The following is a 57,671-nucleotide window of genomic DNA, read 5'->3' as shown; positions in this document are numbered from 1 at the left end:
TTCGCTCCCCTTGAGCCGTAAATCGCCGTAGACGAAGCATCCTTAAGCACTTCTACGGAGGCTATATCGGTCGCATTCAAATCTAGCGAAGATCCATAACTGATTCCGTCCACCAGGATCAGCGGGTCGTTAGAAGCGGTCAAAGAGCGTGTCCCTCTTAAATTCACGCTTAAACCAGCACCGGCCTGCCCCGTACTTTTCCGGATATCCATTCCCGGTATTTTTCCCTGCAGTGTTTCAATCACATTACTGGTAGGAATAGCCGTGATATCTTTCGGCTTCAATGAACTTACCGAGCCTGTTAAATCTTTACGTTGTACAGTGCCGTAACCGATCACAACCACTTCATTCATGCTGTTAATGGTTTCAAGCAGGGTGATGTTGATGGAACCTGAGTTTTCTACTGTCCGTTCCTGTACTGCAAAGCCGATATAGCTGTAGATCAGCACAGCACCTTTATCTACATTATTTAATGCATATCGACCCTCGTTGTCACTGGTTGTTCCAATGCCTGTACCTTTAACCTGGATACTTACACCTGGCAGTGCAATCCCTTTATTGTCTGTGATCTTACCTTGTACCTTAATCGGCTCAACAATCGCTGAATTGGGTTTAATCAATTCCGGACTACGTTTTAAGACAATGGTTTGGTCAATAATGGTATAAATCAACGATTTTCCGCGTAAACACTCATCCAGCACCTGTGCGATACTGGCGCGCTTAAATACAAGATTAACTTTCTCATTTGGAGAGAGATCATCTTGTTTAAAGAGGAAATGGTAGCTACTTTGCTTTTCGATCAATCTCAACACATCCTCAATGGAGGCATTTTGAACATTGACGGAAATTTGCTGGCCATAGCTTTTGGCACTCACATAAGTGAGGTTAACCAAAATAAAAAAAGCAATTAATCGCATAATTAGAAATATTTTAGACGCGTAAGGCCATACGACATCCATGGTCTTAAAATATATTTTCATATTTTTGTTATAGTTAGGGTTAGAAATATTGTCAGTTTCCACAATTGAGTGTGTTATAGCCCTGCATTTACCGGAATGTGTTGCAAGCACATTCCGGTTTTTCTGTTCTATAGCACATAAAAAAGCACGTCACCTGGTACATGCTTTTAGCTGGCCTAAGGCACTAAAAAGAGTTGAGTATTGTTCGTTTCATACATTTAGTTTATTATTTGGTTTTCATATGCATGACAACTATTTGAATAAAATGGGGGGTCATCAATTAGGAAAAAAATAAAAAAAAATATATCCTTGATTATTATTTATTAAATGAGTTAAGCCAACACGCAGTTTTTAATTAACTTAACCATCATTATAACTGTGCTATTGAATGATATGCTGAACGAAAAAAAAATGTTGTTAAGAGTAGCTGAGGGCGATATTCAGGCATTTAACCAGTTATTTGATCAATACCACCAATTGCTGGCTTTACACATTTTACGCATTACCAATTCTACAGAACTTGCTGAAGAAGTTGTGCTGGATGTTTTTATGAAAATATGGAACAACCGGGATGCGCTTGCTACCGTAAACAACGTTAAAGCCTACCTGTATGTACTTTCAAAAAATCATGCTTTGAATTGTTTAAAGCAGGTTGCTAAAGCACGAAAATTACAAAGCGAGCTGGAAGCAATGGCCGATATGGAAATGTACCAGGCAGAAAATACGGACAGAACAGAATTTTACCGGGTATTGGACGAGGCCATTGATCATTTACCACAGCAACAGAAAACCGCCTATTTATTAAGCAGGCACGAACGTTTAACCTATGTACAAATTTCTACAGCGATGGGCATTTCGCATGAAACCGTTAAAACCTATTTAAAAAGGGCAACGATTTTCATCACAACTTACATTCAGCAAAAATCAAATACCATTTTAATGATTGCCTTGACGCTGTTTTTTATTTTTTTCAACCCCTTGTCCCCCTTTTTTAGTTTTTATTTGTCTTAAGCTTATAGTCCGTTATGAGTTGCCATAATAAAGTATCCTATGCTCCAACAGCCTGAAGAAAGATTTACCTATCTGTTTAACCGATATTATAATCGGACAGCCACTCCCTTAGAAACAGATGAATTCCTGGCCCTTGTAGAACAAACGCAGGATCAGGTTCTGGACGAACATTTGTCTAAAGCATGGTTTAGTCTTAGTCCGGAATTACAGGTTATTAAGCCCCTCAAAAGTGAATCTATACGTGAGCAAATTTTAACTACAGAAGTAGAGGAGCCTGGCAAAGGAGACAGTTCGGATAAAAAAACAGTCAACTTAAAATGGATCGTAGGAATTGCGGCTTCCCTGGCCCTGGTACTTTGCTGCTGGTTTTATTTGCGAAATGTAAATACAGTACCCAAAGCTACAGCATTTACACAAAGCAAAATTAAGCACGACATTCCGCCGGGTGGATACAGGGCTTTCCTTACACTGGCTGATGGGTCAAAAGTAAGCCTGGATACTTTAAAACCGGGAACGGTAGCCCGGCAAGGAAATATACGGATCAGTCAGGATGCAAATGGTAAGTTAACTTATGTAGCCACTCCGCAAGGCAGGAGTCCTGTGCTTTCAAATGAGGTCAATACCCTAACCACACCCAATGGTGGCCAATATAAACTGGTACTTGCAGACGGAACAAAGGTATGGCTCAATGCCGCCTCGAGTTTACAATTTCCGGTTGCCTTTAATGGCCCTACCCGTAACGTAACCCTGACGGGAGAAGCATATTTTGAGGTAAGCAAAAACAAGAAACAACCCTTTCTGGTCAAATCTGGGGATACGTATGTAAAAGTGCTGGGGACACATTTCAACATCATGAGTTACGAAAACGAAGCCATAAAAAAAACAACATTATTAGAAGGGTCGATAGAAATCTCCAATCGGACCAACAGCTACCGTGTTAAGCCAGGAGAACAAGTTCAAATTCTCAGACAACAATTATCTATGCCTCAAAAAGTGGATACCGCCCAAGAAATGGGTTGGAAAAACGGCTTCTTCGACTTTCGCAATGCGGACATCGATTATATCATGCGACAGGTATCCAGATGGTATGGCGTTGACATTAAATATGAAGGGAAAATTCCAAAAGGATTGTACACTGGAAGAATTTCCAGAGCAGTGAAAATCTCAAAACTTTTAGAAATGCTTCAATATACCGGAGTACAGTATAACCTGGTAAACAACACCATCATCGTTCGTGAATAAAGTTAAAGCTTGTCTTATTTCCAGGTTATTGATGCTAAACCAAAGCTACTATTTCCTGGACCGTAAGCTCAGTTATTTCAGCAATTTCTTCAACAGGCATGCCTTTTATTTTTAGTTTTACCGCCATTTCAACTGCCTTTTTGTGATGACCTTCAGCCAGACCTTTAGCCAAACCTTCAGCTAGACCTTCAGCCATCCCTTCAGCTAGACCTTCAGCCTTAGCATCCTCTTTAGCAGATTTTAGCGTACTATAATTATCTCGCTGGATTTTAAGACTTTGTTCGTACTCATTCATCTCTTCTGGGGTTAAATTTCCAATTGCAGCTACATCAAATACCTTTTCGTATCCGGCCTTGCCTAGTAAAGATACAGGAATTTCTTCATTTTTATTTAGATTATTCAGGATATACAACCACTCATCCAATTCCGTTTCCAGTTCACCTACAGATTTTTTAAACTTTGGCATCTCAATGAAAATGTAGGACAGTTTAGGATAAAAATAGTCATTTGTATCGATATCAATCAAGTGAACATTATGTATAAAATGATCTGGATGATTGTCATCGAAGGTAAAATTCATAATGGCAACGAAGTATATTTCAGGCAGCTTATAGTCCCAATTGGCAATTACCCCAAGGCCCTGCTCGTTGATCAGGTTACTTGTATAGAAAATACTGCGATCTTTAAAGTTTTTATCTTTAATATTTTGCATTTCGACGATGAACTTTTCACCCTTATTTCCGGTACAATACAAATCAAAGATGGTCTTCCTATAATCTTTACCAGGGCCTTTATTCGCCGACTTACTATATTGTATATCGGTAACTACTTTACGGCCTCCGAATACGCCATTTAGAAACTTAATCAAAAAATCGCGATTGGGTTCGCGACCGAAAATATGTTTAAAGCCAAAGTCACTGTATGGATCAATATAGCCCTGGATATTAATTTTATTCCTTCCGAAATCTGTTGCTGGTGATGTGATTTTTTCTGACATAATATATTGAGTTAAGTGTGAATATATCAACAAGAATCAACTAAAACCAACTTATAATAAATTTAAAATTTATTCAATATATAAATATTGATAATATTTTTAATATTAAATACAAAACATTGCATCACATCCCAAAAATTTGAGGGATTAAAGGCGATATTTCCAGGTAAAAAAACCAAGCAATTAATGAGAGCCGTCATGTAGAAAATCTGGAGAACAGGATGTACGATTTATTTATAAAACCTGAATCTTCGGCAAATCTCACTAGCCATCGTTCAGCTATATGGAGCATTTTTTAAGTATTAAAGCCTGATCAAAATCGACCAGAAACTGAGCCCAGGCCGCTTCTGCTTGCGTTAAAGATGAGCTCCAGTTTAAGGGCAATTGATGGGTAAGCAGCAAATGAGCACCTTCAGGTTTATCTTCAATATCAATACATATTTTAGAGACAGGCAATTCTACCAAATTAACCTGCCAGGTAAATACCAGCTTATTGGGATTACGAAGTTCAAGGTATTCACCAACATGAGTACGGTTGATGCCGTTTAATGTTGCAGCATAAGCAAAGCGTCCTCCTAAAACCGGATCTGATTGACAGCTGATCAGTTCCAGTTCGGAATTTTTGCCAAAAAAAGCAGCATACATAATTTCGACATCCAAAAAACCTGAGAAAACTTGTTCGCCACTCACAACAAACTGATGTGCTGCTGTGGCGCTTAAGGAGAGATCATAATCCATATCAATTGCTTATGATGTATAAATTTGAGGGCGGGCACTTAATACAACACTCGCCCCGCAAATCTATAACATATTTATTTAGGAGGCGTTACGAATGAGTTTCCATAAGGATTCAACTGGCACGGTGTTTTTAACAACCATCTGCACACTTGGATTCATTTCACTGTGTGTTAACATGTTTGTGTTAGATACGGTTCCTACCACATTACCACATATATCGACAACAGGTCCACCGCTGGAGCCCGTTGCATAATCGGCTGAAATGGTCATCATTTCACGGAAAAATTTTTCATTTGGTGGTCCCGCATTTTCATAATACTTGTTGGTAACATTCCCTTGGGAAAAGTAATAATGCATGCCTTTGGGATGACCCAGTACATAAACCTGATCACCAATCTGAGCCGCATCTGCCAGCGCAAGCGAAGGCAGATCCGCTTTGCCATCCGTTTCCAATTGAAGGATGGCCAGGTCATTTTTTTTCGACGCAGCCAACACCGTCTTTACGGCGTAAGTACGACCATCGGCCAGCCGCACAAAAAAACCTTCAGGCTTATTCCCATCCTTCATAAAGGCATACTGGGCTACCACATGGTAATTGGTAACCACAATACCTTTAGAATCAATAATATAACCTGAAGACTCGCTCAGATGTGGGTTGGAACACCTCGGACACAAATAGGCACAACCTATAATGACCGTGGCACGTTTGACCTGCTCATACAACATGTGTGCCTGCAGGGGCTTCTTAGCTGGCTTTGCAAGTTTAACCGTAGCCAGATTTTGTGTATTCAAAAGGGCTTTCTGAGCACCTTCAGCTGTGATACTCTTGGTTTTGGCCATCACCGAATCAATAGACTTTTGGTAACTTTCAAGTAGTCTGGCATCATCTGTGAAGGATTGCGCATTAGCAACACCCACCATAAACAACAAGTTTATGGATAATAAAAAGATTTTATTCATGTGAATTTATTTGATCGATTCTGCTATAGTTAGGTGTCTTTTGCCCTCCTTAGAAAAAAAGTTTCCTGATTTTTCGAAAAAGGCTTTGATGGCCTGCTTTTGAGCCGGACTTGCATTAGCCGTCTGCCTGGCCAGCACACCGTCCAGAATGCCCCGGAATACGTCATCGGATGGAATGTTCCAAATGTTGCGGTCGTAATAAGCGATCAATCCATTGATGTCTTTCCTACTTACGTACAAGGCCGCACTTATGATATGTCTTTCTGTAAGATCCGACTTTAACTTCAGTAAGCCGATCGTATATGCCACATCTTCCACCTCTTGGGGCGTGTAAAACACACTGTACTTAGCCCCATTTTCCATGGCAATGCAATACATATCTTTACGAACCTTGTCGAAAATGATCCGGTTGATGATCTCCGTGCCCATTGCCTGGTCTAAATTCGATTTGTACATCATCATTTTCCGAAAAAATGGGCTGCCAAATTTTGTAGTGCCGAGGGCAAGTTCCAGATAATTCGGACTGAAGCGATCGTAATCCATCGCATTGTCAAAAAGTTCCTCCAGCACCGGCGAAGGATCTTTGGCGTTTTGATAAAGTGCGAGTGCATAAGGCATTCCTGTAGCCATGCTCTTGTTAGCCTCGTAGGCGGCTTTGATGCCTTTCAGCGAATTTTTAGGGTCCAGAGCGGTCTTCACTTTCTCAATAAACTCCTCTGCAGTGGCCTTACCTACTACCCTGTTGATTTCGTTACCCTGGGCATCTAACAACAAAAAGGTAGGGTAAGCTTTTACGTCATATTTTTTGGCCAATTCCTTTCCTTCCCCTTTTTCCATATCGAACTTCACGGATACAAAATTTGGGTTGAAATAATCTCCGGCTTCCTTTTTAGGAAATTCTTGTTGTGCCATTTCAATACAAGGGATACACCAACTGGTGTAACAATCGACGAGTATGAGCCTTGGACTTGCAGGATTTGCTGCTTTTCCCATGGCTTCCTGGAGACTGATCGTCTCGAATTTAATGCCCTGTGCGGATAGTATCTGTGAATAGCAAAGCACGATAGTAAACAGCAGGGATGCGATAGTTCTTTTCATTTCAGACAAATATGGTTTGGCTTATAATTTTGAGGTAATTAGTGCAGCTAATTTTGGATCAGAAGGTCTTGGTGCGTCAAAACTTACCGTTTTACCATTTTTGTCAAACAGGATGAAACGAGGCACACTGGCCAGTTCGTAATCAGTTACGATGGTACCTTGGTTATTCGAATACAAATGTAATCCTGACAGTTTCTTCTCTTCTATCATTTGTTTCCATTTGGCATGATCGGTGTCGATGGACAGACTGATAAACACGACGTTCTTTCCTTCAAAAGATTTTTCCAATGCTTCCAGAGCGGGTTGTTCTGCTAAACAAGGCTTGCACCAGGTTGCCCAGACATCGATCAGTACTACTTTACCCAGGTTATCTGATAGTTTGTGCATTTTGCCATCGCGGTCCGGGTAAGTAAAGTCGATCCAATTACCTCCGGCAACCTGCAAACCCCAACGTGCCTGAAATACTTTCATTTTAGCGCGCTGTTCCTCGTTCAGCATATCACCTTCAAATTTTTTTAAGAAGGCAACCTTATCCTGAGATGCACCCTTTTCTGCTTGAGCCAGGATATAATTGGCCTTCAAGGTTTTGTCACTAATTTCAGGAGGCAGTATTTCTCCGGATATGCCTTGTTCCTGGTTATAAATGATGTGTTTGGCAAAGGCGAAATATTGCATATACCTGAAGGCGATAGGAAGTGTCCAAAGTCCTTTATCGGAAAAAGTTTCATTTTTGAACCAATTGGTATAGATTGTAGGAAACTTGTCTTTGGATTCGAAACCGAAGCCCATGGCAAATGGCATCAAAAGGTCAAATTTATAACTGTAGGGCAGCATGAACTTTGCTTCCTTATCAAAGGCAGCATTGCCAGTGTTGATGTTTTTTACGAAGTTTTCAACAGGCCCTGCCAATGAATCCAGCAATTTTATCAATCTTTCCTGAGAAAGTGTTCGAGCGTCTTTCGTGTAGCCATACTTACGGATTGGCGCTATCATTTTATACCAATCAGCAAAAACCTGGTTTTCCTTACTCAATTTCCCTGAGTAGCTAACCTGACCATCACCGGCATCTACTGTTAGCTCTTCAGCCTTGCGCAGATAAACAGGATAATGCTCATCAAAGGCACCTATATAGCGGATGGCATTTTGATCTGCAGGAATCACTTCTACACGGAAAATACCGGTAGCTTTGTCCACAACAGGCTCAGCAATTGCTTTCAAATCCCCATCACCATCAGATTTAGTAAAGAATATACTACTCACATTCTGATGATTGGGCATCTCGTACCGGAATTTTGTTTGCAATACGGCATTTTGCGCCCAGGCAGATGCAGACATCGTCAGCATCGCTAATAAAATACTTGTTTTTTTCATTTTATGGTTTAATATGGGCATAGCTGTTTGACTATGCCCTGTTAGTTACTTAATTGTGTTATTGTACAGGGATATTCATATCTGCCAAAATCTGGCGGATGATGCCATATTTGGTCATGATATTCGGATAGGTACCATAGAGCTGCATGAACTGCGCTTCTGTATTCGCTAACGAAGCTTCAAGGTATAGCGACACATCTATCCAGGTCGTATAGGGCGTGTAGGATGTGTTGCGAGGGTCTGACGAGATGAAGCCCAAGGTCTGTAGTGAAGCCACCGTTCCTGTAGGCAAGCCTGTTACAAACTGGGAAAACTGCCATGTCCCCATGTTATAAATGTCCCGTGTCGAAGCAAACCTCCGGCTTACAGTGTAAAACCTGGTTAGGAGATCATCATATTTTCCGCTCAGGACTGCATTGGTGATCAATGCGCGCATAACAGCGCCTTTAAAACGCGCTTTGGTTGCAGCATCCATTGCAGGAATCTTCGAGGCTTCGCCAATCAGTACCGTATTGAAGGCTTTAAATGCATAATTACCGAAAGCATTACTTGTGAAAGACTCCAGGAGCAGTATACTGGGTACGTGTACATCCTTCGGCAATACCGGAATGATCTCAGTTTTGAAAAAGGCCAGCGCAGCTGCAACATCCGCTTTTTTGCAGTATTTGAATGTACGCACAACAGGAGGTGCCCCCACTTGCTCTACGCCAAGCGAATAATTCATGGACAGGACCTCATAGTGTGTATAGTCCTTGCCAAAAAGATCCTTGCGTTGCTGAATGCCGATGGTATCATTGATGTAAAATGGGATACCCGTTTCTTTAAAAAACTCAAACCGGGCATGTGTACTGGCATCGCTTGGATCGTCTTCTACGACCAGCCAGTTTTTATCATAGTCAGGAAATACAGTACTTTCTTCCTTCCTGCATGCAGTCAAACCTATTGAAAGGATTAGGACCGCAATATATAATTTGCTTTTCATGTGCTGAATTGTTAAGGTTGAACACTACGTACCGGCCTGATTAAATTGGTCAGGGAACCCCTGTTGAAGTCTATGGCATAGCCAGGAATAGGCACCTGCCATGCGGCCGCATCCTGAGCAAATGAATTTAAAACATAGTTTCCAGCAGGATTGTGAGATTTCGTTTGCGCATCGTAAGTGTAATTAGGATGCTTGATATTGAAACTTGCAGCCAGGGGATATTTTGCGTTAACGGCATATCTCCTTAAATCAAACCAGCGGTGTCCTTCAAAACAAAGCTCACGACGGCGTTCTGCCCTGATGAATGCGACCAGTGCTTCGTTAGATTGAGGAAGTTGTGCCAGACTAGCATTCTTAACTCTTTTTATACGAAGCTTTTGTAGTTCTTCTCTGGCTTCAGCATCTGAACCTTTCATGGCAAAAGCCTCTGCACGGTTCAATACGATTTCCGCATAACGGAAGGAGAAGATACACGATACCTGGACCGGATCATTATAGGTCTGGAAGGTACGGTACTTTCCTGGTATCCAAGCCTTGCTTTTTGCCGTTTTCCTAAAGAAAGCTGTCCGGCGCATGTCATCAGTAGTATACGTTTCTGCCAGGCCGCTGGAAACCTTAAATGAGGAGGCCTTATTGTCATCTCCATTCCAGGCACTGGTGGAATCGGTCAGAAAAACTACAGGAACCGAGTTGGGCCCCATAGTGAAAATGGACTCGGTTGAATTCCGATACGTAAAATTGGTGTTTTCAGCATATTGATTGAGGTCAATCAGGCTATAGCCCAGATTTTCAAACCCGTTGCTGCTTTCCAATGCTTTGTCGTATTGCTCTGTAAATAGATATACGCGACTTTGCAGCGCTTTCACCGCAGCAATACCGACGCGAATTTTAGTGGCCGGATTGTAGCCAGCCAGGAAGACTGCAGCCTGATCCAAATCTGCAATAATTTGTTTGTAGACCACATCGTTATGATCGCGTTTGAAATAATCATCCTGGATCTTTTCAGAAATTTTTAAAGGTACGCCTTCGTCCGTAGCAGCGGTACCGGTACGGTAAGGTGAACCATAAATATTTTGAAGCAGGAAATAATAGTATGCACGCAGAAACAAGGCTTCTCCCCTGATGTGCATCAGGTCTGTGTCTCCAGCATTCTTTTCCGCTAGTCCCTCAGCCTGGAAAATGATTGCGTTTAGGGCTCCGATCCTTTTATAGATCTTTCTCCAGAAACTCTCTTCCCATTCCAGGTTCAGCACATTGGCATTTGGCTGCTGACTCCAGTTGTGAAAGCCGGAGAGCATGTTGCGCGGTGTCTGCTCAAAGGGCTCTACGTAGTTTGCAAGAGATAGCTCACTGTCATCGTCCATGACATGTAGCCATGGTGCCAGAACCCCTTGATTTTCATTGAGCGTAGTGATGGTCGACTGACTGTAGACAGAAAATGAGAAACTTGGAAGAAAAGCCTCCCCGATCATTAATTTATTGAGGTCCTCCGTATTCTCCGCATACTTCAGGTCCCTCGAATACTCTTCGAGGAATTTCTTGCATGAACTCATCACCAGGATACAGGCTAAAAGCACAAATATTTTTTTCATGTTCCTATATTTTTAAAATGATACATTAATGCTCCCTGCGTAAGTTGGCCTTACAGACAGGTTGATATTTGGTGAAGAACCCGATTGTAAGGGATCCTGACCTTTAAGCATCTTATTGCTTACAATAAATAAGTTACTTCCGGTGATGCTCAGGTATGCAGATCCAAGTCCCAGTTTCTTTGCAAAGGTTTCCGGAACGTTGTAACGGAAGGATGCCGACTGCAGCTTGATGTGATCGCCACTTACTAACCTGATATCGGAATTGTCGTACATGTCATACACGCTTCCTGCAAATGTGTATTGTGTTGCAGGATAAACGCTCCACCAGGGTTGGTTAACCAAATTATTAGCCTGGAGACCAGGAATATTGGTGTAGGCCTCATCACCGGGACGACGCCATCTGTACACAAATTCTTTACGCAGATTTTGTTGCGGATACGCGATGTTGGTTCCATATCCTGAAGCAATCTTCAGCATGCGGATCTTATTGCCCAGGGAATAAGTCACATTCAAAGACAAACCAAAATTACGGTAGCCGAAATAGTTGGAGATACCACCCTGAATGAAAGGCTCACGGCGGCCGGATTCGCTCATCACTGCCAGGTATACGTCTTCTTTTTTCATTTGGGAGTACTGGCTGCGGTATTGATCTGCCAGTTCATTCTCTGCACCATAAAATATCGGTGATCCATCTACAGGACTTAGGCCCTTAAATTTGTAAGAATAGAACGTGTTCAGCGGTTTCCCGGCCAATTGTATAGAGCCATTCAGGAAGTTGTTGTAGGTTACATTGTCTAATAAGACATTGTTGCGGTTGTTAATTACCCTGTTTAAAACCTTGTTCAGAACCTGACCCAATTGCGGATCAATTCTCCATACGAAGCCACGACGTTCTTTGTTCAGACCTACGTTATTAATTGCGTTGATCCTAAAGGCCAATTCTACCCCTTTATTTTCCAGTGTTCCGCTGTTGATCACATAAGTTTGCACCCCATTGATTTCAGAAACCACTTTGTTCAGGAAAGCGTCTTTGGTCTTTTTGTAGAAAAATCCGACAGAACCATTCAATTTGCTACCAAACAAAGAGAATTCAACCTCCGCATTGGATGAAGCCGTACGTTCCCATCTCAGGTCCGGATTTGGGAAATTTTTGATGGTAGCATATTGAGAATTGTAATAAACATCTGTAACAAGTGCCTGCTGCATCACCATACTGGAGCCCTGCCCGGGCAACATATTTCCTTGCCATCCCCAAGAGCCTTTCAAAGCAAGCTCATTTACCCAGGAGGCATCGGCAGCAATATCATTTTTCATATTCCATCGCCCTGAAACAGCCCAGATAGGCAGGAAACTGTTGTTGGACCTTCTACCAAAAAGGTTGGACTGTTCACCTCTGATGTGAACATTAAACATATAACGATTGTCCCAGGAATATCCTCCCGTACCATACCAGGCCAATTCGTTTGTTAATGTCCGGTCAAAAGTACCCAGGGCAAGCTTGTCCTGCATCCACTGTCCATAATATCCTGTATTGGTAGTTGGCACATAATCAAAGTAGCCCCCCATTTCCGGAAAATACCCCCTCCTGGCCATTTTGAAGCCTTTGTATTCAGAAGACTTGGTTTCGATACCAGCCGCAAAAGTCAGCTCATGCTTTCCATCTTCTCCCAGAGTGGTAGTGTAGTTGGATTGTAATCGGGCCGTGTAATTATTATTTCTGGTTTCAGTTTTTGTCAACTCACCACCTACAGGCGCCATGTCATTTCTTGCTTGCTGGTCGGCCCTGAGTTTGAAGATATAATAGGAATTTTTGGTGTAATACAATTCCTGATTGGTATTGCTGATTCCATAGGCAAAAGTACCTTCCAGGTCGAAACCTTTAAATGCTCTATATTTAAGCACTGTTCTTACGTTGGCTCCGATTCCCTCCAAATGGTCATTACTATTTTCGCGCTCGTTCAGGATATTGTAATTATAACCTAAATTAAAGGTATTCACACGTGGGTAGTAGAATAAGCTTCCATCAGGATTGTTTGCCGGAATGGTGCGACTCATATTGTAAGCGTAATCCATCACACCCAGATCTGAGGGGCTATAGTTTCTGGTCGAATAGTTTCCGGTAAAGGAGATCTGCGCCATGAATTTTTTATAATCCGCTGTGATGTTCAACATGGTCGAATAACGCTTATTGTTCTCTCCTTTGATAACCCCATTTTCATTCTGGTAGCCAATAGAAGAATAGTATTTAACATCCGGAGAGCCGCCTGATAGGTTAAGCGTATGGGTTTGCGAGAAAGCATCCCTGGTAAGCAGGCCCATCCAGTCGGTATTTACACCGGCATAGTAATCACTTTGGCGTTTGAACTCATCATAACCAATCCGGCCGGCATAATAATCCTGCAAAACAGCCTCGTAGCCAGACCATTGCGTAACACTATTGTATTGCATCTTGCGCTCCACCATTTCTTTGGAAACATCCATCCGCTCAGCAGAATTCATCATGTACATCCCGCGATCAGAATATCTGGGGCGGCGTGCAAAACCTGAGCTCATAGAATAGGAAATCATGGGCTTGCCTACTTTACCTTTCTTGGTGGTGATGACAATTACACCATTTCCTGCCTTGGCACCATATAGAGCTGTGGCTGAGGCATCCTTCAATACGTCAATCTGTTCAATGTCTTGCGGATTAAGGCCGGCAATGGCGTTGCCCAATAAGTTTACAAAATCCAGGTCATTGATCTGGGCAGGATCCACATTTACAGGATCAACCAGGACGATACCATCCAATACCCAAAGCGGTTCACGGTTCCCCAGGATAGTAGAGGTTCCGCGTATTCTTAATTTGGGAGTAGCACCGACTTGACCTGAATTCTCCATAAAGATCATTCCAGGTACCCTTCCTTCCAATAATTTATCAATAGTGTTGATGCCGGGCGTGAGGATGTCCTCCATCTTTACCGTCGTTACTGCGCTGGTCAGTTTCCTTCGGTCAATGTTTTGATAACCGGTATTGACGACCACATTAACCTCTTTCAGGTCAGATGCCTGCATCGCCAGTGCAACCACCCTGGCGCGTTGCGCTCCTATTTCAAGTGTAGCATAGCCAATCATCCGAATCTCCAGGATCTCATTGGCATACTTACCAGGGATCACGAAATTTCCGTTCTGGTCTGTCCGGGTGCTGTAATCGCTTCCTTTGACCTTGATAGTCGCACCGTCCAGCGTTTTCCCATCCTCAGTGGTCACTTTACCTGTAACCGGACTGTTGAAACCAGTTGAAGGTGAAACCTGTTCAGACTTGGTATCGTAAATAATGATCACACCATCCTTGATCTCATAAGTTAGTGGCTGCGTAGCGAAGAGCTTCTTCAAGGCACTGGCCAATGGCTCGTTTGTGAACTTCAAAGTGACAGGCTTCGTTTTCTTCAGGATCTGGTCATTGTAAGAAAAATCATATTTGGTTTGCTTGCTGATGGCTTCCGCTGCTTTTATAAAGGATGCATTCTTCAGGTCTAGCGAAACCGTCTGCGCCTTCAGCTCGTTGAACAACTGGAGTGATAGGAAAACAGATAAAACAAGTAAAAACTTTATAAATATGGGTAATGTGCTCAAGTTGGCTAGTTTTGATTCCTCCCCGAGTGATGCACATCCCCCCTTGTCCTTGTGGAAAAGGAAATAGTTCATAAATTTGTGTTGGTTAGTAGTTTGATGGTTTAGTTAATTTTCAAATATCGGACCTATCCGAGCTGGAGGTGTTACTGCACCTTCAGCTATTTTGAATGATATTCCGTATAGTTAATGTAATTATTTATTGCATAAGCTTTACTCTCCTTCCTTTAACGTCAAATTTTAAATCACTTATCTTTTCGAGCGCATGTAAGACGGTAGACAATTGTTTATTTCTGCTTATTGAGGCATGAATCTGGATACCCGCTGGAATTCCTGTATAGTCGATGTCCAGGTCGTACCAGCGCTCAACCTGGCGTAGCGCCTCAATTAACGGTGTGGCCTTAAAGCGGAATTCACCGTCTTTCCAGGCTGCATAAAGCGTGGCATCAACCGCTCCTACTCCGAAGCCGGACTGATCAAACACAGCCTGCTGGCCAGGATGTAGCTGGGTAGTAGCAGAAACCCTGGAGCTACTCAGTTCAACACGTCCGTTAAGTAAAGTTGTCACGGTTTTGCGTTCATTTGCATAGGCATTGACATTGAAGCTTGTACCCAACACTTTAACCTGTTGCTCATTTGTACTTACAATGAAAGGATGACTGGCATTATGGGCCACCTCAAAATAAGCTTCGCCTTCAAGTTTTACTTTCCGTTCTTTACCTGTAAAATTGCTTGGATAGGATAAAGACGAAGCTGCATTCAACCATACTTTAGTGCCATCACTCAACGTAACACGGTACTGCCCTCCTTTAGGCGTATTCAAAGTGATGTTTTGCCCAGCTTGGGCATCAGCAAGCTTCTCTCCATCTGTATAATGAATGGAGGACCGATCTATAACAATCTCTTGTTTGGAACCATTCAACTCATATCTGGCTCCGTTTGAAGCAATTAATGTAGCACGACTGGTTCCTGGCCTGATGTCATGAAGATGCGCAGATGGATTTGTGGCGACCGAACTTGGCTGATTAAAAAAGTATATCGCTACCGAAGTGATCAGGAGCAGCCCAGCTGCAACAGCAATCCTGGACCATACATGAGCATACAACCTAGGTGTTTTCCGTTGAGGAATACTTTTTGCAATCTTTTTCCAGGCCCGACTTTGAATAAGCTGGGCTTTTAATTCCAATTCAGCAGTATTTTTTAAATGCCCCTGGAAATGCTCCTGCAGCAATTCTTCAAAATATTCCTGACTATCTTTTTGACCCAAGATGTCATTCAACTGGGCTAATTCCTCCCGGTTGAGTGTCTTGTCAATATATTTCCTGAATAGTATTTGAATTTTATTCCCTTGTTCCATTACCCAATGTAGCGGCCCATTTAGGACCTATACCACTAAATACACATGAAAGACAAAAACTAGCACCCCAAAAAAAATTATTTCTTTAAAAACGCTGATAATAAGAGGATTAAAATATCAAAATGATGATCTTTTAATGCCATTTTTAATTTTTTACCAGCCTCTTGTATGTGGTGATTGATAGCTGATGAGCTGATTTTCAAGCGTTCGCTGATTTCCTGATAGCTAAGTCCCTCCAGTTTATGCAGGGTGTAGACTTCACGCTGGCGCGGGGTTAGTTTATTTAATGCTGCATCAAGCAAATCTTTTGCTTCAGATTCATTCATTGCTTCTTCAATGGGATTGTAACCCATATCCTGACCAATCTGGTTGCGCATCAATTCATCGTATACATTTCTTCTGAAAACATTTTTTGAGCGGTTAGCAGCCATCTTATATAGGAATGCCGCAAAATTCTGCCCCGGATCTATGGTCTCACGGATTTCCCATATTTTAACGAAAATATCCTGCAGCACATCTTCAGCTAATTCTTCGGATCTCAAAAGCTGAATCAGTTTTGAACTTAAACGAGGAGCATAAATCTCGTAGATACTATGAAATGCTTGAGCATCTCCAGCCCGCAAATCCACCAAAAGTTGCTGTTCATCACTGAAAGACATTTTCCCCAATTTTTTTTCTGGAGGTGAATGTAATAAAAAGTTTACAAATCTATTCAATTATCATGTTCATACTTTATGTGGTGATTTGGGAGAGGTCGAGACCAAGTTTTGTAAATTCTGTTTGTCCTTTTTCGGTAATGACATAATATTTATCGGTAGGATCATTTTTTTGTATCCATGCCTGGTCCACAAACATTTCCAGCAATAGTTCGCCTAATTTACCACCAATGTGATTGTAACAGGTCTTGGCTGGCTTCGTATTCATTTTAGTTTTCATTTCGGGTCAATTTGCAGTTCTATATTTGGGTACAAATTTATTCGAAAAGATCAGGCAGTTAAATGACAGCGGTCATATAGAAAGATGATTCAGGCTGTCATTTAACTGCTTGATTACTTAACCTCGCTATTCCAAAGCATTACCTCGTCGCTTGAATTTCAGCATATTGTATTTTCTGAAATGTTGTTGGCTGAGCAGCCTGCACATGAACCTGGTTTAAAAGCCCATTGCTGAAAAACGTATCCGTCAGCACACTCAAACCTCCGTCTGCAAAAACCTCCACAGAAGCCACATCAAGAATCACAGTTAAAGACACACCTCCCCCTTTTACCATACGTGGAGCTACCGTTTTACGTGCAAAGCTTTTCTCAAAATTGACCAGTCCGGATTTGGTACGGTCAACATAAAACGAACGACTGGCTTTATCGTAACCAACGATCAATTCATCACCTTTGGCATTACCGAACTGTAAGGCAAAATCGGTTTCAGTGCTGGTCGTTAAATCCAGTTTATACTTGCCTTTAAAGGCGGCAGTTTTACCTGATAAATTATACCTGCCCTTGACTTTCACATTGTGCAATACAGCAGCTTTGCTGGTGATCGCAGCAAATTCCTTTACGGGCGCTGAACTCAGATAAAATGCTTTCCCGACCGGCTTAAGTGTCAGTTCCCTTGGAATGGTCATGGCACCCCGCCAGGTTTGTGTAGGGACCAGATTGGCATAGTTCCAATTGTTCATCCAGCCGAGAAAAATTTTCCGCTCGCCAGTGTTTGACCAGGTAATTCCAGCATAATCATCAGCTCCATAATCTACCCAACGCGTATCGGTATGATCGGAGACAAAAGATTGACCGTCAAACCGCCCGATAAAATACTGCGTCCCAGATCCACCACTCGGTGAACCCGGATTGATGCTCACCAGCAAAACCCATTTGGTGATTCCATTTACGCTTAGCTTAAACAAATCCGGACATTCCCAAACGCCACCATGTGCACCGATGCCTTCCCCAAATTCGCTCAAACGATTCCAGGACTTTAAATCTTTAGATCCATAAAAGGTGATGGATTGTTTGGTAGCCAAAGTCATGACCCATTGTTTCGTAGCCTCGTGCCACATCACTTTAGGATCCCTGAAATCCCAGATACCTGGATTTGGCAATACCGGATTGCCTTTATACTTAGTCCAGGTTTTTCCTTCGTCTACACTATAAGCCAGGCTCTGGTATTGATGCAAACCAGTTTTAGCCTCCTCTATTTTCTGATTGTGATGGGTAAATATGGCTACCAGGGCATTTTTACCAAAGCCAGCAGTATTGTCGCGGTCAACCACCGCACTGCCAGAAAATATGGTTCCTAGGCTATCCGGATACAAGGCAATGGGCTGCTCTTCCCAATGCATCAGGTCTTTGCTAATGGCATGCCCCCAATGCATAGGCCCCCATATGGTGGTGTTTGGACTATGCTGATAGAACAGATGGTATTGACCATTGAAATACACCATCCCATTGGGATCGTTCATCCAGCCCTTTTTGGGCGAAAAGTGAAATTGGGGACGGTAAGTTTCCACTGCATTTTGCTGCGCATTGGAAGATTGAACCTGGAATAGCAAGGAGCAGACTAGGGTACTCACTGTACAAAATACTTGAATAGGTTTCATCATGTTGGGATGGTATTGGGTATAAATATAATTTAATGAATTGATGTCTTTAAACCACCAACCGTTAACACATTGTTTTCGGCAAACAAACTCCAGGAGTTGGACTGCAGGCTGTAGATCCGGTTGGTTAAGGCAACCTGGTCATTCAGATAAAGCACCGCCACCGAACCATCAATCACCAGGTTAAAGGAATAAGACTTTCCGGCCTCCCAATTGAAGGGAACCCGGGTAATTTCTACACCGTTATTGTAAGCCGCGATTCGTTTGCTGGCGGGTTCAAATTTAATGACATAGCTGCTGTTGTTATTTTTCTGTGTGTTGAAACCAATACCTGCGGTACCAACGAGGTTGGCCAAACTCAGGCTACCTTTAATCTGGGTTGTACCATTGATGCTGCCAAATGTATACTGTGCTTTAGCCGAACCGCCGGTCAGCACATATGTACCTGCAGCCTGGTTTACGGTACCCGATGTGCTCATCACTACCGGATCAGCCGGTTTGGTAAAATAAGCATAAACCGCATCCGGACTTTTCACACCCAATTTATCTGCACCGGTTTTAAACAGCTGATGGCTGATCAGGTTGCCGCCCCAGGTTTTGCTGCCACCATCATTTTCGGGATTACGGCGATGTGCCCAGCCAAAGGCAAAGCGTTGTGTACCATTTGATGCAGAACGGCCCGCATAAAACTGGTATCCATCAAACATATCCTGGCCATCTGCAGGTTTTAACCAGGGGCCCGCCGTTGAATTGGCTACCCGGTAATGCGTTCCCGGGGTATTACTCCAGTCCTCAGCAAACAACATATAATACTTATCGTCCAGTTTAAAGATATCGGCACACTCCAGCATCAGGTAATCGCTGTCGACATTTAAAGGACCTTTTAACGTCCATTGATCTGTTGCCGGATCTGTGCTGGTATATACCAGAATTACGCCTTTGCCTGAACTTTGGGTACTCACCAACATCCAATATTGCGAAAACTCTGGGTTGTAAAAAACATAAGGGTCCCTGAAATCATTCCTGGAGTATCCATCAGGTGCTTTCAGTACAAAGCCATTCTTTTTTGTCCAGCTGCCCATATCCTTACTGGTTGCGTACAATATCGCTTCGCGGGAATTGCCATCTGCCCATCCGGGATTATTGTTCTGCAACCAGGTATTGGTGCTGTTGTGCCCGGTATAGTAAAAATAGTTCAGGTCGCCGGCTTTAACCATAGATCCCGTTCCAATCAGGTGGTCCTGTGTACTTTTATTTCCATAGGAGATCGCCTCACCATCGTAACTAAAGTCCAGCAGGTTTTTGGAGCTGAATTTATGGATGGGATGCTGTCCCGCACTGCTTTGTTTAACCTGATTGGGCGCATCGTGCAGAAAAAAGAGTTCAAATTGCCCATTGACAAAATAAGGCATGACGTCGCCCACCCAACCTGTTTGCTGGCCATTTGAAGCAGCCGGACTGATCACCGGCTTAGGGAATAGACGAAATGCCTCCTCTTTAAAAGGTTCAGCCTGTCCAATTCCTTTTTCTTTACTGCAGGCCAGCAATGCGATCGCAAGCGTGCCTGTTAAAATAATTTTTCTAAAAATCATATTTCAAATCTTTGATGTCGTTAATGGCTGCTTATTTTTTTAAATAGTCGATGGCATTTTTAGTGATCTTTTTAATGTTAGCCAGGTAAAGGTTGTTTGTACTGCCACCAGCAAGCGGTTCAGAATACCAATCGTAAGCACCAAAGGCTATTATCACCACATTGCCTGCGGTAGCGGATGGCCATTCGGCAATACCTACCCTGCCGTTCAGGGCATCATCCCAATTCTCTGAAGCCAGGTTTACACCCCCTGTTTGTGCACGCCAGCCTGCCCCATCGCCATAACCGCCCCATTCATTGACATACCACCATGCCGTATGGTTTTTCCTAAAGGTTCCTTTTTGCAACAGCCAGGCTTTACCAGGTTCGTATGTTTCCAGACCTTGAAAAATAGGATGTTGCTCGCGTGTACGGAACGAAATCCCCCAATTGCTGTTGGCCTCAACAAAGCCAGCAGTATCGCCAAAATCACCAAATACATTATTAGGGCCTTTTCCTGCCGGAACTACCCCAAGGGCTTCTACATAACGTGCAGCATAGGTAGTTAGTAATAAAGCACCACCGCCCGCCCGGTAAGTTTTAAACGCAGTGACCACACTTGTGCTCAATGCTGCTGCCGGTAAATCTTGTGCCGAATCAAAATGCCACCATATTACCCGGTAGTTAGACAGTCGACGCCCACTCTCTATACTTTGAAAGGACACATAGTCGGCAGTTGGATAATTGGTAAAGAACCAATCGGCTGCTGCTTTCTCATCCGGATTGGTAATTGCTGCCCTGGATGTAGCCAGGCCAAGGAAAGCATATTCGCTAATGGAATTGCTGATCACATTAACCTGATAAACGACACTCAAATTGCCTTGAGTTACGGTATAGGCTACCGGTTTGGAAAAATCCTGGGCAAGGTTTGCTGCCGGGGCAACCTGAACGCCACTCTGCAATTCAATGACAGGTTTAAGATTCCTGAGATCTGTGCCATCCGGAAGTATCAGCGAAATGCTTTTACTTTCCTGGTCTATTGTTCCGGCCACGCCATTGATGACAAATGACACCAAAGGTGGAACAATTTTGGCCAGCACGGTATAATCCTTATACACGTTGCCATTGGTAATACGGTAAGTTACAGCGCCGGTCATGTTTAGCTTTTGCCCCGCTGCAGGTGTTACACTGGCCTGTTCAGGTAAATTAAACACCGGTGTCAGGCTTGTAAGGTCGGTTCCAAAAGGCAGGTTTACCAGAATCTGCCCGGTTTGCTGGTTGATCTCGGCGGCGACATTATTGATGTTAAATGCGGTAAACTGAACCGGGGCATCGACATTGAAGCCTGTATTTTTATCTTTTTTACAACTGCCCCACAGCAATGCTGCTGTGATCAACAGGCAAAGTAGGATTGTTGGTTTGAAATTGCTGGTCATCTTTTTCTGATTTAGCTGTGGGATTAATTATAGCCTGGATTTTGCACATAGCGGTTCTCGCTCCAGAAGATCTGATTTTGAGGAATGGGCAGATACTCATCCCTTCCCCTGGTAAACCGGGCATTCTGATAAATGCTCCTGGTTGATTTTTCTGCATTGAAAAATGCATTCATTTCCTGATCGGCAATGCCCCAGCGCATCAGGTCGAAAAAGCGCTCGCCCTCCAATGCCATTTCCAGGCGTCGTTCAAAACGTAAAGCTTTACGTGCATTTTCCTGGTTCCAGATGATGTTTACGCCAGGTGTATAAGCTTTGACAGCATATCTGGACGTCGGTTGTCCATTGGCCATCACCAAACGGGCCGTACTTTTAGCGGCCCGATCCCGGATTTCGTTGATCAAAGGTAAGGCCTCATTCTGACGGCCCAGTTCAATCAGTGCTTCTGCTTTAAACAACAGCACATCGGCATACCGGATCATAATTCTGGCCTTGGTATTTCCAAAAAATGGTGCAAGGTTAATGAAGCAGTCGCAATCCGGAGAAACGTTCTCTTTCATGGAGTTATAGGTGCCATAAACCGGAATGTTCCGGCTCCAGGCGGTAGTCACCACACGGTTTGGATCATATTTCCAGGGCGCCCCTGGTCTGGAAATGGTATGGTCTACCCTTGGATCAACTGTGTTTACCGCGAAATCGACATTCTGCTGGTTGTAAGTATCCAGCAAAGGCAAACCTGCCGCATCCGTTTTGAAAGCATTCATCAGGGTTTGAGAAGGTTTCTGGAAATCACAGCAGCCGATACCTTGTGGCACCGTCAGCATGTCGCCGAAGTTTACCCGCCCCCGGCCAGCACCATCATCTGTAGAAAACTGGACCGACATGATCGCTTCCACACCGTTTTCAAAACTGCCGGATAAAAAGTTATTCGCAAAATCAGGCTGGAGTTTATAACTGGAAGCAGTAACCATGTCTGCGGCCTGTACCACTTGTTGTAATTTGGCAGGATCGATATTGGTCACTGCATGCGTTTCATTTTGCTGATAAGCCTGAAACAATCGGGTTTTGGCCAGAAAAGCGTAGGCAGCATACTTATTGGCGCGGCCAACCTGTGTTTGTTTAACGGGTAGGTTTTCTGCGGCAAACTGGAAATCAGCAGCAATCTTCTCTAAAATCTGATCGCGTGTAAACTCGTTGTTTTTTACATTTTTATAATCCTGCGATGGCAATTTCTCATCAATGTAAGGGATATTTTTGAACAGATTTTCGAGCATCAGGTACCAATAGCCGCGTAAAAACCGCAATTCTGCACTGCGTTCTTTAACCAATGGGTATTCATCTGATGTAAATTTACTGATGACGCGAAGGCCTTCATTGGCCCTTCTGATCCCCACATAGATGTTAAACCAGATTACATCATAATTCCATTGATCCGGACGCGAGTTGACAAAGGTTTCCATGGCATGAAAAACATCTCCATCATTGATTCCACCTCCACCTTTATAGGCATCATCGGCACGTATATTCCCATATTGATACATGCTGAAAGCACGGTTGATCTCATCATTTCCAAGTTGGGAATAAGCGGCAATGACAAAGCCTTCGGCCTGCTCCGGTGTAGCGACCTGATCTTCATTTAAAGAACCTTTAGGTCCTACATCCAATGCTTTTTTACAGGAGCCCAAGGCCAAAACGGCCAATAGTATGATATATAGATATCTTTTCATGATTTTAAAATTTAATGTTAATACCACCGGTAATGACCATAGGATTCGGATAACCAAAACCCGGATTCTCCGGATCAAGGCCGGTAAAGGATTTTGATTTCAACAAGATCGCCAGGTTATCCCCGCCAACATACAGCCGCAGCGATTTCAGCTTCACTTTACTGATCAGCCTGGTATTGAACGTATACCCGATCTGGGCATTTCTTAATTTCAGGTAAGCGCCGTTTTCAATAAAATAGGTAGAGAAACGGGCTTCAAAATTATCATCCGTTAAGGCCGCAGCGGGAATATTTGAATTGAAGTTGGCAGGTGTCCAGGCATTCAATAATCGTGCACCTTTGTTTGAAGAAGATTCTACTGCACTCCAGAAATCTGTAAAGTACTTGGCATCATTCTTCACATCAATAGATCCGATACCCTGCAGCAAAAATGAAAGGTCGAAGTTTTTATAATTGATGGCGGCATTGAACCCATAGGTAAATTTGGGTAAGGGCACACCAATCCAGGTGCGGTCATAATCATTAATGATGCCGTCGCCATTCAAATCGCGGTAACGGATCCTGCCGAGGCCTTTACCGGTTTGTTCCGCATGTGCATCCAGGTCGGCCTGAGTTTTGAAAAGTCCGTCTGTAATGTAACCAAAATGGGATCCATAAGCCCTGCCCAGGATATTCTGTCCCCTGCCATCTCCGCCATAGGCATTGATCACTTCAGCAGGCAAGTGGGTGACCTGGTTTCTAACCACATCAAAATTACCGCTTAGGTCCAGTTTTAGGTCGCGGCCAATCTGGCTCCGGTGCCCAAGGCTCAGTTCAAACCCTTTATTCTGCATAGACGCGCCGTTAACCCAGGTATTACCACCTTCTCCCAATACCCCGATATAAGGTGGAAGCAATAAGATATCTGAGGTTTTTTTGAGGTAATACCCAACACTACCATAAATCTTTTGGTTAAACATGGAGAAATCAAGCCCCAGATCTGTCATCTCAGTGGCTTCCCATTTCAGGTCTGGATTGGCATTCTGTGAAAGGTAAAATCCGGATGGCAATACGCCACTTTTATTGCCATTGATGTCGTAGGCTGTAATGTTGTAGTTAGACAGGTAAATGTTATAAATGGCGTTGTTGTTGATTTCCTGGTTGCCGGTTTTACCCCAGCCAAAACGCAATTTCAGATCGTCGAAAACAGCGGTATGGTTTTTAATGAAAGATTCTTCACTTAAACGCCATCCTGCTGAAAATGCAGGAAAAGTTCCGAACCGGTTGTTTTTACCAAAGCGGGAAGAGCCGTCATAACGTATCGTGGCACTCAGTAAATACCGGTCCATAAAGGAGTAATTGGCTTTTGCGAGGTAAGAGAACAACACACTTTCTGCCCCGCTTCCACTGTTGTCTTTGATGCCAGTCCCGGCATCCAGGTACATATAGTCAGGATCTTCCAACACAAATCCTTCCCTGGAGGCCATGAAAGAAGTTGTTTTTTCGCGGTAATACTCTGTTCCTGCAATCACGTCCAGGCGGTGTTTATCGCGCTCCAGTTTATAGTTTAAGGTATTTGTCCAGGTGGTTTTGGTATTGTGGGTCTGGTTATTGATCACTTTGTTTACATCATTGACCAGGTATCCGCTTTGGTATTTCTTTTGCCAGTTTCTGGAACTGTAATTTCCATAGTCGATACCAAAGTTGGAACGAAATACCAGTCCTGGCATCAACTTCACATCTGCAAAGAAATTACCAAATAACCGCATGTAGTCGTAACCGTTTTGTTTATTGTCTTCCAATACCCTTACCGGGTTCTGGCGGTCGTTCATCCCGGCTACGGGGCCGCCCCAACCTTTGCCATCTACCGTATGCACCGGAATAATAGGCAATGCCTGCAACGCGGAATTGATGATATCTGCGGCCACTTCTTTGGTCTTGGTCAGGCTCAGGTTTTGTCCGATTGTGACTGCGCCATTCCACAATTTATAATCGGAATTCATGCGGGCTGAAATCCGGTTGAAGCCTGTGGTTTTGACGATGCCTTTATTGTCAAAATAACCCAATGACAACAGGTAACTCCCATTTTCTGTACCGTTTGACAATTGCGCATCGTAGTTTTGAATGACTCCCATTTGGGAAATTTCATCAAACCAGTCTGTATTGGCCGATTTCAAAGTCTGCGAGGCATTTAAATATTCAGGTACCATGACTTTATTTAACACGGGTAAATTGGTGGATGGATCAACCTTCCAGTCGTACTGATACTGTATTCCATTGCTGTTTGGGTCAAAACCACTGTTTACACTGGCCTGCCAGAGTACACGTCCATAACCTTCTGCATCCAGCATTTTGAGTTTATTTACATAGGTTGAGAGGGAGGTATAGGCATTCAGACTGGCCTGCGTGCCTCCGGCTTTACCATGTTTGGTGGTTACGATGATTACCCCATTTGCTGCCCTGGAGCCATAAATACTGGCTGAAGAAGCATCTTTAAGCACCTGGATGGATTCGATATCGGCCGAATTCAGTTCATGCATTCCCGCTTTGGTGGGTACACCATCAATGATGTACAATGGATCGTTGTTATTTAAAGTTCCGATGCCCCGGATGCGGACTGTGGCCGGGGCACTTGGTGCGCCATTACCAGTGATGTACATCCCGGCAACCTGCCCCTGTAAGGCCTTGATGGGATTGGCTACGGCTTGTTTTTTCATTTCATCCACATCAACCACCGCAACAGAACCAGTCAAATCTTTTTTGCGTTCACTTTGATAACCGGTAACGACAACTTCGTTAAGTGCTTTGGCATCGGCTTCCAAAACCACATTTATGGTTTTGCGGTTGGCAACCGGGACTTCTTGGGTTAAAAAACCCATATAGGAAAGCACTAAAATGGCTTCACTTCCAGGTACATCAAGACTGTATTTCCCGTTTGCATCTGTTGCCGTCCCGATCCGTGTTCCTTTAAGGAGTACATTTACACCAATTAAGGTTTCGCCCTTGCTATCGGTCACCTGACCGCTGACCGTGTTTTTTTGCTGCGCCCTGCTGAGCTGAAAACAACAGGACATAGCGAGAATTAGTAGAACATATTTGCTCATACGCTTAAGTTTATTGGTTTATATTGGTTCGTTTTTATTAAAAAAGGGTATTGCTCAAGCTTCTCTTCCAGATAAACCTTTCGAGGTCAAATTTACTATAAGGCGGGCATGCACCGGATTTAGAGGTGATAAATGCCCCCATTGCTACGGCGTAGTTCAGCATTTCTTCTAAAGGCTCATCACTTAACTTCATGGCCAGAAAAGCAGCTAAAAAAGAATCACCACTACCTACGGTATCCTGTACATCAACCAGGTAGGCCGGATAATCATAGCGGATAGCTTCGGTATAATACGTAGCACCTTTGCTTCCCTTGGTAATGATGACTTCCTGAAAATTAAAACGCTCAAAAAGCAATTCAATCCTGTCCAGTTCATTGGCACAGGCCGGATTGTACCAGGCAGCAATCATTTCCAACTCCGCAAGGTTCAATTTAACCAGGTCACATTTCCCCAGCAATTGGGTCACAAAATCAGGCGTATAGTGTGGCTCCCGAATGTTCACGTCAAAAACACGGTACTTTGCATAGTCGAGCATTTTAAACAAGGCCTGTCTCGACGTTTCATTTCTGGAGCCCAGACTTCCAAAAATAAAAGCATCGGCCTGACTGATCAATTGCTCATGTGCCGGCTCCCAGCGAATGAAATCCCAGGCTACTGGAAAAAGAATCTCATAGCTGACTTCGTGGTTATCGCCCACAGTGGCCTGAACGGTACTGGTTTGATTTAAAGGTTCTTGCTGGATATAAGTTAAAGGTAGTGCTATAGATTTCAAAAAATCAAGCAATTCCAATCCGGCTTCATCCTGCCCCACACTACTGATCATGTGACTTTTAAGTCCCAGTTTATGGAGGTGATAAGCCACATTCATCGGCGCACCTCCGGGTTTCTTACCAGCTGGCAACAAGTCCCAAAGTACTTCGCCGAAACACACGACCGATTTATTCGATTGACTCTTCATATTCTTAATTTTAATGCAGGGTTAAATGAGTTCCAATTTCCTCCAGGGACTGGCCTTTGGTTTCAGGCATAAAACGCCATACAAATATCAGTTGTAAGACCATCATACTTCCAAAAAAAGAAAAGGTAAGGGCACCCCCGAAGGTTTCGGCCAGGTAGGGAAAGCAAAAAGCAATGATGGCCGCCATTACCCAGTGTGTAGAGCTACCCAGGGTCTGACCTTTGGCACGCACCGAATTGGGAAATATTTCGGAGATAAATACCCAGATGACGGCCCCTTGCGAAAAGGCAAAGAAGGCGATAAACATCATCATATAAGCCGGCACGGCAAAACCACTGTAATTGTGGCTGTAAAAGGTATAAGCCACCAGGAACAATGCGGCGATCAAACCAAATGAACCCACCAGCATCAATACACGACGCCCTATTTTATCTATGAAATTGATGGCGATTAAAGTAAAAATGAAATTGATCAATCCGATGCCCACCGTGGATAAAAGCGAGGAATGTGCACCTAAACCTGCCATTTCGAAAATGCGCGGGGCATAGTAAATGATGGCATTGATTCCGGACACCTGGTTAAAAAAAGCAAACAGCATGGCCAGCATCACTGGTTTTTTATATTGTGCCGAAAACAGACTTTCATTTTTTCCTTTATGCTCATCCATTTTTAAAGCGGAATTTTTGATGGCTGTTAACTCCTCCTCACAATTCAAAGGATTGATAATGCGGAGGATTTCCAATGCCTTATCATATGCAGCTTTTTTGAGAATTAGCCAGCGCGGACTTTCAGGAATGAAATAGATCAGGATTAAAAATATCAGGGATGGAAAAGCCTGTACCCCCAGCATCCAACGCCAGGAAGCTTCGCCGCCCTGACTGATCAGGTAATTGGAAAGGTAGGAAATCAGGATACCCAATACCACGTTGAACTGGAACAAACCAACCAGGCGACCACGTCTGTTGGCAGGTGACACTTCTGAAATGTAAATTGGTGCAACAACCGATGAAATGCCAACCCCTAAACCGCCCAATAAACGAAATACCAAAAAGACATGCCAGTTGTCGGCAAGTGCGGTTCCTAAGGAAGACAGCAAGTAAGCCAGGGCCACAAAGTAAAGGGTGTTTTTACGTCCGAAGCGATCGGAAGGTTGTGACCCGATCAGTGATCCGATTACAGTACCGATTAAAGCAATAGATATGGTAAGTCCATGTTCAAATACGGATAGGTGCCAGTATTGTTGAATTGATTTTTCTGCACCGGAAATTACTGCGGTGTCGAATCCGAATAAAAAGCCGCCAAGGGCTACGACCGTGGACCAGGCCAGGACGGAATGTTTGCTCATACGTTTATGTTATATTATGGTTAACGAAACGCAAATTAGCCGAAATGACAGCCCCTGGTGATCAATATCATTTCAAATTCGTACAATTTTCAAACATTAAACAAAACACTGAATTACAATCAATTAACTAAAACAAAAACTTTCAAAAAGTACAAATCTTCACTATATGAACACGATACTTACAGTTTTGATACATGTGTATCTGTTGTGCTACCCTAGCTCCTATTGCGCAATTTTGTCTTAGCGTACATTTTTTTTACATTTACTTCTCATGCAATCATACAGGCTGCCCTAACCCAATATAAATACGACCATATTTGTGATTAAGTCCAGACTTTTCTTATTTAGCTGTCCGGTATTTTTTGTACTCCTGACCATGCTGTGGACTGGCTGTACGGAGAAAAAGAAACATCAGGAGTTTGTGATTGGATTTTCGCAGTGTATAGGTTCTGATTTGTGGCGTAAGGGGATGCTGGAAGAAATGCGCATGGAGCTTTCCCTGCACCCGGATGCAAACTTCATTTACGCCGACGCGGATGGCAACAGCAAAAAACAGGTGGAGCAGGTCAAAAAGATGCTGGATCAAAACATTGATTTGCTGATCATTTCGCCCAATGAGGCCCAACCTTTAACCCAGGTGGTGGAAGAGGCTTACAAAAAGGGAATTCCGGTGATTGTGATTGACCGTAAAACGGCATCCAGTTTATATACCGCGTATGTTGGGGCAAACAATTACCAGATTGGTAAAATGGCCGCCGAATACCTTGGCGCGGCATGGAAAGAAAAGGGAAATGTGATTGAAGTGATGGGCCTTCCGGGATCATCCCCTACCATTGAAAGGCAAAGGGGCTTTGCTGATGGGTTGAAGCCTTTTAAAGGGTTAAGGATCAGCAAAGAAGTTTATGGCGACTGGCTAAAACCAAATGCGGCAGCAGAGCTGATGAAAATACAGCCCGAATTGCGTTCGGCATCGGTTATTTTTGCACACAACGACGTAATGGCATCTGGTGCCCGGGAGATTGTAAAAAAGCTGAACCTCAATCCTGGTCTAAAAATCATTGGTGTGGATGCCTTATCTGGCAAGGGGGCCGGATTGGAAATGGTGAGTGATGGAATTATTGACGCCAGCGTTTTATATCCAACAGGTGGTAAAGAAGCCATCAGCACGGCTTTTAAAATCCTGAATAAGGAACCATTCTCTAAAGAAAATACACTGGCCTCGCTTGTGATTGATCCCTCCAACGTGGAACTGATGAAGCTGCAGTGGAATAAAATCCGCAGTCAGCAAAAAGATATTGAACGGCAGCAAACCTTGCTGGATGAACAAAAGGTATTGTTTAAAGATCAGCAAATGGTGCTGAATGTAACTGTAATTACGCTGGTACTGGCCATTGTTTTGGGCGGACTGGCCTTTTATTCTTTGTTGGAAAACCGGAAGATTAACAAAAACCTGGAGGCCAACAACCAGGAAATACTCAGTCAGCGGAACCAGTTGATTGAGATGTCGGAAAAAGCAAAATTGGCGACAGAAGCCAAGCTCAACTTTTTCACGAACATGTCTCACGAATTCCGGACGCCACTGACGCTGATCCTCTCTCCGCTGGAAGATCTGTTGAAGCAAGAAAAGATCAAAGCACTTGCAGGCAGCAATTTGAAACTTATCCATAAAAACGTATTCCGCTTACTCCGGCTCATCAACCAGCTGATCGAATACCGGAAGATTGAACATGCACAAATGAAAATTAAAGTCTCGGAGAACAACCTGGTTGAATTTATACGGGAAATTTCGGATAGCTTTCAGCACAATGCACAAAAACGGAATATAGGCCTGCGGATGGTTGCCAAAAAAACAGAGCTGATGGCTTGGTTTGATGCCAATATGTTGGACAAAGTTATCTTCAATTTATTGTCTAATGCTTTAAAGTTTAGCAGGGAGCATGGTACCATTACGGTAGATGTTTGGCAGGAAGCGGCATTCATTTATGTGTCAGTAGAAGACAATGGCGCTGGAATGAGTGAGGAAGACCTGCTTCATGTATTTGAACATTTTTACCAGGCCGAAGGCTCATCAACCAAGGGCTCCGGACTTGGGTTGTCCTTATCCAAAGAACTGATGCGCCTGCATCATGGCGATATTGTGGTAGAGAGCATCAAAAATAAGCGCACGCGATTTGTGGTAAGCCTTCCTGCAGGAAATGCGCACTTTAGTGAGGCAGAGCAACGACAGGAACAATTGGATAAAACAGAACTGTATGAGCATGCCCGGATTTACACGACGGATCTGGATGAGCCTGCTGAGCAAGAGCGGGACGTAGCGCATCCTTTAAAAGAGCAATCGATACTTCTTATTGAGGACAATCCGGATCTGTTGAATTATTTAAGCCAGAAATTAAGCGCCCAATATGAAGTTTTTACGGCTGCTGATGCCGAGCAGGGAATAGCCGCAGCGTACCGGGAAGTACCCGATCTGATCATCTCAGACATTGTGTTGCCGGGCATGTCGGGCAGGGAACTGACCACACAGCTGAAATCAGATTTACGCACTTCGCACATTCCGATTATTTTACTCACCGCACAGGGCAGCCTGGAACAACAAATCTTTGGTCTGGAAAGTATGGCAGACACCTATATAGTGAAACCCTTCAATTACGATTACCTCATGGCCAGTGCAAAAAACCTGCTTAAAACCAGGGAATTGCTGAAAGCACACTATACAAGCGACATCAGTTCATCAGGAAAGCCCCAGGTATCAAGAAGTCTGGACAAAAAATTCCTGAATGATTTTGCCGGGATTGTAGAGGAAAACCTGGGCAATGAAAATTTCAATGTGGACGACATTGCCAAAACCATAGGTATATCCAGGGTACAACTGTATCGTAAAGTTAAAGCTTTGCTGGATTGTAGCATTACCGATTATATCCTGAACCGAAGACTTAAAAAAGCCAGTTACTTACTGATTAATGAAAGTTACTCCATCGCAGAAATCACCTATATGGTTGGATTTTCTACACCAAACTACTTCTCGACCGTGTTTAAAAGTAAGTATGGGGTTACGCCAACTGAATTTAAAAGGAATAAAGCATTATAATTCGTATTTTATGATCAACTTTTGCTTTGCTCATGATTGAAATACTAGCCAAGACACTGGAAAGATGGCTTTAAATACCACATCAGATAAAATACCCCAAGGCAAGCCTTGGGGTCTATAGGTAATATGAAGGAGCATTGTTGCGCCTTCATATTAATCTCTTCATCCGTTTGATGATTTTTTAAATAATTCCTTTAGTTTATTACTCAGAGCTATCCCTCTCAAATCTTTGGCTATAATATTTCCATTGGGATCGATAAGTAAGGTACTCGGAATGCCTTTTATACCGTAATGCGTAACCAGTTCACCCTCCCAGGCTTTCAGATCAATCAATTGTGTCCAGGCCATTTTATGCGCTGCTACTGCATTCAACCATTTGTCTTGATGTTCATCCAGTGAAATGCTCAAAATGGTAAAATTCTGGTCTTTATAGGCATTGTAATTTCTGATCAGATTGGGAATCTCTTCGCGACAGGGATAACACCAGCTTGCCCAGAAATCAATCAATACATATTTTCCTTTAAACGCAGCAATAGTTACCGGCTTTCCATCCTGGTCATTCAAGGTGAAATCTTTCACCTTTTCGCCAATTGCACTATGCTTAAGTACAGCCAAACGCTCTGCAATGCGCTTGCCTTCTGGAGTGGACTTGATTTTTGTATCCAACAGATCATACATCTTCAAGACACTTTCATAGCTACCTAGTCTGCAGGATTCTGTAACCAGGTTTAAACTAAAAGCACTTTCTCTGTGACTGCTGACGTAATTATTTGCCATTGCCCTTTTCTGGTTGGCAATAGCTATAGACCGCTCTTCCCTTTTCAATTCCTCATCTCCGCTTACCTTGCCGTATTGTGCAGACAGCAGTTTATCCTCTTCCACTAAAGGTTTTATCTTTTGTGCATACGCAACAGCCTCGTCATTTGTTTTTGAACCGCTTACCAGAAGATGATCTACTGAATCCCTGGTACCTTTTATGCTCATTTCTCCCGGATCTACGAAAATATAAATTGCCCTTCCTGGAAAAATTATGGTAATCTTTTGTGATTCGGTTACCGGTGCCGCCCAGATGAATTTCCCATTGGTAATTTTAAGTGTCGTATCTTTTTTTACACTTCCTTCGTAATATTGGATGATCAGACTCGAATTTCCAATTGCTTTGATGTCACCGTTTAACCTGACCTGAGCAAATAAATTTGAGGTACAGCAGATTAATGCAATGGTGATGAGGCTTAAAAGGTTTTTCATATGGTTTTTATTTTGGTAAAATTAAATTTCGGATAGAGGTTACAGGAATCGTGGTTTTGATGACCATCTGTAAATTGACTTGTGGCTGATCCCGGGCATAAATAGAGTGCGTGGTTGAAACCATTGCTGCCATATTGCCCCGGTCGTCCAGGATAGGGCCACCGCTTGAGCCCTTGGCGTAATCGGCAGTGATTTCCATCCTATTGCCCATTGGGCCAATTTTATGATCAGCAGTATTTCGGGCTACCACGCCCCTGCTGTAATAATAGGCATATTGATCGGGATTGGTTAGTGTATGTACCGTTTCGCCCACCTGAAGCGTTGTACCTAATGGAATCGAACGGAGGCGATCCTTTCCTGTATTGATTTTAAATATGGCTGCATCAGCATCCTTGCTATAGGCTAAAATCCGCTCAATCGGGTAAACATCACCTTTTAAAGTGACCACAAAAGTCAGGCTGTCATTAACGGGCAATTCCTCTTCAGTTTGTATGATGCCCATAAATACATGCCAGTTAGATAGGCAGATCCCATCTTCAGTTAAGGCAGTAGCAGTAGCATACAATTGTACTTTTGCTGGTTCCCGATGTGTAGCTTTATAGTATTTATAGATCATTAAGACACCATCTTTGCGTTCTTTGATGATATCTTCAACTTTCATAATTTGTTTACCGGGATTGGGCAATAATGGGATTTTCGCCCTCGCCCCTTTAGATAAAGCAAGTGTTTGTTCCTTTAACCGGGAGGAGCTTCCGAAAGGCACTTTTGTTTGCGCGGCAGTGAGGTTTTTAGCCACATTGCCGAGCAACTCGTTATAATCAATATAAATGTCATGATCCACAGCCTGAGCATATCCTGAAAAATACGACAAGAACCCGAAAAGGAGTACCACAATACCCTCCTTTTTCTTCAATAATAAATGAGATAAATTTACCATTTCTATTAAAGTAAGGTTGCCAGTTTTGCTTCAAGCTCAGCACCACGCAGGTCTCTTGCAATGATCTTTCCTGTCGGGTCCAGTAAAAAGTTAGCTGGAACAGCACTGATGTGATAGAGTTGAACGGCGTAACTACCCCAACCTTTCAGGTCAGATACCTGCTCCCACGTCAGGCCGTCTTTAGCAATGGCATCCACCCATTTCGCTTTTGCATTTTCGCCCCCATCTAAGGATACGCCAAGTACTGTAAAGTTTTTGGACTTATACTTCTCATATGCTTTAACTACATTTGGGTTCTCTCTTCTGCAGGGGCCACACCAGCTGGCCCAGAAATCGACCAATACATATTTTCCTCTAAATGAGGATAGACTTACGTCCTGATCTTTAGTATTCTTTAACACAAAATCCGGAGCCATATTGCCTAAGGTTAAGGCTTTTGCTTTTCCAATTTTATTTAAGAAAGATTGTCCGGCAGGCGAAGCTTTTAATGCTTCACTAAGCCCATCGAATAAAGCATTGGCTTTTTCAGGATATTGATTGGGATCAATGGCGCTGCGCAGCAGGTTTAAACTCACCAATGATTGGGGACGTTTCCTGATGTAGTCCTCCACAACCTGCAGTCTCGCCTCGGCCAGGCTTACCATCACTTCCTGGATCTGCGCCTGTGCGTCTTTGTCGCCTTCCGCTTTATTGTAATCGGCATTCATTTTGGCTTCAGTCATCTTCAGCGGCATTAAAAAAGACATAAGCTCTTGCTGGTCTTGATTTAGTGGCGTACCGCCAACTTTTGCCCTGAACAAAGAATCAGGTGTAGTGATTTCAGCAGTACCATTTTCAAGATAAACCGCAACCTGGTCTGGGCTAGGTCTTGAATTCAACTTTTCTCCATTTTGTCCCAGCATCACAAAGGCTTTCATAGGTACAGATACCGTGCCTTTGATCATAAACTTACCGTCTGGCTTAACGGCGGCCGAGTCGAATTTCATCTGTCCACGTTCCTGATAAGCTACATAAGCGGTGGCAGGGAATTTTACTTTACCTACTGTTCCACTAATGGTATATTGTTGCTGCGCCAAAGCGGCTAAAGGTGTTAACGCCAATACGGCGATCAATGCTTTTTTCATGTAGTTCATTTGTTATGGTTCAAGAAAGCATGCCGATATCAATACATCGGCATGCGCTTCTCTGAATATTAAAATAAAATAGTTTTTAGTTTTTGATTGAGTTGATCCCCATGGAGGTCACGTGCGATGATCTTACCGCGCGGATCAATTAAAAAATTGGCTGGAACGGTGCTTACTTTGTAAAGCTGCGCCACCGGACTCTGCCAGCCCTGCAATTCTGATACCTGTTCCCAGATCAGTCCGTCTTTAGCAATTGCGTCTATCCATTGCTGTTTGCTGTTTATCCCATCCAGGGAAACACCCAAAACCGTAAAATTTCTATTTTTGAACTGGTTATAGGACGCAACCAGGTTTGGGTTTTCTTTACGGCAAGGGACGCACCAACTGGCCCAGAAATCCACCAGGATGTATTTGCCCTTAAACGACGCCAGGGAGATGTCTTCACCTTTTGTATTTTTTACCGTGAAATCAGGGGCCTGGCTGCCAACCTCGACCATTTTAGCCGCTGCAATTGCGTTTTTATAGGTCTGCCCGTTGGCAGAATTTTGTACTTCTGCAGTTAAACCATTAAAGAGTGTCCGGGCGTTAAGCATATCCTGAGCTGGATCTACAGCAGTAAGCAGCAGGTTCAAACTTACCAATGAATTTGGATGGTTTTTAATGAAAGTTTCAATGGCTTCTTTTTTACGAATTTCGAAGGCCGCGTAATCAGCTTTTAGTTTTTCCTGCAAACTTGCATTTCCCTCAGCTTTGTCGTATGCTGCGACGATCGCTCTGCCCGATTTTTTTAAGGGCAGTAAGATATCAGTCATCTCCTGCTGGTCATGGTTGAGACTTGTACCGCCCACAGTAGCCTGGGTCAGCGAATCGCTGGTGCTGACTTCAATTGTCCCATTTTCAAGATACACAGCCACTTGATCAGCCCCCTCCATCGCCTTAACCGGCCTTCCTTCATGGCTTAATAAAACGAAAGCCTTCATTTTATTCTTTTGAGTTCCTTTAAAAATAAACTGGTTATTTACTAAACCTGCAGAATCCTGGTAGATTTTCTGGTTTACCTTATAATTCAAATAAGCCTTTGCCGATGGGTTAACGTTTTTAATGTTGACCCTGAGGGTATAATTTTCCTGTGCGACTGCGAGAAAAGGCAATACGGACAGCACTGCAACGATGGATGATTTCATATGATTCATGGTGTACAGGGGTTAAATTCCTTTAAGTTTCATCAGTTCCTGCTCGAGCTCGGGATGTGAAGGCATGGTCATGTTCAGGCTCAAAACAGTACCCTTTTTATCCAGTAAAATATATCTGGGAATGGTATTGATGCCGAAGACCTTCTCGAATGTTTCGTCTTTAACTTTCCATTGGATACCACCCATTTGATTAAGTACGGAGCCTTTCCACCTCCAGACCTGAACATCTATGGAAATACTTAAAAAGACGATTGCCTTCTTTTCCATCTTTGCGGCCAATGCCTTAAAATGCGGGTATTGTGCACGACACGGGGCGCACCAGGAAGCCCAAACATCGATCAGGACGTATTTACCTTTAAAACTACTGAGCTTAACATCATTGCCCTCATACCCCACCGTATCTCTAAATACGATATCAGGGCATTTATCGCCGACTTTAATTTTTATGGTATCGATTTTTGCCGAAGTTTTTTCTTGCTCCGTTGAAGAAGTATTTCCTGTGTATGCGCTAAACAGCAAGGCTGAAAAGGACATGATGGTGATTATAGCTGTTTTTAGCATTTTGATTAATTATTTTTAAAGAATCGGATATAGGCCCTGCAAGAGTCGTTAGCCACAGGCGGCACGCCGTATGCTGATCCGGTATAGGTTTTGATTTTTACACCGGTAACATACCAGCCGGCTGTCAATTGGTTTTTATTGTTGAAACGTACCGTTACGCTATCTTTACTTAACATCAGTCTGGCCGGTATGGTAACCAAATCTTTGACGAGGGTTGCATTGGCGTCGGGTACTGGTATGCCAACGAACGTCTCTTTAGTAATCGCAGCGCTAATCTCACTTTGTGTAAGCATGGTGGCCTGGACACTGACATCGTGTGCTGGAAATACCTTATTGAGGGTCATCCTGATCTTCAACTCATCTGGAAGCGCTATACCACTCAAAACGACCTGCAAGGCCCCACTTGGCACCAGGCGGTTGTTACTGATGCCAGTAGCCAGAGTAGAACCAAATGTTTTGGCCTGCAAATCACCTTTGGTTACCAATACTTTAAAAAAGAACAACGAGTATTTTAACCTGGAACCTTTTTTAGCTGATAATGTTACGGGCACCAGGTAAACGGTGCTGTCTTTCAACTGGCTACCATCATTCAACAATACATAGAGCGAATCTGTTGCTTCTTTAGTACCCGGATGAATTGCAAAAGCCCCTTGGTGAGCCACTTCGAATGCACCCTGTGGAATGGAAGGGTTCTTTTCCAGGTAGATTTGATTATACTCGGAAATCAACGAGGGATCAACTGCAGCGATAATGGTATCGGCTGTTTTTGCCGATTCTTTTAGGGTAACAGGCACACCCATGTAATAGGGCGTAAAACTATAATTCACTCCATTTAATGCAACTACGTTACTGCCCTGGACGTAGGAAACCATTCCGGTATCAAATCTGGACTGCAGTGTATCTGCTTCGTTCGTATTCTTTTTGCAGGAGAAAACCCCCAGACAAATCAGGCACAGAAAAAACAGGCCTTTAAGGCTGATCAGTTTAGGCTGGATATAATGATATATTTTGTATGACATGATTTATTCACATTAGGTTAAAAGTTGAACCTTCTTATCTTGGATTTTGGGTTATATTTGGATTGGCAGCGATTACTGTTGGACTGAAAGGCACTAAATAGCGACCTGAACCCGCAGGCAGTGTGGCGAGAACAATGGTACTATTGTATTTCGTACGTGTAATGTCTTTCTTAAACGCAGCCTCCTTGTTCAATCGTTTCAAATCAAACAGACGTAGCCCTCCGTGGTAATACAATTCACGCCTCCGCTCATCAAGTACATACCCTAAAGTGTTATCTGCAGTATAGGTACGCTTCTCTGCCGCAAATGCTGAAGTGGTTAACCTGTTTTGCCTAAGCGTAGTGATCAGTGCAGCTGCCTGAGCAAACGATCCCATGCGGGCCAGACATTCGGCCTTGATCAACATCACTTCAGGTACACCGATACTATTGTCCAATACCATAGAGTTACCACTAGCGGCAGTATAAACAGCAGGTTGAAACCGGCTTGGGGCGACGAATCTTTTAGAATACCTTAAATCAGAAGTGGTCAATGTTGAGGTTAGCGTAGTGCTGGGCAAAACGGTAGCCTTATTGAAAGCATAAAATTCAAGATCTACAGTGATCCGTCCAAGCAGTATTTCCGGATTGCCAACCAGGTCAGGTAACTGCGTGAGGTTTTTATAACTACTGGAATTATAATTGAGCACTGTACTTTCCAAAGCTAAGGTAGAATCTGCATAATTTAACGCCGCAACATAATCACCTTGATATAAATATGCCCGTGCCAGCAAGGCATAACCAGACGATTTTCCAGGATGGATGACATCGGAGCCTTTACTTTTTAGATAAGGATTATTTACTGCGGCTTTAAGGTCTGCAATCACTTGGTCATACACCCGAGCCACGCTTGCTCTCGGAGGCAGCGAATTACCGCTCGCACTGAGCACAAGCGGTACACCAGGATCTGTTAATGATGTCCCAGGATCGTAGGCGGAACCATATGCATTTACGAGTTGCAAGTAATAAAAGGCTCTGTTAATGAGGGCCTGCGAAAGGACCAGACTTTTATTTTCCGGTGTATTGTACGCGTCTGCAGGTGCTGCATTTATACGGTCGGTAATGATGTTCATTTGCAGTATCCTCGAATATGTAGAGTTGTACATCACGTCATCATCAGAAGGGTTCCAGATGGGATCGCCCCATAAATAACCCCTGAGATAATAGTTGGAGGACGTAGTAGTCTGTGCATCCGAGTACTGAAGGTCATCGCTCATCACATCTAACAGAAAGAAATGGCATTTGCTTAATGAATCGCCGTTTAGCATCTCCTGGAAATCCTTAACTGTAGTTGGGTTTACATTAGAAGTTGGAGGCGATATATCCAGAAACTTATTGCAGCCTTGAACTGCCAATAGGCTACAAGTAACCAAAAGAAAAAATAATGCGTTCTTATACATCGTCATAATTTTAAAAATTAACACTTATGTTACATGAATAGATTTTTGCCAGTGGACTTCCGATCCGTCCGTCCTGGCTGATGGTTGCAGGATCTATTTTATACTTATTTTTTGCCCAGTAAGCGAGATTTTGCACCTGGAAAGTCATCACAAAATAACTTAAGCCATATTTTTTAAGGTAATTGTTTGGCAGGCTAAAACCCAGCATAACCTCCTGCAAACGAATGTTATCGGCGGGTAAGATTCCATTGCTTGAATATCGGGTGACAAATTCACGGTAGCTGTTAGAGCCGGATGAGCTGATTTTCGGCACATCCGTGCGCTGTTCATCTCCAGGATTGCGCCACCTGTCGGCAATCAGACTGCTATTTTCCCCATCATATCCAGGGTAAGGCAAATAATAGCGCATAACGTACCCTAAATTAAAGGTAAGGGCTACACGGGCAAAAAACTGCTTTACCCTGACTTCCTGGATCAATCCACCGGTATAGGGGGCTTTGGTTACACCTTGATAGAATAAGGACGAAGCAATGGTAGCACTGTCTATCGTAGCGGTAATGTTTCCATTTTTATCGTAGATCTGAGGATCACCCTCTGAATTCAATCCGGCCCATTTTGTAGACCAGATATTACTCACATCGTAACCTTCCCTTGCCACAGTTGTATAGCTATTGGTCGCAGTAAAACGCGTTATTGGTACATTTTTAGCAATATTTCTGTTGAGCGCACCATTCAGGGTAATGTTGTAATTAAAATTATTGGTTTTAACCAGGTTGGCATTCATAAAAAGCTCTATCCCCCTATTGGTAATGCTGCTGTAGCTGACCTGCGTGGAAAGACCTGTACTCGGATCCGTCAACACCGATAGGTTGTTGCTTACACCCGCCGAATTCTGATCATAATAACGCAGATCCATGCTGTATTTATTATCAACCAAGCCAATTTTACCATGAAGTTCAAATATTTTGCTGGCTGCAGGCAGCTGACTAAAATCGCTGTTTGTGGCCTGACTAAAAGAACCACCGGTGGCAATGTTGGTTGCCGTCATGATGGAAAACCCCTGATAGGCACTGATGTCCTGAAGGAGTGCACTAACCTCAAGATCATTGATTGTGTTGGATTTAAAATAGCTTTCACGGGCAATGTTGTAGTTAAAACTCCCGTTGTATTGTGATTCGCCTTCGGGTGATCTTCCATAGTTCAGGTGAAAATTAAGGAGCTTCTTTCTCAAAAACAGATCCAATCCACCGCTTAGGTAATTTAGTTTTCTGGTTTCATTGCTTTTTGCATTTACGGTGTTGTTGGTTTCCAGGTTGCCTTGATTGGTTTGTGTGTTGTAAGCCCCGTTGATAACGAGTGAACTGTCTGCCAAGGCCAGGGCCAGTTTTTGATAAATCAGCTTAGAGCTCTGCCCTTGCTGCTGTGTAGGCGTGGCCCCATTTACCCAAATGGTATAATTGTTAAAATAAGTTTGCAAATACCTTCGGTTACTATACTGTGCAGGCAAATCTGGCATTTTGATGCCAGTGGTTCCAACAGAGATCAAAACATCTTTTAAAACACTGTTCCAGTCTTTAACTATGCGACCCGTTACATCACCGCTATAAGATTTTTGCGTAGAATATTTAGCAGACTGTCCGTAAAGGGGATTTAAAACATTAAGATAACTACCTGATACGCTTATTCTATTGGCGAACCCGTACATCAGCGACAGATTCCCATTTAGGTTACGGTTAACGGATGTATCTCCTGATAATGGCTGTGTTAAACCATTGGGATACATGGTAGACGAGGCACCTGCAAATAAAGAATAAAAGTTAGTTATAGCTGCATTTGTGGAGGGATACGTTGGTAAATAAACCGGCGTACTGGTTTTGGTTGATGAGTTATAACCATATAAGGCAGTATTGGCAGGGCTGCTGCTTGAGACCGCAGCAGCACCGCCGCCCAAGGTTACACCAATGCTGTGTTTGCCAAATACTTTGCTGTAAGACAGCGCGGACCTGAGGTTGAGTTCTTCATAAATCCTGTCGCTTTCCTGCAGGATATCACCATATGGAACATAAAAATTTACGCCTTTACTGCTCAATTGCCCGTATCTATCTACCAACTGCCTGGAATAGCTCGACTCGGCAGCATATAAAGTCCGGTTGTTTGTATTTCGATGCTTATATAAAAATGATGTTGCAAATGACAGCCCAGGTAACAATTGCCAACTTAGATTTAAGTTGGATTGTTTATTAATTACTCTTGATGAAAGATCATTAATTCTTGCATCCTGGAGCAAATTGACACCATAATCTTTATATCCAAGTCCTACAATCTTCTTGTTGGCATCGGCCGATAGTACGGTATAATCGTAAACGTAATTTCCCCTGTCATCTAAAAGCATCTGATAGGGATCTATTCCAAGATTTGTTGGAGACAAGGTATATCCGGATTTGTTTTTCGCATCTGAAAAATTGACAAGCCAGCGGATATTAAGTTTGTTTTTTAAAAGGCTAAAATTATTATTCAGCCCGAAAGTGTATTCACTCTTTTTACTACCCAGGCTGTTGTCCTGCCCTGTGATGTAATTAGCCATACCTGTAAACTTATAAGCCTTTGTACCCCCGCTGACCGTTAGGCCATGGTTTTGAGTAAATGAATTTTGCTGAAGCATATTTACCTGACTTTCATTATCCAGTCGTGCCAGCGAGTCCCATTGCGTTTGAAACTGAGCCTGAGTGATCTGATTTAGTCTTTTTTGACTCACCAGTTGCTTTGCGGGAGATACGCCAAAAGGAGTGGCCCCATTATTAAGCGACAAACCAGGATCGTTAAGGTATTCTAAATAGGTAGCCGTATTGGCCAGTTTCAATTTTTCCCTATTGTATGCCGGTGCCGGAGCGTAATAAAAATTAGCAGAATAATTAATGTCCAGCCTTCCGGCCTTGGCTGCTTTAGACCTGATCAAAATGGCACCTCCAGCAGCCCTGGAACCCCACTTAATTAATTCCTTTGGATCTTTAATCACCTCAATAGATTCAACATTGGTCATCGGGTAATTGGCAGGAAAACCATCTTGTGGGAAACCGTCAATAACCACAAGCATATTTGAGGTATTACTGCCAAAATTATTGGCTCCCCTGATCTCCGGCACTAAAACATTGGTGACTGTAGTGATGGTATTGATGTGATAGAGATCTGTAATCGCTTTGGGTACATTACTCCCTTTTAAGAGCAGGTCAATGATCTTCTGCCCTTGTACCCTACCTTCACGTGCTAAAAAATCTTCTACCGAAAACCTTCTGAACGCAAGTACAGGTGTGTTACCATCTCTATAAACATAGGCATCTACACTGGTGACTGTTTTAACACTGGTATTGACAATCTGTAAACTCAATCCGGGAATGGTTCCTTGCAATACCTGTGCAAGATTCATGTAATTGCGGTTCTCCATGTTGATAAATTTGGTAGGATTGGCTTTAATCTCGTTTAAGCGCTGTATTTGCACCTCAGATAAATCAATACTTTCCATACCATCTTTTTGCAAATTAATTTCAAGAAACGTCGTATCAGCATAGCTGATCGTTTGTTTGGCAAAACCTGGAGCTGATACAACGATTGTACCGGAGGTTCCAGACTGAATGGTGAAATCACCCATAGCGTTGGAAAGCGTTTTAAAACCGAGCTTCAGCTCTTTGATCATGACATCCTTCAGCGGCAGCAGATTTTGATCCATGACCGTACCTTTAATGAACAGCATACCTTTTTTCTGCTGGGCTGGGCCTGGGGGTAGATTTTCAGGCTTTTTCGGTTCTTGTTTAACCAAGATTGTTTGCGCAATAATTTTATACGTTAGTGAAAGGCCCTTGAAAGTCTGGCTCAAGGCATCCTGAATTGAAGCATTATCGACATCTATAGTGATGTTAGGTACATCCTTGATATCTTTACTATCGTATAGAAAGGTGAATTTGGATTGCTGTTCTATGGACTTAAATATTTTTTGAATTTCAACATTCTTCTCGTGAATGGTGATTTGACTATAGCTTTTGGTGTATACTATTGAAAAGGCTATGGTGATTAGTAGGGTTAGTTTTTTAGCCATTGGCCGGAATACCCCTGGTAAGGGTTTACATAAACCATTTAAATGCATACTTTTGTAAGGTTTGGGTTAAACGTTGATACTCGAATTGCGAATTCTTTTTGATGGGTAACCTAAATATTAACCGGGCAAGTACTGCAACACTTGTCCGGATTTTTCCAGGCAACCTGTTTGTGGTGATCCATTGATTTCGGTTTAGTTGTAAAATTTTTCCATCTTTAATTGTTTAGTTGAATAATTCTGTGAATTAGGTTGTAAAATGATCTGGATTTAATTTTTTATGATGATTTTTTGTCCTTCTACACTGAAATGCAAATTAAAATAACTGAGCATTTGCAAAAACTCTGAGGCCTTAACATCCCGTTTGATCTTTCCTGAAAATTTTCTATCCGGGATTTTACCTTCATATTCAATATCAACATTATACCACCTGGAGGCCTGGCGCATCAGGCTTGCTATACTGGCATCGTTGATCTGAAACATACCATTTTTCCAGGCAATGACTTGCTCAATATCAACATGTTGAACATGAATCGGTCCTGAAGATCTGGTGACACCCTGTTGGCCTGGATAAAGAAGGGCTGAAAAGTTACTATTTAAACGGCGTATTTGAACAGATCCTTCCAGCAATGTGGTTTTAATATCTGGCTCGTCATTGTAGCTATTGATGTTAAAATGTGTGCCTAAAACTTCAACCAGCTGATTGGCTGCTTTGACTAGAAAGGGTTTGTTTTTATTTTTGGCGACTTCAAAATAAACCTCTCCGGTAATCTCTACCTGTCGCTCTTTACCATTAAATGAAGTTGGAAAACTAATTGAAGATACTGAATTTAGCCAGGCTCTGGTACCATCAGCCAGCACGACCTTATACTGCCCTCCTTTAGGTGTTGTGATTGTATTATAAGCCGGTTTTACTCCGGTTTCTGTTTGTGGAAACTGTGAAGCATCGTAAATAATCTCCCCATCATTTGCTTTATTCACGGCGGTACCTCCCTGGCTGGTTAACTGACCATTTTTAGCATTATCCAAAATAATGGTTGCGCCATTACTTAATGTCAACACGGCTTTATTACCTCCGGGATTGAAATCGGTGACCAGGGTTTGCGTGTCTTTGGGATGGTAGGTGAAGAAGTAGGCTGCAATTCCAATAAAGATCGTTACAGAAGCAGCAACTGCGTATTTAAACCATTTGTTGTTAAGGACCACTTTAGTCAGACTGCTTTTATGCTCCGCATTATCTATACTAACTTGAATTTTTTGAAATATTTGTTCCTTTTTACCCAGGACAAATGGATTGTGCTGGGGTACGAAACCTTCGTACGTGTCTTCCATCAGCTTTAGCAATTCCTCATCGGAACTCAGCTCATTGATCATAGACATCAATTCACTACGCTCCTCAGGGCTTGCAGTCTTATCAAAATACTTTTGGAACAGATTGTCTATACGATTTTTTTGCATCATGATCTTTACAACAGCATCTTAAATTGATGCCATCTTAATACTAAAGACACATTGATTAAAAAAAAGGGGTAAAGAAATTTTATTTATTTACAAAAAAAATAATGGAGTAGATAAAACCAATACAACAACAGCATCATTTTTAGATGACAACTCGTTTTTTATAGATCGAAGTGCAAGTTTAATATGCTTCTTAACTGTTTCTGGGGAAATATTTAAAATTTTAGCAATCTCATCATGTTTTAATCGACCTTCTCTACTTAATTTATAAACTTTTTTCTGCTGTGGAGGTAATTTTTCAACCGCCGCATCCATTAATATCCGATATTCTTCAATAATTGGATAATCATCCATCATGTAAGTTTCTTCTTTGAAGTCTTTTAGCCATTCCAACTGCCGAACTTCATCATTAGCCTTTTTCCGGAGGTGATTTAGTGTTTGATGTTTGGATAAGATAAATAAGTAATGGCTGAAATTGTCCAGATCAACAAGTATTTCTTTCTTAAGCCAAATCTTTATAAAAACATCATGTACAATTTCTTCCGTAACTTCAATTGATTCTGTGAGCTTATAGACATATTCTCCCAATTGCCTGAAGTAGGCGTCAAAAAGGTTACTAAATGCACGCTGATCCCCCTTCGCGACTAACGCAAGTAAAGTAGCTTCGTTATGAACAGGTCTTAGGGCCAAAGTTTTAAATAATTTTTAAAGTTATGTAAAATTCTTGTTATTTACCTGAAGCCCCAATTAAAATTAAAGAAAGCGCAAACTACATTTACTGCAATATGAACATCAATTCTGTTCAACGATTACGAACTTCAATCAAGGCAATTGGTTAATCTGTCATTTATTAGGGTGCAAACGCGATCTCTATTCAATCCATTTGAAGGATATCATATTTCGAGTATACCATCCGAAGTTCCGGCAATCTTTTGGCTGGAGTTTTGTTAGTAACTACGAAGCATCATTACGCCTTAAATTATATCACAAACGCTTATGTTCATTATTTGGAAAGGTTATGGTTTTTTAGTTCCCTTCATTACTATTGCAATAGTTGGAGTAATAAGTGTCGTTTTCTGGAAGCTTTTTCCTACTACGCTTTTTTTAGGTCCATGCATTGGCAGCTTTGCTGCCGCGGCGGCCGTTTGGTTTATAGGGAACAAATTCAATTCAGCAGATAAAAACAGGGTAATGATTGATAAGCAATCAGGGCAGGAATTCCTGTTTAAGCCAGACCATTCTCTTTTTTTTATCAAAATGCAGTACTGGGCGTTTGTGATTGCCGCAGTAGGTGCATTTCTTTTGCTAGGTACGTTTATACCATAGCATCAGGTCGTAAATGCCTATTTCAAGATTACGCTATCTGGATTGCAGACTGATCTGTCCTCCTTTCAGCCCTTTACCGCTGATGCTCAAGTTCATTGTTCCCGCGTTTTTGGTTGATTGAACAAGTACAACCAGTTTCCCGCTAAAAAGCTTCATCGTTGGCAATTCAAAACTTTCTAGCGAAGTGGCATCGCCATTACAGACCGCTTTGAAAATACCTGCTCCTGTCACGTTAAATTTGAGCTGCGTAGTCGCTGTAGGACATGGATTACCATCTTTATCCACTACAGACACCGTTACGTAATAGATGTCTTTACCATCTGCTGTAATCTCGTTCCGGTCGGTTTCCATCACAATTTTATGCGGTGTACCTGCGGTTACAACCTGCTCCTCTGCTACGGCACGGCCGGTGCTGTCATAAGCTACCACTTTCAAAGTGCCTGCTACATATTTGACATCATTCCACATGAGACGGTAACGGTCTTGAGGACTGGTTTTATTTTTTTTCCGTATGCCCAGGCTCTTACCGTTCAAAAACAGTTCAGCACTGTCATAACTGGTGTAAACAAATACAGGGGTAACCTGACCTTCCCTACCCGCCCAATTCCAATGCGGCAGGATATGTAAGGTAGGCTTTTCGGTATTCCAGCGACTACGGTATAAATAATACCTGTCCTTTGGTATACCAGCCAGGTCACAGATTCCGAAATAAGAACTTCTGGATGGCCATTGCTCATCATACGGAGTAGGTTCGCCCAGATAATCGAAACCAGTCCAGACAAATTCGCCGATTACCCATGGCATATCATCCTGCATAATAAAGTCGTCATCAGGAAGATTAGACCAGGAGCAGCATTCTACATCATACGATGAACTTTGTAAATCTGGATGCCGGACATTTTTACCTATCACTACCGGAAATTGATAAATCCCACGCGAACTCACGGTAGAAGCGGTTTCTGATCCCAGAATAAATCCTTGCGGAAAAGCCTTATACGCGTCGGGGTATAAAGGAAGCCGGTAATTAAGCCCTGGTATATCCAATAAGGCTGCAAATCCAGAAGCCATAGTCGCTTTGACCTGGTCCATGCCCACAGTAACCGGACGGGTTGGATCTTCCCGATGAAAAATATCCTGCAACCATTTGGCTCTTTTAACCCCTTCCGGACCAAATTGATCCGGAACTTCATTCCCGGAACTCCACATGACAATACTCGGGTGATTGCGGTTCGCCCGAACCAGGTTGACCACATCTTTTTCTGCATCGGTATTGAAATAAAGGTGGTATCCGTTTTCTACCTTAGGTTTTGCCCATTCGTCAAAACTCTCTGCCAGGAACATGAAACCTAGCTCGTCGCACAGTTCCAGCTGCTCTGGTGAAGGCATATTGTGTGAACTCCGGATTGCATCACAACCCATATCTTTCAGGATGGTCAATTGCCTTCTGAGCGCTGCAGTATTGATCGCTGCCCCCAGTGGACCAAGATCGTGATGCAGGCAGACGCCTTTAAATTTACGGACCTTTCCGTTCAGGCTAAATCCCTTATTCGCCTCATAGCGGATTTCGCGAATGCCGAAACGGGTTTTCACTTCATCTTTCAACTCCGTTCCTTCGTATACCCTGGAAACTGCTGTATACAAATATGGACTTTCAGGACTCCATAGTTTTGGATCTGCTACGGGAATGTTTTGCTCAAACTCATGACCAAATTGCTGATCTGTACTTTGAACAATCAATTCTTTACCTTCACGATCGAGTATTTGTGTAACCAGACGCAGGTTATTACCAGTTACTTTAGTTTTGATATTTACTTTGGAAATTCTGGCCTCGATTACCGGCGTGGTAATGGAAACGCCCCATTGCCCGATACTTTGTTCATCCTTCACAATCAAATGCACATTGCGGTAAAGACCTGCTCCAGGATACCAGCGCGAGGATTTCGGCCGGTTTGACAAATGTACGGCCAGCGTATTCATTTCGCCAGGCAATGCTTGTCCGGTCACATCCAGATAAAAGCTGTTGTAACCGTAATTCCATTGACCAACCAGCTTACCATTGAAGTAAACACGTGGTTCGCTCATGGCGCCGTCAAATAACAGTAAGGTACGCTGCCCTTTTTTTAGCGAGGGCACGATGAAGTTATTGCGGTACCAGCCTTCGCCGGTATAGGGAAGGGCCCCTGTTCTACCGGTTTTTTCTGATGGTCTTGTTTCACCGTTCTGTGTAATGGTGACCATTTGTTTGTCAATCTCTTTGTCAAATGGACCAGAAATGGCCCAATCGTGCGGGACTGTTACGGTTTTCCAGCTCCGGTCGTTAAATGTTTTTTCAAAAGCCTGTTCATTTTTACCCCGGTAAAACTTCCAGTTTTCTGTTAAGGCAATCTCCTGGCGGCTTTGGCCATAAACAGAAAGTACGGCAAAAAAAGAAGCGACCAGAAGCTTGAGTCCGGCCCCCTTATATGTATTTTTTCTAATGTTCATATATGTTTAACCTATAGAAAAGATTTATTTTTCGGCGAAAAGATCGATAATTAAATCTTTAGTTGCAACCTGCTCCGACACCAGTACGGACAATCGCAAATCATATAGTTAGGTAAACTGAGCATTGGAATGATCAGCTGCTATTCAGAAATATGAATTTGAACCATAACAAATAATCTGATCTGTTAAAAAATTTATGTCCTTGATTTTGCGTATTTAGTACTGGATTATTGCGATTTTGTCCTAAACTACAAGAATGCTGAAGCAGAGACCCCAGGTGGTGACTAATTAAAAAATACGTAAAGCAAATGAAGAAATTAGAAATCATCGCAGAGTGTCCAATTATTGCGATTGCCAATACAGCAAAATATAATGACACGCTGGCTTATCAGGAGACATGATTCAGGTGCTTTATTTCAGCCCATCGAATTGCTGTAAAAGCTTTTTAAAAGATTCCTCAGATGGGGCCGCAAAATCCTTTATTCCGTCAAGCGCCTCTTTTCCAAGCACGGTAGCTCTCTCCCGCATGCGACCTTCATATTCGGTTATGGCAGCTTTCGGATCTTTAAATCTGGCATCTGTCAAACACTCGCTGAGATCCAATGCATCCAGCATAGCTGTATTAACACCCTCACCTGAAGGCGGCATTAAATGTGCTGCATCACCAATAATCGTGAGGTTTGCTTTTGCTTCCCAATGCTGATCTAAGGGAAAATAATCCAATGGACGGGGAACAAAATTAGGACTGGCTTGGAACAGCGTAAAAAACACGGGGTTCCAGTCGCCGTAAGATTGGGTCAAAAAGGTATACACTTCTGCATGGTTATCGAAATCGATACCGCTATCCTTAACCCAATTTTCAGGGTAAAGTGAGGCTGCATAAAACGTTAAGCCCCCATCGCCCCTGGGTTGGGCAGCAATGGTTTTACCATCACCCATGGCAATTAAATTTCCTTTGTTGACCAGGGTATACATTTCCGGACAATCTTTTTCAGGATTATTTATATCCCCTTGAATGATCGTTGCACCAGAATAAAGCGCTTTGATATCCGTTAGATATGGACGGATTTTAGAGCGATACCCATCCGATCCGATCACTAAGTCGGCCGTAGCATGTGTACCATTTTCAAACTGAAGTGACCACCTGCCGCTAATTTCTTCCATAGTTAAGAATTGGCTATCCCAAACAACCGTCCCCGGCAGCAATGCATCAATCAGCATATCCCGCAATGCTCCTCTATCTATTTCTGGCCGGAAACGCTCATCGCCAAAATCGTATGCAGATTCCTGATCACCCTCATCCATACAAATGTTAGCCTCCTTATCAAGCATCCGGTATTTGTCTGCCCCAGCCATGTAATAACTTTTAAAAGCATCCATCAAACCTGCGGCTTCCATTACTTTCAGGCCAGAATCAAAGTGCAGATCGACTATAGCGCCCTGTATGCGGGATTGTTGATTCAGATCTCTTTCATAAACTTTAACATCCACGCCTTTACATTGTAAAAGCACAGCTAGGGTAAGGCCACCAGGACCACCCCCGATAATGGCGATAGTTTTATTTTTTAGCATATGAGATGATGTTTCCATAGTGATACCCTTTAAATTGACACAAAGGAACGGCGTACAAAATCCTTAACCAATGTCAATACGCCGTTAATCTAGGACTATACGAGGTTTTTGTTGCGGAAAGCAATTGGCGTCATCCCGGCAACCTTGGTAAATAGCCTTGTAAAATAGGAAAAGTCATCATAGCCGAGTTCGGCCGCAATCTCTTTAACCGATTTGCTGGAATGAAAAAGCAAGCGCTTTGCTTCCAGGAATACACGTTCCCGGATATGGAACGATACTGAATGACCGGTGGTTTCATGAACACACTCGTTCAGATAGGATGCAGATAAATTTAATGAGCCGGCATATTCAGCAGGACTTTTAACAGATTTGAAGTTTTGCTCCAGTAAGGATTTAAAAGCTTTATTATTCAACTCAAATCTGGAATAGCCATCGGGCAATTTAGATTGTGCTAAATACTGCGATAGCACTAAGGCTACCAACGTATTACAACTGGATTTTAGTATGCTGTCGTAAATTTTTTCTTGTTTTCTCTGCACTAAATCCAAGCAAAGTGTGGCGGCCTGTGAAAGGATGATCAGGGTATCGGGAGCTAAGGTTAGGATGTTAACCGGGTTAAGATCTTCCAATAATTTGATGAATTCCGGCTGGAGGTTTTCACTGGTAATGATCCAACTGGCAAGGGTTGCCTGTTCAAATGCAATGAGGCGGTGAACCTGACTGGGATGAATATAGACCACTGCTGGTGCATCGATACGAAGGATCTGAAAGTCAATTTCAATGTGGGTGCTCCCTTTTTCCTGTAAGATGAACAAATGGCCGTTGTCGCGGTGTGACTCTTCTACGGCCTTAAAATTAGGAGAACCCTGCCTTGTTGCCCGTCCTATCACAATCCCCTCTCTTGTTCCGGAAGGAAGTGTATTGACAGGGATATGTTTTCTTTTCGACATCAGTTAAAACAAAGATAGGGTTCCGGTTTTAGATAGCGAACCCTCATCCTGGGTTTATGCAACCTTTGTCCTGAATTTAATACTAATCCAGGCTGACGAAAAACGAAAAACCCGGCCTAAACCGGGTTTTTCTCCTACTCCTCCAAATCCACCTGTGTGTTCACCCTCAACTCCGAATCACATACCCTTACTCACGCCTTCTGTTTAACAAACGCATAAAGAAACACTACAGATTTAAATGACATGCTTAATTACGGTCAAATGACAATAGCAACATGGCGGGATGTCATGGTTTTGTTCTGCATCCGATACTGGCCTGGGGTCAGTCCGGTTTTACGCTTAAAAATTCTGGAAAAGTATTGGGAATTCTCAAAGCCGGTCAATTGCGCAATATCTCCATATTGATTATTTGTTGCAATGATCAGGTATTGCGCACGTTCTATTCTTTTTTCGACGATATAATTAACTGGACTTTTACCTGTAAAACGATGAAACAACCGAGAAAAATAATCGGTATTGAGATGTGCCCGATCTGCCAGATGACGAACTTTGAGTACAGAACTGATGTTAATTTGTATGTAACTAATGGCATCCAAAATTACAGAGGGGATCACGGATGGATTGTCTGCCCTGAAAACATCAGGTTTCAGAAATCTTGAAATTAATTGCAAAATAATACCTTGCGTTTCGTATTGAACAGCTAAACTTTGTGAAGCATTTAGCTCGGTATATTCTTTGTAATATATGTCTTTTTCATAAACCTTAGGATCGTCTGAGCGGTTGATTCCTCTGCCCGGGTTTAAAGTCAAAATGCGCTTGAAATTGGTGATATCGATAGCTGCTGCGGTTAAGCACATGACTTTTCTGCATTGGGTAAACAAGGATAATCCGTCAGGAGACTCTTCAAAAAACTGTATAAAATACTGACTTAAAAAGTGACTGCAGGAAAGGTTGCAAAGTGTGAAACTGGGAATCAGGTACAAATGCCCAGGTTTCAAAACCAAATTTCCTTCTAAACTTGAAATCAGACCTTCTCCCTCATCAATGTAATACAATCTATAATATGGGCTAATTACATTACTGAAGTTCCATTTCAGTCCCAGCTTGACGTAATCTGTATTTAAAAGATTAAAATAGCTTTTGATAAGATTCATGGTCATTACAAACTTGAAGAAATTTATAACAATATAGGTATTATCGTATTTTTCTAAACTATCCTCAAAGCATTTGCATATGAAGCGACTGGAACCGATTCGGGAAAATAGACTTTTAAACCGGTCGTGTTTCTTTCAAACTTTAGCTCTTGTCCGGTTGCCAGCAATTCAACCTTACTGATTTTGGCTGGATAATGGACACTACCTTCTTTAAGACTGGTTATTGTGACATGGCCAGTAGCCGGCCAGTTCATCACCGTTGCAAAAAGCTGTTCACCTTTAATTGTGAAACGAATATCGGCTTCAGTGAAAGGCTTTCCTTTTCCTTCATTAAAGCCTTGTGCGCTTAATTTAGCTGCGCCTTGTTGAGCAGGCCCTTCGCCAAATATTTTCCATGGACGAGTGCCATAGATACTTTCTCCATTCGCCCGCATCCAAATGCCAATATCTTCGACAACTTTACGTTCGAGTTCATCTATGGTACCATCGCCCCTAACCGGAATATTGAGCATGAGATTCCCATTTTTACTGACCACGTCGATTAGTGTATGGATGACCATTTTAGCAGTCTTGTATCCTTTTCTGGAATAGATACTACGATCATAATGCCAATCCCCAATACAGGTATCCGTTTGCCATGGAAGTGGTTCGATGTCATTACTTTGTCCGCGCTCAATATCCCAAACCATCGCTTTACGTTGATTTTCATCCAATATTTTGCCTGTAACCACTGCATTTAAGCGGCCTGTTTCTTTAATACTTTTATTATAAAGATGTGCAGCAATTCGTAGTCCGGCATCGCTGACCGGCCACATTGGCAATTGAGAATCATCAAAATAAATCAGATCAGGATGATACTTATCGATCAGATTGATTGTTCGGTTATAAAACTGTTCTATATAGACTTTTGTAGGCCGAGCAACCCCATTACCCCAATGCCATTGCTTGTGGATTGTTCCATTGTCAAGACTATTTTCACTCAATGGATGATTTTGGGCATAGAGCTCCTGGGGATCCAGACCAGACCACCATTTCCCTTTCCCATCAGCCTTAGTCAATTTGCCATCATAGCTGACACCTGCATATTTCCCACTTTTGTCAGAACGCTGGGCCGTTTCAAACCAACTCCATGCATGGGCTGCATGGACACTGACACCAAATGGCAGACTATTTTTTTTTGCTGCTGCAGCCCAGGCGCCGATCAAATCTTTTTTTGGACCAATTTTTAAAGCGTTCCAGTTTTTTTGGTATTTGCTATCGTAAAGATCAAAATTATCATGATGGTTGGCTAGTGCCATGAAATAACGGGCACCGGCATTTTTGTACAAAGAGACCAATTCTTCCGGATCCCACTTTTCAGCTTTCCAGGTATGGATGACATCTTTAAACCCAAATTCCGAAGGGTGTCCGTATTTTTCAAGATGGAATTTGTATTTACGACTGCCTTCAATGTACATTTCTCTGGCATACCAGTCGCCGGCCTCAGGTTGACACTGAGGCCCCCAATGTGCCCACATACCGAATTTTGCATCCCTGAACCAGTCTGGCGTCTGGTAAGACTGAAGTGATTCCCAGGTTGGACTGAAGGGCCCAGCTTGAATTTTTTCCGATTGCTCTGGAAACTCACCGAGTTCCTGAGCAATTGCCGCAAAATTTTTAGATAGTAACAGACCAGGTATTCCAATGGCCATGCTTTGAAGTAGCTTTCTTCGGTTCATTTGAGGTAATTTGGTTAGGATGTAATTATAGCCTAATGACAAATTTATAAGAACCCTTCAGATATTCTTTGCACGGAATAGACCAATTTGTGCACAAATCCGACTACGACATTGTAATAACACCATTGAACTAAAAGTCCAATGATGTTATTACAACGAACTAAATCCTACTTTTTGATTGTAGCCTGAATTTCTGCGTATTGTATTTTTTGGAATGTAAAGGGTTTTGCAGCCTGTACATGAACTCCTTAAAAAATTTTAAACTCCTCATTTCCATCAGGTAAACAAAACCAAAAGTCCAGCACAAGCTGTTCGCTGGTCTCCTCATTCTCCAAAGCCAGCGCAGCATTGCCGTCAGGCCGCACAAACCGCAGCAGTTTACCATTGGCCGCGTAGCTGATCGTCCTTGCATCAGAAAGATCCATGATTTTAAAACCCCCGGCTATATCGCCCAGAATACTTTTTACGCGTTGATAGGTATCCTGCTCGCTTAAATACATCGTTTTTGCATTTCTGACTTCAACAACTTTAATCGCATCCACAAGCGGCTTATAATCACCGGACTTTGCCTTTTGGATGATTTGCTGGTACGCTTGGGTTAAAGCAGGCTTAACGTCAGTTTTTAAATCCTTAGTGTTTTGCAAAGTCTTCCAGCTTTCCAGTTCATAAGGTACTTCAGCCCTAAAGGTACTGGTATGGTAGATGAATGGGACACCTTGATGTACAGCCGGGGTCTGGTATTTCTCAAAGTCCTTTACAAACATAAACTCACCTGTACCTACCTCCTGTTCTTTTACCTTATAACGGATATAAGCCTCTGGATGCATCGTTTTAGTCCCTTCTAAAGGATAACCTTTAACTTCGATCTTTTGCAAACCACTTCCAAATATAGCCGAGTTGATGGGTATATCTGTTGAGGTTTGGCCATCTAAGTTCATAGATAAAATTTCGATGTCATTGATCTTTACCTCAAACTTGCATAACAATGCACTGAAATCTAATTGATAATATGGCTGTTTCATTATTTAAGTACATCTGGATACATCATGGTATAATAGTCTTTGATCGTCATGACCTTCGGATCAGTGCTATTTTCCATCGGAGTTCCTTTTTTGACTAATATAAAATTGGTGGTAAAAAATTGCTTGTCATTCTTATCGTTTGAGATTCCCTGATAGACAAAAATCCAGGCATCCAGCTTGGGTACATCCCAAAAATAAGATTCGCCATTTCCCTTGCTATCTCTTCGTTCGTAACCGGAGTAGGTCTTTTTCAAAAAGTCGATGATGGACTTGGTTTCTGCCTGATTTACGGAGCTATAATTAAATCCCAAATAATTTGGTTTATCCTTATTGGCAATAAACAAATATAAATGATTGTGATCTGCAAGGTTTCCATTAGGGAAATCATAGGTACTCAGTTTAATTCCGCCAAGCGCATAATTGCCTGGCTTATTTGTTGCATAAGCATGCAGTCCAAGATTGGGATCCTGATCCTTTTTTAATTCCTGGTCTGCCTGGACGATATTGGATACATTTTCATCCAGCTTTAAGGCTAGAAGATCCGTTTTGGTTTGTGATTCACAGGACATAACAGTCATTCCGATCAGGATTAAGAATAAATATTTCATAGGGTTAGTTTTTAATTAATGGTATGTTGGCACTTGTTTCAAATAATTTCTCTAAATAATCGATTACGTCAAATTTGGGAATAACTTCCGGATAATTTCCGCTTGCAATTTCTACTTTATCGTTTTCTGCCTGTTCAATTTTGGTTTTATCGACAACGATCTTTTTTGCCAGCCCCATGGAGATATAAACCACATATTTCGCATTGAGGCCGTCGAAACCAAGAAGCGGCCTGTAATACAATCCTTTTTCATCGTAGATGATCTTGTGACCGAAGGTTACAGAAGCCTCACCGGAAGCAGATGCTTCGAAAAATGCATAGGCTTTAACCACCACCAAAGAAACTTCCCCTTTGATCTCTACCCCTACTTTGAGCGCAATTTTAAGCCTGGCCTTGGCACAAACCTCAAGTCTGGAATCGGAAGGTTTGCCAACAGTATTGAATTGGAACTTAGAATCAATGATGATTTCGCTGGTAATGATCAAATCCATATAAATTTTAACATTGGCTTTAAAGCTTACGCTATCATTTCCAACATTGATACCGGATTTTAGTTTTCCCTGAAGCTGATCATATAATTTGAGCACTCCGGGAGCCGCACTACCACCACTTACTGCTCCAGCTACTCCCCAGACAATAGCGCCAAGCAAGTCTATCGTAATTTCCAGCCCGATGAGCGGATTTGCATTGAGCTTAATGGTTACATCTGTACCAACTTCCTCCACATCTACCGTATTCTTCACCTTCTTCAGGAACCATTCTCCGGTTAAAGAAAGGTTAGGTGGTTTTACCGCAAAACTCGCTGGCACCCCCGGAAGGGCTTTTTTTACAGCACCTTTGGTAACGCTGGTCACACCATCTGCAATAGATCCGATGGAGGAGAATATATCGTAAAGTTTTTTGAACTTATCCTCGTACGTGGCTTTCAGTTCTTTAGTGGTACCGTATGTGGTACCTGATTTATCCCATTGGGCCTTTAAGCTAAAACTGAACGAAGCTTCTTTTTGCTGCCACCTTCTTTCTGCACCAATTTTCCCTGCTTTTTTTTGGAAATCCTTCAGGTCCTTCTCTTTTAAGTTTTGCCATTTCACACTCAAATCATTGGATAGATTTAAAGCAAAATCAAGGTTCCATTTCACATCCGGGTAAACCTTTACTTTTACAGTTGGATTATTACGAACTGAGAAATACCGACAGGAATGAATGTGCACCACATAGTCATTGGCCGAACTGAACGTACTCAAATCAGTTAATTTGTTGATGGGCCAGATGTAATGCAGAGGCATTGGGTATTCTTTTGCCATACTCGAAATGGCAGGAATAGTCATACTTCCTTCTTCTTCGGCCGTGACGTTGATATTGATGAGCGATAACTTTTTACTATGCTTAGGCCGCTCAAAACAGGCCTTGGTATCATACTTTAAAGGCTCAATCTTCACATTGGTAGGCGTTGGCCCTAAAATGGTTTGGTAGATAATGGTTTCGGCATTATGGCCATAATATTCGAAAGAAATGTCTACCCTGCGATTCCCCTTGTAATCTGCTTCATTTTTATACTTGATATTATCCCTGCCCATCTTATCATCCGTTGGTTTGACTTCGCCGCGGCCTATTGTTTTGATCCGGTTAGCATCAAGCTTGCCCTTGACAAAAAACTCTTTAACGGTTTTAGCTCGGTTCTCGGATAAGATGTTATTGTGGTTTTGCTTGCCGATTACACAAGCGAAACCTTCTAGTTGTATGGTACTGAATCTGTGCTCAAGCAAAAACCGGAGAATATTGTTCAATTTCTGTAAACTCTCTGCAGATAATTCGGTACTGTCAAAATTAAAGATAATGGGCTCTACAATTTTTTCTCTCCGGTCCTGGATATTTCTGACACCTTTTCCATTGTCAAAAATCAGTACGGGTTTAACTCCTGGTTCTGTAATCCTGATCTGTTCAAATTTACACAACTCAAACCTGGCCTCATTTTTATCTGGCTGGTAAATGGTGACAGGTGTCCTGTTTTCTGGTATGGTGACCACCTGTGAGACCACCTTATCTTTTAACCTTAAA

41 protein-coding genes (2 of these 41 running past the window's edge) are annotated in these 57,671 nt (G+C 42.6%); 4 read left to right on the top strand and 37 right to left on the bottom strand.

Annotated features, from left to right (window positions below; all coding sequences use genetic code 11):
* Positions 1 to 980, bottom strand: partial view of a TonB-dependent receptor gene (locus tag IM797_RS09075; protein WP_194126800.1) — the start only. Its footprint begins 2,293 nt before the window's first position; only the first 980 of its 3,273 coding nucleotides appear in the window; the start codon lies at positions 978 to 980; its stop codon lies off the left edge, out of view.
* A 372-nt stretch (positions 981 to 1,352) separates the two neighbouring features.
* Between IM797_RS09075 and IM797_RS09070 the strand changes: the two genes are divergently transcribed.
* Together IM797_RS09070 and IM797_RS09065 are read left to right on the top strand one after the other, a co-directional pair.
* Positions 1,353 to 1,970 (top strand): RNA polymerase sigma factor, encoded by a 618-nt coding sequence (locus IM797_RS09070; RefSeq protein ID WP_194126799.1) that lies wholly within the window; start codon positions 1,353 to 1,355, stop codon positions 1,968 to 1,970.
* A 39-nt stretch (positions 1,971 to 2,009) separates the two neighbouring features.
* The gene (locus tag IM797_RS09065) at positions 2,010 to 3,212 is read left to right on the top strand and encodes a FecR family protein (protein WP_194126798.1); all 1,203 of its coding nucleotides are present in this window, start codon (positions 2,010 to 2,012) and stop codon (positions 3,210 to 3,212) included.
* 34 nt (positions 3,213 to 3,246) lie between these two features.
* On the opposite strand, the gene IM797_RS09060 is transcribed toward IM797_RS09065, so the two are convergent.
* The 18 genes from IM797_RS09060 to IM797_RS08975 all read right to left on the bottom strand — a co-directional run bounded on the left by IM797_RS09060 (position 3,247) and on the right by IM797_RS08975 (position 28,627).
* Entirely contained in the window at positions 3,247 to 4,209 is a 963-nt protein-coding gene (locus tag IM797_RS09060) for an Rpn family recombination-promoting nuclease/putative transposase (protein WP_194126797.1), read from the bottom strand.
* A 279-nt stretch (positions 4,210 to 4,488) separates the two neighbouring features.
* Positions 4,489 to 4,947: an SRPBCC domain-containing protein gene (locus tag IM797_RS09055; protein WP_194126796.1), complete on the bottom strand. Its 459-nt coding sequence runs from the start codon at positions 4,945 to 4,947 to the stop codon at positions 4,489 to 4,491.
* Positions 4,948 to 5,025: 78 nt separating this feature from the next.
* Positions 5,026 to 5,907 (bottom strand): serine protease, encoded by an 882-nt coding sequence (locus IM797_RS09050; protein ID WP_194126795.1) that lies wholly within the window; start codon positions 5,905 to 5,907, stop codon positions 5,026 to 5,028.
* 6 nt (positions 5,908 to 5,913) lie between these two features.
* The gene (locus IM797_RS09045; protein ID WP_194126794.1) at positions 5,914 to 7,005 is read right to left on the bottom strand and encodes a thioredoxin domain-containing protein; all 1,092 of its coding nucleotides are present in this window, start codon (positions 7,003 to 7,005) and stop codon (positions 5,914 to 5,916) included.
* A 21-nt stretch (positions 7,006 to 7,026) separates the two neighbouring features.
* Positions 7,027 to 8,376, bottom strand: coding sequence for a TlpA disulfide reductase family protein (locus IM797_RS09040; protein WP_194126793.1), 1,350 nt, complete (start codon positions 8,374 to 8,376; stop codon positions 7,027 to 7,029).
* Between the two features lie 58 nt (positions 8,377 to 8,434).
* A complete protein-coding gene (locus IM797_RS09035; RefSeq protein ID WP_194126792.1) occupies positions 8,435 to 9,358 on the bottom strand; it encodes a hypothetical protein in 924 nt (307 codons plus the stop codon).
* A gap of 11 nt (positions 9,359 to 9,369) precedes the next feature.
* Positions 9,370 to 10,950: a RagB/SusD family nutrient uptake outer membrane protein gene (locus tag IM797_RS09030; protein ID WP_194126791.1), complete on the bottom strand. Its 1,581-nt coding sequence runs from the start codon at positions 10,948 to 10,950 to the stop codon at positions 9,370 to 9,372.
* A gap of 12 nt (positions 10,951 to 10,962) precedes the next feature.
* Positions 10,963 to 14,637, bottom strand: coding sequence for a SusC/RagA family TonB-linked outer membrane protein (locus tag IM797_RS09025; RefSeq protein ID WP_194126790.1), 3,675 nt, complete (start codon positions 14,635 to 14,637; stop codon positions 10,963 to 10,965).
* A gap of 124 nt (positions 14,638 to 14,761) precedes the next feature.
* On the bottom strand, positions 14,762 to 15,919 hold the full coding sequence (locus IM797_RS09020; RefSeq protein ID WP_194126789.1) for a FecR family protein: 1,158 nt from the start codon (positions 15,917 to 15,919) through the stop codon (positions 14,762 to 14,764).
* Positions 15,920 to 15,996: 77 nt separating this feature from the next.
* Positions 15,997 to 16,635, bottom strand: coding sequence for an RNA polymerase sigma factor (locus tag IM797_RS09015; protein WP_194126788.1), 639 nt, complete (start codon positions 16,633 to 16,635; stop codon positions 15,997 to 15,999).
* A gap of 16 nt (positions 16,636 to 16,651) precedes the next feature.
* A complete protein-coding gene (locus tag IM797_RS09010; protein ID WP_194126787.1) occupies positions 16,652 to 16,855 on the bottom strand; it encodes an ArsR family transcriptional regulator in 204 nt (67 codons plus the stop codon).
* 139 nt (positions 16,856 to 16,994) lie between these two features.
* On the bottom strand, positions 16,995 to 18,515 hold the full coding sequence (locus tag IM797_RS09005; protein WP_228098778.1) for a glycoside hydrolase family 32 protein: 1,521 nt from the start codon (positions 18,513 to 18,515) through the stop codon (positions 16,995 to 16,997).
* Between the two features lie 29 nt (positions 18,516 to 18,544).
* Positions 18,545 to 20,104 carry a glycoside hydrolase family 32 protein gene (locus IM797_RS09000; RefSeq protein WP_194126786.1) on the bottom strand — a complete coding sequence of 520 codons (1,560 nt, stop codon included), beginning with the start codon at positions 20,102 to 20,104 and terminating at the stop codon, positions 18,545 to 18,547.
* Between the two features lie 31 nt (positions 20,105 to 20,135).
* Complete coding sequence (locus IM797_RS08995; RefSeq protein WP_194126785.1) at positions 20,136 to 21,518, bottom strand: DUF4960 domain-containing protein; 1,383 nt, start codon at positions 21,516 to 21,518, stop codon at positions 20,136 to 20,138.
* Between the two features lie 23 nt (positions 21,519 to 21,541).
* The gene (locus tag IM797_RS08990; protein WP_194126784.1) at positions 21,542 to 23,242 is read right to left on the bottom strand and encodes a RagB/SusD family nutrient uptake outer membrane protein; all 1,701 of its coding nucleotides are present in this window, start codon (positions 23,240 to 23,242) and stop codon (positions 21,542 to 21,544) included.
* A 4-nt stretch (positions 23,243 to 23,246) separates the two neighbouring features.
* The gene (locus IM797_RS08985) at positions 23,247 to 26,324 is read right to left on the bottom strand and encodes a TonB-dependent receptor (RefSeq protein ID WP_194126783.1); all 3,078 of its coding nucleotides are present in this window, start codon (positions 26,322 to 26,324) and stop codon (positions 23,247 to 23,249) included.
* Positions 26,325 to 26,361: 37 nt separating this feature from the next.
* Positions 26,362 to 27,282: a carbohydrate kinase gene (locus IM797_RS08980; RefSeq protein WP_194126782.1), complete on the bottom strand. Its 921-nt coding sequence runs from the start codon at positions 27,280 to 27,282 to the stop codon at positions 26,362 to 26,364.
* A 10-nt stretch (positions 27,283 to 27,292) separates the two neighbouring features.
* Positions 27,293 to 28,627 (bottom strand): sugar porter family MFS transporter, encoded by a 1,335-nt coding sequence (locus IM797_RS08975; protein ID WP_194126781.1) that lies wholly within the window; start codon positions 28,625 to 28,627, stop codon positions 27,293 to 27,295.
* 319 nt (positions 28,628 to 28,946) lie between these two features.
* On the opposite strand from IM797_RS08975, the gene IM797_RS08970 reads away from it, so the two are divergent.
* Positions 28,947 to 31,715 carry a substrate-binding domain-containing protein gene (locus tag IM797_RS08970; protein ID WP_370583072.1) on the top strand — a complete coding sequence of 923 codons (2,769 nt, stop codon included), beginning with the start codon at positions 28,947 to 28,949 and terminating at the stop codon, positions 31,713 to 31,715.
* Between the two features lie 162 nt (positions 31,716 to 31,877).
* On the opposite strand, the gene IM797_RS08965 is transcribed toward IM797_RS08970, so the two are convergent.
* The 10 genes from IM797_RS08965 to IM797_RS08920 form a co-directional block, all read right to left on the bottom strand.
* Positions 31,878 to 32,963, bottom strand: a complete 1,086-nt coding sequence (locus IM797_RS08965; protein ID WP_194126780.1) for a TlpA disulfide reductase family protein — start codon at positions 32,961 to 32,963, stop codon at positions 31,878 to 31,880.
* 7 nt (positions 32,964 to 32,970) lie between these two features.
* Entirely contained in the window at positions 32,971 to 33,876 is a 906-nt protein-coding gene (locus IM797_RS08960) for a serine protease (protein ID WP_194126779.1), read from the bottom strand.
* Positions 33,877 to 33,905: 29 nt separating this feature from the next.
* On the bottom strand, positions 33,906 to 35,024 hold the full coding sequence (locus IM797_RS08955) for a TlpA disulfide reductase family protein (RefSeq protein ID WP_228098777.1): 1,119 nt from the start codon (positions 35,022 to 35,024) through the stop codon (positions 33,906 to 33,908).
* Positions 35,025 to 35,092: 68 nt separating this feature from the next.
* Positions 35,093 to 36,208, bottom strand: coding sequence for a TlpA disulfide reductase family protein (locus IM797_RS08950; protein ID WP_194126778.1), 1,116 nt, complete (start codon positions 36,206 to 36,208; stop codon positions 35,093 to 35,095).
* Between the two features lie 21 nt (positions 36,209 to 36,229).
* Positions 36,230 to 36,778 carry a TlpA disulfide reductase family protein gene (locus IM797_RS08945; RefSeq protein ID WP_194126777.1) on the bottom strand — a complete coding sequence of 183 codons (549 nt, stop codon included), beginning with the start codon at positions 36,776 to 36,778 and terminating at the stop codon, positions 36,230 to 36,232.
* Between the two features lie 5 nt (positions 36,779 to 36,783).
* Positions 36,784 to 37,797, bottom strand: a complete 1,014-nt coding sequence (locus IM797_RS08940) for a DUF1735 domain-containing protein (RefSeq protein WP_194126776.1) — start codon at positions 37,795 to 37,797, stop codon at positions 36,784 to 36,786.
* A gap of 34 nt (positions 37,798 to 37,831) precedes the next feature.
* Positions 37,832 to 39,235: a RagB/SusD family nutrient uptake outer membrane protein gene (locus tag IM797_RS08935; RefSeq protein ID WP_194126775.1), complete on the bottom strand. Its 1,404-nt coding sequence runs from the start codon at positions 39,233 to 39,235 to the stop codon at positions 37,832 to 37,834.
* 10 nt (positions 39,236 to 39,245) lie between these two features.
* The gene (locus IM797_RS08930; protein ID WP_194126774.1) at positions 39,246 to 43,373 is read right to left on the bottom strand and encodes a SusC/RagA family TonB-linked outer membrane protein; all 4,128 of its coding nucleotides are present in this window, start codon (positions 43,371 to 43,373) and stop codon (positions 39,246 to 39,248) included.
* A gap of 219 nt (positions 43,374 to 43,592) precedes the next feature.
* Positions 43,593 to 44,783 (bottom strand): FecR family protein, encoded by a 1,191-nt coding sequence (locus IM797_RS08925; protein ID WP_194126773.1) that lies wholly within the window; start codon positions 44,781 to 44,783, stop codon positions 43,593 to 43,595.
* Positions 44,784 to 44,870: 87 nt separating this feature from the next.
* Positions 44,871 to 45,470, bottom strand: coding sequence for an RNA polymerase sigma factor (locus IM797_RS08920; protein ID WP_194126772.1), 600 nt, complete (start codon positions 45,468 to 45,470; stop codon positions 44,871 to 44,873).
* 306 nt (positions 45,471 to 45,776) lie between these two features.
* Between IM797_RS08920 and IM797_RS08915 the strand changes: the two genes are divergently transcribed.
* The gene (locus IM797_RS08915; RefSeq protein ID WP_194126771.1) at positions 45,777 to 46,106 is read left to right on the top strand and encodes a hypothetical protein; all 330 of its coding nucleotides are present in this window, start codon (positions 45,777 to 45,779) and stop codon (positions 46,104 to 46,106) included.
* Positions 46,107 to 46,139: 33 nt separating this feature from the next.
* Here IM797_RS08915 and IM797_RS08910 read toward each other — a convergent pair whose 3' ends face one another.
* From IM797_RS08910 to IM797_RS08875, 8 genes are all read right to left on the bottom strand, one after another.
* Positions 46,140 to 48,590, bottom strand: coding sequence for a DUF4982 domain-containing protein (locus tag IM797_RS08910; protein ID WP_194126770.1), 2,451 nt, complete (start codon positions 48,588 to 48,590; stop codon positions 46,140 to 46,142).
* A gap of 411 nt (positions 48,591 to 49,001) precedes the next feature.
* Positions 49,002 to 50,180 (bottom strand): NAD(P)/FAD-dependent oxidoreductase, encoded by a 1,179-nt coding sequence (locus IM797_RS08905; RefSeq protein WP_228098776.1) that lies wholly within the window; start codon positions 50,178 to 50,180, stop codon positions 49,002 to 49,004.
* A 77-nt stretch (positions 50,181 to 50,257) separates the two neighbouring features.
* On the bottom strand, positions 50,258 to 51,112 hold the full coding sequence (locus tag IM797_RS08900) for an AraC family transcriptional regulator (protein ID WP_228098775.1): 855 nt from the start codon (positions 51,110 to 51,112) through the stop codon (positions 50,258 to 50,260).
* 257 nt (positions 51,113 to 51,369) lie between these two features.
* The gene (locus IM797_RS08895; protein WP_228098774.1) at positions 51,370 to 52,266 is read right to left on the bottom strand and encodes an AraC family transcriptional regulator; all 897 of its coding nucleotides are present in this window, start codon (positions 52,264 to 52,266) and stop codon (positions 51,370 to 51,372) included.
* Positions 52,267 to 52,319: 53 nt separating this feature from the next.
* A complete protein-coding gene (locus IM797_RS08890; RefSeq protein WP_194126768.1) occupies positions 52,320 to 53,984 on the bottom strand; it encodes an alpha-L-fucosidase in 1,665 nt (554 codons plus the stop codon).
* Positions 53,985 to 54,232: 248 nt separating this feature from the next.
* Complete coding sequence (locus tag IM797_RS08885) at positions 54,233 to 55,006, bottom strand: hypothetical protein (protein ID WP_194126767.1); 774 nt, start codon at positions 55,004 to 55,006, stop codon at positions 54,233 to 54,235.
* Entirely contained in the window at positions 55,006 to 55,614 is a 609-nt protein-coding gene (locus IM797_RS08880; RefSeq protein ID WP_194126766.1) for a hypothetical protein, read from the bottom strand. Before IM797_RS08880 ends, IM797_RS08885 begins: the two co-directional genes overlap by 1 nt.
* A gap of 4 nt (positions 55,615 to 55,618) precedes the next feature.
* On the bottom strand, positions 55,619 to 57,671 hold the 3' portion of the coding sequence (locus IM797_RS08875) for an OmpA family protein (RefSeq protein ID WP_194126765.1). 737 nt of this gene lie beyond the right edge of the window; the window shows 2,053 of its 2,790 coding nt (coding positions 738-2,790); the start codon falls outside the window, past its right edge; its stop codon occupies positions 55,619 to 55,621.

The sequence above is a fragment of the Pedobacter sp. MC2016-24 genome (genome assembly GCF_015223055.1).
Lineage (GTDB): Bacteria > Bacteroidota > Bacteroidia > Sphingobacteriales > Sphingobacteriaceae > Pedobacter.
This window is presented reverse-complemented; position numbering and strand designations above follow the sequence as displayed.

Excerpts from the sequence above, each read along its gene's own strand:
- IM797_RS08945 (WP_194126777.1), bottom strand. The coding sequence starts at position 36,778 with ATGCTAAAAACAGCTATAATCACCATCATGTCCTTTTCAGCCTTGCTG.
- IM797_RS08995 (WP_194126785.1), bottom strand. The coding sequence starts at position 21,518 with ATGACCAGCAATTTCAAACCAACAATCCTACTTTGCCTGTTGATCACA.
- IM797_RS08910 (WP_194126770.1), bottom strand. The coding sequence starts at position 48,590 with ATGAACATTAGAAAAAATACATATAAGGGGGCCGGACTCAAGCTTCTG.
- IM797_RS09020 (WP_194126789.1), bottom strand. The coding sequence starts at position 15,919 with ATGGAACAAGGGAATAAAATTCAAATACTATTCAGGAAATATATTGAC.
- IM797_RS09030 (WP_194126791.1), bottom strand. The coding sequence starts at position 10,950 with ATGAAAAAAATATTTGTGCTTTTAGCCTGTATCCTGGTGATGAGTTCA.
- IM797_RS08895 (WP_228098774.1), bottom strand. The coding sequence starts at position 52,266 with ATGAATCTTATCAAAAGCTATTTTAATCTTTTAAATACAGATTACGTC.
- IM797_RS08890 (WP_194126768.1), bottom strand. The coding sequence starts at position 53,984 with ATGAACCGAAGAAAGCTACTTCAAAGCATGGCCATTGGAATACCTGGT.
- IM797_RS09060 (WP_194126797.1), bottom strand. The coding sequence starts at position 4,209 with ATGTCAGAAAAAATCACATCACCAGCAACAGATTTCGGAAGGAATAAA.
- IM797_RS09070 (WP_194126799.1), top strand. The coding sequence starts at position 1,353 with ATGCTGAACGAAAAAAAAATGTTGTTAAGAGTAGCTGAGGGCGATATT.
- IM797_RS09025 (WP_194126790.1), bottom strand. The coding sequence starts at position 14,637 with ATGAACTATTTCCTTTTCCACAAGGACAAGGGGGGATGTGCATCACTC.
- IM797_RS09065 (WP_194126798.1), top strand. The coding sequence starts at position 2,010 with ATGCTCCAACAGCCTGAAGAAAGATTTACCTATCTGTTTAACCGATAT.
- IM797_RS08880 (WP_194126766.1), bottom strand. The coding sequence starts at position 55,614 with ATGAAATATTTATTCTTAATCCTGATCGGAATGACTGTTATGTCCTGT.
- IM797_RS08965 (WP_194126780.1), bottom strand. The coding sequence starts at position 32,963 with ATGAAAAACCTTTTAAGCCTCATCACCATTGCATTAATCTGCTGTACC.
- IM797_RS09050 (WP_194126795.1), bottom strand. The coding sequence starts at position 5,907 with ATGAATAAAATCTTTTTATTATCCATAAACTTGTTGTTTATGGTGGGT.
- IM797_RS08975 (WP_194126781.1), bottom strand. The coding sequence starts at position 28,627 with ATGAGCAAACATTCCGTCCTGGCCTGGTCCACGGTCGTAGCCCTTGGC.
- IM797_RS08905 (WP_228098776.1), bottom strand. The coding sequence starts at position 50,180 with ATGGAAACATCATCTCATATGCTAAAAAATAAAACTATCGCCATTATC.
- IM797_RS09000 (WP_194126786.1), bottom strand. The coding sequence starts at position 20,104 with ATGATTTTTAGAAAAATTATTTTAACAGGCACGCTTGCGATCGCATTG.
- IM797_RS09055 (WP_194126796.1), bottom strand. The coding sequence starts at position 4,947 with ATGGATTATGATCTCTCCTTAAGCGCCACAGCAGCACATCAGTTTGTT.
- IM797_RS08930 (WP_194126774.1), bottom strand. The coding sequence starts at position 43,373 with ATGCATTTAAATGGTTTATGTAAACCCTTACCAGGGGTATTCCGGCCA.
- IM797_RS08950 (WP_194126778.1), bottom strand. The coding sequence starts at position 36,208 with ATGAAATCATCCATCGTTGCAGTGCTGTCCGTATTGCCTTTTCTCGCA.
- IM797_RS08980 (WP_194126782.1), bottom strand. The coding sequence starts at position 27,282 with ATGAAGAGTCAATCGAATAAATCGGTCGTGTGTTTCGGCGAAGTACTT.
- IM797_RS09005 (WP_228098778.1), bottom strand. The coding sequence starts at position 18,515 with ATGATGAAACCTATTCAAGTATTTTGTACAGTGAGTACCCTAGTCTGC.
- IM797_RS08885 (WP_194126767.1), bottom strand. The coding sequence starts at position 55,006 with ATGAAACAGCCATATTATCAATTAGATTTCAGTGCATTGTTATGCAAG.
- IM797_RS08955 (WP_228098777.1), bottom strand. The coding sequence starts at position 35,024 with ATGAAAAAAGCATTGATCGCCGTATTGGCGTTAACACCTTTAGCCGCT.
- IM797_RS09035 (WP_194126792.1), bottom strand. The coding sequence starts at position 9,358 with ATGAAAAGCAAATTATATATTGCGGTCCTAATCCTTTCAATAGGTTTG.
- IM797_RS08925 (WP_194126773.1), bottom strand. The coding sequence starts at position 44,783 with ATGATGCAAAAAAATCGTATAGACAATCTGTTCCAAAAGTATTTTGAT.
- IM797_RS09040 (WP_194126793.1), bottom strand. The coding sequence starts at position 8,376 with ATGAAAAAAACAAGTATTTTATTAGCGATGCTGACGATGTCTGCATCT.
- IM797_RS08985 (WP_194126783.1), bottom strand. The coding sequence starts at position 26,324 with ATGAGCAAATATGTTCTACTAATTCTCGCTATGTCCTGTTGTTTTCAG.
- IM797_RS08915 (WP_194126771.1), top strand. The coding sequence starts at position 45,777 with ATGTTCATTATTTGGAAAGGTTATGGTTTTTTAGTTCCCTTCATTACT.
- IM797_RS08935 (WP_194126775.1), bottom strand. The coding sequence starts at position 39,235 with ATGTATAAGAACGCATTATTTTTTCTTTTGGTTACTTGTAGCCTATTG.
- IM797_RS08900 (WP_228098775.1), bottom strand. The coding sequence starts at position 51,112 with ATGTCGAAAAGAAAACATATCCCTGTCAATACACTTCCTTCCGGAACA.
- IM797_RS09045 (WP_194126794.1), bottom strand. The coding sequence starts at position 7,005 with ATGAAAAGAACTATCGCATCCCTGCTGTTTACTATCGTGCTTTGCTAT.
- IM797_RS09010 (WP_194126787.1), bottom strand. The coding sequence starts at position 16,855 with ATGAAAACTAAAATGAATACGAAGCCAGCCAAGACCTGTTACAATCAC.
- IM797_RS08940 (WP_194126776.1), bottom strand. The coding sequence starts at position 37,797 with ATGTCATACAAAATATATCATTATATCCAGCCTAAACTGATCAGCCTT.
- IM797_RS08990 (WP_194126784.1), bottom strand. The coding sequence starts at position 23,242 with ATGAAAAGATATCTATATATCATACTATTGGCCGTTTTGGCCTTGGGC.